Annotated in this window: 50 protein-coding genes (1 of these 50 cut by a window edge); 14 read left to right on the top strand and 36 right to left on the bottom strand. The window is 62.6% G+C overall.

Going from position 1 to position 57671, the window contains the following annotated elements:
* The 9 genes from bamC to ABH945_RS04645 form a co-directional block, all read right to left on the bottom strand.
* Positions 1-725 carry the 5' portion of an outer membrane protein assembly factor BamC gene (gene bamC, locus ABH945_RS04685; protein WP_429249862.1) on the bottom strand. The gene continues 415 nt to the left of window position 1, outside the view, so the window shows 725 of its 1140 coding nt (coding positions 1-725); the start codon lies at positions 723-725; its stop codon lies off the left edge, out of view.
* A gap of 129 nt (positions 726-854) precedes the next feature.
* Complete coding sequence (dapA, locus tag ABH945_RS04680) at positions 855-1772, bottom strand: 4-hydroxy-tetrahydrodipicolinate synthase (RefSeq protein ID WP_074764364.1); 918 nt, start codon at positions 1770-1772, stop codon at positions 855-857.
* Between the two features lie 43 nt (positions 1773-1815).
* The gene (locus tag ABH945_RS04675) at positions 1816-2418 is read right to left on the bottom strand and encodes a class I SAM-dependent methyltransferase (protein WP_429249861.1); all 603 of its coding nucleotides are present in this window, start codon (positions 2416-2418) and stop codon (positions 1816-1818) included.
* Between the two features lie 20 nt (positions 2419-2438).
* Positions 2439-3641, bottom strand: a complete 1203-nt coding sequence (locus tag ABH945_RS04670) for a tryptophan--tRNA ligase (protein WP_074764368.1) — start codon at positions 3639-3641, stop codon at positions 2439-2441.
* 5 nt (positions 3642-3646) lie between these two features.
* Positions 3647-4309: a site-2 protease family protein gene (locus ABH945_RS04665; RefSeq protein WP_074764370.1), complete on the bottom strand. Its 663-nt coding sequence runs from the start codon at positions 4307-4309 to the stop codon at positions 3647-3649.
* Positions 4310-4356: 47 nt separating this feature from the next.
* Positions 4357-4992, bottom strand: a complete 636-nt coding sequence (locus ABH945_RS04660; protein ID WP_074764372.1) for an L-threonylcarbamoyladenylate synthase — start codon at positions 4990-4992, stop codon at positions 4357-4359.
* Between the two features lie 203 nt (positions 4993-5195).
* Positions 5196-6026: a 3',5'-nucleoside bisphosphate phosphatase gene (locus ABH945_RS04655; protein ID WP_074764374.1), complete on the bottom strand. Its 831-nt coding sequence runs from the start codon at positions 6024-6026 to the stop codon at positions 5196-5198.
* Positions 6027-6136: 110 nt separating this feature from the next.
* Positions 6137-7021, bottom strand: a complete 885-nt coding sequence (locus ABH945_RS04650) for an alpha/beta fold hydrolase (RefSeq protein ID WP_429249860.1) — start codon at positions 7019-7021, stop codon at positions 6137-6139.
* A gap of 96 nt (positions 7022-7117) precedes the next feature.
* Positions 7118-8011, bottom strand: a complete 894-nt coding sequence (locus ABH945_RS04645) for a ferritin-like domain-containing protein (RefSeq protein ID WP_429249859.1) — start codon at positions 8009-8011, stop codon at positions 7118-7120.
* Positions 8012-8442: 431 nt separating this feature from the next.
* Here ABH945_RS04645 and ABH945_RS04640 point away from each other — a divergent pair, with 431 nt between their 5' ends.
* The 3 genes from ABH945_RS04640 to ABH945_RS04630 all read left to right on the top strand — a co-directional run bounded on the left by ABH945_RS04640 (position 8443) and on the right by ABH945_RS04630 (position 10626).
* A complete protein-coding gene (locus ABH945_RS04640; protein ID WP_074764380.1) occupies positions 8443-8967 on the top strand; it encodes a gamma carbonic anhydrase family protein in 525 nt (174 codons plus the stop codon).
* A gap of 62 nt (positions 8968-9029) precedes the next feature.
* Positions 9030-9980 (top strand): Hsp33 family molecular chaperone HslO, encoded by a 951-nt coding sequence (gene hslO, locus ABH945_RS04635; RefSeq protein ID WP_429249858.1) that lies wholly within the window; start codon positions 9030-9032, stop codon positions 9978-9980.
* A 241-nt stretch (positions 9981-10221) separates the two neighbouring features.
* Positions 10222-10626: a hypothetical protein gene (locus ABH945_RS04630; RefSeq protein ID WP_429249857.1), complete on the top strand. Its 405-nt coding sequence runs from the start codon at positions 10222-10224 to the stop codon at positions 10624-10626.
* Between the two features lie 148 nt (positions 10627-10774).
* On the opposite strand, the gene ftsB is transcribed toward ABH945_RS04630, so the two are convergent.
* The 10 genes from ftsB to ABH945_RS04580 form a co-directional block, all read right to left on the bottom strand.
* Complete coding sequence (gene ftsB / locus ABH945_RS04625) at positions 10775-11212, bottom strand: cell division protein FtsB (RefSeq protein ID WP_074764386.1); 438 nt, start codon at positions 11210-11212, stop codon at positions 10775-10777.
* Positions 11213-11319: 107 nt separating this feature from the next.
* The gene (gene eno / locus ABH945_RS04620; RefSeq protein WP_429249856.1) at positions 11320-12603 is read right to left on the bottom strand and encodes a phosphopyruvate hydratase; all 1284 of its coding nucleotides are present in this window, start codon (positions 12601-12603) and stop codon (positions 11320-11322) included.
* A 224-nt stretch (positions 12604-12827) separates the two neighbouring features.
* Entirely contained in the window at positions 12828-13682 is an 855-nt protein-coding gene (kdsA, locus tag ABH945_RS04615; RefSeq protein ID WP_074764390.1) for a 3-deoxy-8-phosphooctulonate synthase, read from the bottom strand.
* On the bottom strand, positions 13679-15352 hold the full coding sequence (locus tag ABH945_RS04610) for a CTP synthase (protein WP_074766464.1): 1674 nt from the start codon (positions 15350-15352) through the stop codon (positions 13679-13681). The genes kdsA and ABH945_RS04610 overlap by 4 nt, the downstream gene beginning before the upstream one ends.
* A 311-nt stretch (positions 15353-15663) precedes the next feature.
* A complete protein-coding gene (locus ABH945_RS04605; protein ID WP_429249855.1) occupies positions 15664-16467 on the bottom strand; it encodes an alpha/beta fold hydrolase in 804 nt (267 codons plus the stop codon).
* Between the two features lie 195 nt (positions 16468-16662).
* A complete protein-coding gene (locus tag ABH945_RS04600) occupies positions 16663-19416 on the bottom strand; it encodes a DNA internalization-related competence protein ComEC/Rec2 (protein WP_429249854.1) in 2754 nt (917 codons plus the stop codon).
* A 111-nt stretch (positions 19417-19527) separates the two neighbouring features.
* The gene (locus ABH945_RS04595) at positions 19528-20316 is read right to left on the bottom strand and encodes a TatD family hydrolase (protein ID WP_429249853.1); all 789 of its coding nucleotides are present in this window, start codon (positions 20314-20316) and stop codon (positions 19528-19530) included.
* 37 nt (positions 20317-20353) lie between these two features.
* Complete coding sequence (lolD, locus tag ABH945_RS04590) at positions 20354-21097, bottom strand: lipoprotein-releasing ABC transporter ATP-binding protein LolD (protein ID WP_074764398.1); 744 nt, start codon at positions 21095-21097, stop codon at positions 20354-20356.
* Positions 21090-22343: a lipoprotein-releasing ABC transporter permease subunit gene (locus tag ABH945_RS04585; protein WP_074764400.1), complete on the bottom strand. Its 1254-nt coding sequence runs from the start codon at positions 22341-22343 to the stop codon at positions 21090-21092. The genes lolD and ABH945_RS04585 overlap by 8 nt, the downstream gene beginning before the upstream one ends.
* 401 nt (positions 22344-22744) lie before the next feature.
* Entirely contained in the window at positions 22745-22990 is a 246-nt protein-coding gene (locus ABH945_RS04580; RefSeq protein ID WP_074764402.1) for a hypothetical protein, read from the bottom strand.
* A 155-nt stretch (positions 22991-23145) separates the two neighbouring features.
* On the opposite strand from ABH945_RS04580, the gene ABH945_RS04575 reads away from it, so the two are divergent.
* The 5 genes from ABH945_RS04575 (at position 23146) to ABH945_RS04555 (ending at position 30020) form a co-directional block, all read left to right on the top strand.
* Positions 23146-24294, top strand: coding sequence for a regulator (locus tag ABH945_RS04575; protein WP_429249852.1), 1149 nt, complete (start codon positions 23146-23148; stop codon positions 24292-24294).
* A 7-nt stretch (positions 24295-24301) separates the two neighbouring features.
* Positions 24302-26008: a single-stranded-DNA-specific exonuclease RecJ gene (gene recJ, locus ABH945_RS04570; protein ID WP_074764406.1), complete on the top strand. Its 1707-nt coding sequence runs from the start codon at positions 24302-24304 to the stop codon at positions 26006-26008.
* Between the two features lie 186 nt (positions 26009-26194).
* A protein-coding gene (gene prfB / locus ABH945_RS04565; protein ID WP_143026243.1) for a peptide chain release factor 2 occupies positions 26195-27299 on the top strand; the annotation gives its coding sequence in 2 pieces (ribosomal slippage) (positions 26195-26275 and positions 26277-27299; 1104 coding nt in all).
* 156 nt (positions 27300-27455) lie between these two features.
* Positions 27456-28997, top strand: a complete 1542-nt coding sequence (gene lysS / locus ABH945_RS04560; protein ID WP_429249851.1) for a lysine--tRNA ligase — start codon at positions 27456-27458, stop codon at positions 28995-28997.
* A 312-nt stretch (positions 28998-29309) separates the two neighbouring features.
* Positions 29310-30020: a glycine zipper 2TM domain-containing protein gene (locus ABH945_RS04555; protein ID WP_429249850.1), complete on the top strand. Its 711-nt coding sequence runs from the start codon at positions 29310-29312 to the stop codon at positions 30018-30020.
* Between the two features lie 150 nt (positions 30021-30170).
* On the opposite strand, the gene iscX is transcribed toward ABH945_RS04555, so the two are convergent.
* The 10 genes from iscX to ABH945_RS04505 all read right to left on the bottom strand — a co-directional run bounded on the left by iscX (position 30171) and on the right by ABH945_RS04505 (position 37492).
* Complete coding sequence (gene iscX, locus ABH945_RS04550; RefSeq protein WP_074764412.1) at positions 30171-30368, bottom strand: Fe-S cluster assembly protein IscX; 198 nt, start codon at positions 30366-30368, stop codon at positions 30171-30173.
* A gap of 18 nt (positions 30369-30386) precedes the next feature.
* Positions 30387-30728: an ISC system 2Fe-2S type ferredoxin gene (gene fdx, locus ABH945_RS04545; protein ID WP_074764414.1), complete on the bottom strand. Its 342-nt coding sequence runs from the start codon at positions 30726-30728 to the stop codon at positions 30387-30389.
* A gap of 148 nt (positions 30729-30876) precedes the next feature.
* Positions 30877-32748 carry a Fe-S protein assembly chaperone HscA gene (gene hscA / locus ABH945_RS04540; protein ID WP_429249849.1) on the bottom strand — a complete coding sequence of 624 codons (1872 nt, stop codon included), beginning with the start codon at positions 32746-32748 and terminating at the stop codon, positions 30877-30879.
* Positions 32749-32880: 132 nt separating this feature from the next.
* On the bottom strand, positions 32881-33408 hold the full coding sequence (hscB, locus tag ABH945_RS04535; protein ID WP_429249848.1) for a Fe-S protein assembly co-chaperone HscB: 528 nt from the start codon (positions 33406-33408) through the stop codon (positions 32881-32883).
* 118 nt (positions 33409-33526) lie between these two features.
* Positions 33527-33850, bottom strand: coding sequence for an iron-sulfur cluster assembly protein IscA (iscA, locus tag ABH945_RS04530; protein WP_074764420.1), 324 nt, complete (start codon positions 33848-33850; stop codon positions 33527-33529).
* Between the two features lie 198 nt (positions 33851-34048).
* Positions 34049-34462: a Fe-S cluster assembly scaffold IscU gene (gene iscU, locus ABH945_RS04525; RefSeq protein ID WP_028199493.1), complete on the bottom strand. Its 414-nt coding sequence runs from the start codon at positions 34460-34462 to the stop codon at positions 34049-34051.
* 70 nt (positions 34463-34532) lie between these two features.
* Complete coding sequence (locus tag ABH945_RS04520; protein WP_074764422.1) at positions 34533-35756, bottom strand: IscS subfamily cysteine desulfurase; 1224 nt, start codon at positions 35754-35756, stop codon at positions 34533-34535.
* Positions 35757-35845: 89 nt separating this feature from the next.
* Positions 35846-36376: a Fe-S cluster assembly transcriptional regulator IscR gene (gene iscR / locus ABH945_RS04515; RefSeq protein WP_074764424.1), complete on the bottom strand. Its 531-nt coding sequence runs from the start codon at positions 36374-36376 to the stop codon at positions 35846-35848.
* A gap of 141 nt (positions 36377-36517) precedes the next feature.
* Positions 36518-37015 (bottom strand): low molecular weight protein-tyrosine-phosphatase, encoded by a 498-nt coding sequence (locus tag ABH945_RS04510; protein ID WP_429249847.1) that lies wholly within the window; start codon positions 37013-37015, stop codon positions 36518-36520.
* Between the two features lie 237 nt (positions 37016-37252).
* Positions 37253-37492, bottom strand: a complete 240-nt coding sequence (locus tag ABH945_RS04505) for a hypothetical protein (protein ID WP_429249846.1) — start codon at positions 37490-37492, stop codon at positions 37253-37255.
* Between the two features lie 251 nt (positions 37493-37743).
* On the opposite strand from ABH945_RS04505, the gene ABH945_RS04500 reads away from it, so the two are divergent.
* Positions 37744-38286, top strand: coding sequence for a hypothetical protein (locus ABH945_RS04500; protein WP_429249845.1), 543 nt, complete (start codon positions 37744-37746; stop codon positions 38284-38286).
* Positions 38287-38525: 239 nt separating this feature from the next.
* Here ABH945_RS04500 and ABH945_RS04495 read toward each other — a convergent pair whose 3' ends face one another.
* Together ABH945_RS04495 and ABH945_RS04490 are read right to left on the bottom strand one after the other, a co-directional pair.
* Positions 38526-39941 (bottom strand): lactate utilization protein B, encoded by a 1416-nt coding sequence (locus tag ABH945_RS04495; protein WP_429249844.1) that lies wholly within the window; start codon positions 39939-39941, stop codon positions 38526-38528.
* A gap of 142 nt (positions 39942-40083) precedes the next feature.
* Positions 40084-40806, bottom strand: coding sequence for a (Fe-S)-binding protein (locus tag ABH945_RS04490; protein ID WP_074764434.1), 723 nt, complete (start codon positions 40804-40806; stop codon positions 40084-40086).
* Positions 40807-40984: 178 nt separating this feature from the next.
* Here ABH945_RS04490 and ABH945_RS04485 point away from each other — a divergent pair, with 178 nt between their 5' ends.
* The gene (locus tag ABH945_RS04485; protein ID WP_074764436.1) at positions 40985-41800 is read left to right on the top strand and encodes an IclR family transcriptional regulator; all 816 of its coding nucleotides are present in this window, start codon (positions 40985-40987) and stop codon (positions 41798-41800) included.
* A gap of 117 nt (positions 41801-41917) precedes the next feature.
* Here ABH945_RS04485 and pbpG read toward each other — a convergent pair whose 3' ends face one another.
* Positions 41918-43102 (bottom strand): D-alanyl-D-alanine endopeptidase, encoded by a 1185-nt coding sequence (pbpG, locus tag ABH945_RS04480; RefSeq protein ID WP_429249843.1) that lies wholly within the window; start codon positions 43100-43102, stop codon positions 41918-41920.
* Positions 43103-43882: 780 nt separating this feature from the next.
* Here pbpG and ABH945_RS04475 point away from each other — a divergent pair.
* Positions 43883-44455, top strand: a complete 573-nt coding sequence (locus tag ABH945_RS04475; RefSeq protein WP_074764440.1) for a phasin family protein — start codon at positions 43883-43885, stop codon at positions 44453-44455.
* A gap of 375 nt (positions 44456-44830) precedes the next feature.
* On the opposite strand, the gene lpdA is transcribed toward ABH945_RS04475, so the two are convergent.
* From lpdA to aceE, 3 genes are all read right to left on the bottom strand, one after another.
* Complete coding sequence (gene lpdA / locus ABH945_RS04470; protein WP_429249842.1) at positions 44831-46618, bottom strand: dihydrolipoyl dehydrogenase; 1788 nt, start codon at positions 46616-46618, stop codon at positions 44831-44833.
* 285 nt (positions 46619-46903) lie between these two features.
* Positions 46904-48556, bottom strand: a complete 1653-nt coding sequence (gene aceF, locus ABH945_RS04465; protein ID WP_429249841.1) for a dihydrolipoyllysine-residue acetyltransferase — start codon at positions 48554-48556, stop codon at positions 46904-46906.
* 84 nt (positions 48557-48640) lie between these two features.
* Entirely contained in the window at positions 48641-51337 is a 2697-nt protein-coding gene (gene aceE, locus ABH945_RS04460) for a pyruvate dehydrogenase (acetyl-transferring), homodimeric type (protein WP_074764446.1), read from the bottom strand.
* Between the two features lie 276 nt (positions 51338-51613).
* On the opposite strand from aceE, the gene fixL reads away from it, so the two are divergent.
* From fixL to folD, 3 genes are all read left to right on the top strand, one after another.
* Complete coding sequence (gene fixL, locus ABH945_RS04455) at positions 51614-54130, top strand: oxygen sensor histidine kinase FixL (RefSeq protein ID WP_074764448.1); 2517 nt, start codon at positions 51614-51616, stop codon at positions 54128-54130.
* Entirely contained in the window at positions 54127-54771 is a 645-nt protein-coding gene (gene fixJ, locus ABH945_RS04450; protein WP_074764450.1) for an oxygen response regulator transcription factor FixJ, read from the top strand. Before fixL ends, fixJ begins: the two co-directional genes overlap by 4 nt.
* Before the next feature lie 386 nt (positions 54772-55157).
* On the top strand, positions 55158-56018 hold the full coding sequence (folD, locus tag ABH945_RS04445; RefSeq protein WP_429249840.1) for a bifunctional methylenetetrahydrofolate dehydrogenase/methenyltetrahydrofolate cyclohydrolase FolD: 861 nt from the start codon (positions 55158-55160) through the stop codon (positions 56016-56018).
* A gap of 235 nt (positions 56019-56253) precedes the next feature.
* Here the strand turns inward: folD and ABH945_RS04440 are convergent, their stop codons facing one another.
* The gene (locus tag ABH945_RS04440) at positions 56254-57387 is read right to left on the bottom strand and encodes an acyltransferase family protein (RefSeq protein ID WP_429249839.1); all 1134 of its coding nucleotides are present in this window, start codon (positions 57385-57387) and stop codon (positions 56254-56256) included.
* Between the last annotated feature and the right edge of the window lie 284 nt (positions 57388-57671).

Here is a 57671-nt window from a genome sequence, read left to right as displayed (position 1 = left end):
TCGGTCAGACCGAACTTTTCCATCAGCTTGGCGAGGAACAGGGCTTCAAGCGCCGGATCGCGCGGACGCTCTTCCCACTTCGACGACGTCTTGTCCTGGCCCGTCAGCATTTCTTCCATCGCGCTGTGCGTGATGGAGATGTCGGTCGTGCCGGCCGCGCCGCGCGACACCAGCGTGCGGAAGCTGTCTCGCGTGCCCGACGAATACGCAAAGTCGATCACCTTGCCTACCGTGCGGCGGAACCAGTCGTCCGGAATGTTCGCGCGGTTTTCAGCCCAGTCGGTCGTCATGATGCCGGTAGCCGGCGCATCGGTTTTCAGCGCAAAGCCGTTTTCCTGCCAGAACTCCTGCAGTTGCGGCCAGAGTTGTTCCGGCGTACGGCCGTCGACCACCAGCCAACGGCGATCGCCGTCACGCTCGACGTGCATGCCGAGCGGGTCCTGCGCATTCGGCTGACCTTCGGTCGCATTGCCGGCGGCCGTGACGGCACGGGTGGGCGCGCCGCCCAATGCCAGATTGGCCGGCGGTGCGACGTAGCGCTGGTCGGTCGGGCTCGTGCTCAGGTCGTTCGGAACAGCGAGCGGCGGAGCGCTGCCCGCGCCCTTGTAGTTGACGCGATCCGACGCAAACCAGTCGTTCAGCGTGTCACAGCCGGCGAGCGTCGTCAGGGCAAGCGCCAGCGCCGCCATGCGGGTTGCGTGGAGGGAAAGTGCGGAACGTTTCATGAGGTCCTTCGTGATGCTGGAACGCGGTGCCTGGTTCTGTGTGCCGGGAACGTGGGCTGGATCGACGTCGGTTAAGGGAATGCCGGTGGCAGGCTATCGTAGTGCTGGAATGTGTCGCGGTGAATCCGCTTAACCCAGCAGACCCGCTTCGCGCAGCGCGCCGCGCACCACTTCGTGGTATTTCGCGTCGAGCGGCGTAAGCGGCAGGCGGATTCCGCCCTGCACACGACCCAGTTGCTGCAATGCCCATTTCGCCGGAATCGGGTTCGATTCAATGAACAGGTTCTTATGCAGCGACAGGAGTTTCAGATGAATCTCACGCGCGGTCTTTGCGTCTGCGGCAAGGGCGGCCTTGCACAGATCGCTCATCGCGCGCGGTGCGACGTTTGCGGTGACCGAGATATTGCCGTGGCCGCCGAGCAGCATCAGCGCGATCGCAGTGGGATCGTCGCCGCTGTAGATGCCGAAATGCGCTGGCGCCGACTTGATCAGATGCGCGGCGCGGTCGATGTTGCCCGTCGCTTCCTTCACGCCGACGATGCCCGGCACCTGCGCGCAACGCAGGATGGTTTCGTTGCTCATGTCGGCAACGGTGCGGCCCGGCACGTTGTACAGAATGACCGGCAGGTCGACCGTTTCGGCGATCTTCGCGAAATGGCGATAGATGCCTTCCTGGGTCGGCTTGTTGTAGTAAGGCACAACCTGCAGCGTCGCGTCTGCGCCGACGTCTTTCGCCTGCTGCGTGAGTTCGATGGCTTCGGTGGTGGAATTGCCGCCCGAGCCCGCGATCACCGGAATCCGGCCCGCTGTGTGCTCGACTGCGGTCTTGACCATCAGCACGTGTTCCTCGACCGACAGCGTGGCCGACTCGCCGCTCGTGCCGACCACGACCAGCGCGTTCGTGCCTTCGTCGATATGCCAGTCGATCAGTTTGCGGAATGCCGGCAGATCGAGGCTGCCGTCTTCGAGCATCGGGGTGATGATGGCAGGAATGCTGCCGCGAATCTGAACGCCGTCAGTGGTGCTGCTTTGGTTGCCGTTAGTCATGAAACGCCATGAATTTGATCAGGTAAACCGCGATTGTAGCGGATTAGCCAGCCAACTCGTAACAAGGCAAAGGGAGTGCCTGTAGAGGGTCGTCTGGGTGCTCCGCCTCCCGAATGGCGCAGATCCGCTGGACGTAGGCCGGGCGCGGCTGCGCGAGAAAACCATCCTGAAATGCGACCACCCGAAGCTGGCCGCGGACCCGGTCGAGAAGCTCGCCGGGAGCGAGTAAAAACGAGGGATTGGAAGGTTTGCCGACTCTTTCGTTTCCTTGCGCGAAGGTCTCGTAAACCAGTACGCCGCCGGGGGCGAGCGAGCGCAAAAGCCGAGGAAAGAGCGGGCGGTGCAAGTAGTTCGTCACGATGACCGCGGCGAAGCGGGTGTCGTCGGCGAGCGGCCATGCGGCGCCTTCGAGATCGGCGGCAAGCGTGGCGATGAGCGGCTCGTCGCGCAGCGTGTCGAGCGCAGCCGCGTCGCGGTCGAGCGCGGTCACCGGATGCCCGCGCGACGCGAAAAAGCGTGCATGCCGCCCCGCTCCCGACGCGACATCCAGCACCGCGCCGCCCGCCGCGACGAGATGCGCCCATTGGCGCACCCACGGCGAAGGCTCGCCCAATCCATGCATGGCGGCGGCAACAGTCGTATTCATTGCGGACACAGGACGCCGCCTCAGGTGTACGACAGGCCCATGGCCTCGCGGACGTCGCGCATCGTTTCCATCGCGAACCGGCGGGCCTTGTCGCAGCCGTCCGCGACGATCGCGCGTAAAAGCGACGGGTCGTCCATGTACTTCTGCGCGCGTTCAAGCATCGGCTGCTGTTCGCGCAGAATGCCCTCGATCACGGGCTGCTTGCAGTCGAGGCAACCAATGCCCGCCGTGCGGCAGCCCTTCTCGACCCATTCATGGGTCGCTTCGTTCGTATAGACCTGGTGAAGCTGCCAGACCGGGCACTTGTCCGGATCGCCCGGATCGGTGCGGCGCACGCGGGCCGGGTCAGTCGGCATGGTGCGCACCTTCTTCGTGATGGTTTCCGCGTCTTCGCGCAGGCCGATGGTATTGCCGTACGACTTCGACATTTTCTGGCCGTCGAGGCCTGGCATGCGCGACGCCTGCGTCAGCATCGCCTGCGGCTCGACCAGAATGATTTTGCGCGAGCCTTCGAGGTAGCCGAACAGACGCTCGCGGTCGTTCATCGACAGGCTCTGCGATTCCTGCAACATCGCGCGCGCCTGCTCGAGCGCTTCGTCGTCGCCTTCCTGCTGATAGGCGTTGCGCAGTTCGTGGTAAAGCTTCGAGCGCTTGCCGCCGAGCTTCTTTGCGGCGTCGTTCGCTTTCTGTTCGAAGCCTGGTTCCCGGCCGTACAGATAGTTGAAACGGCGTGCGATTTCACGCGTCATTTCGACGTGCGGCACCTGATCTTCGCCGACCGGCACGAGCGAGCCGCGATACAGCAGAATGTCCGCCGCCATCAGCACCGGATAGCCGAGAAAACCGTACGTGGACAGGTCCTTGTCCTTCAGCTTTTCCTGCTGCTCCTTGTAGGTCGGCACGCGTTCGAGCCAGCCGAGCGGCGTACTCATGCCGAGCAGCAGCGCCAGTTCCGCGTGCTCAGGCACCTTGCTCTGGATGAACAGCGTTGCCTGCGCCGGATCGATGCCCGACGCGAGCCAGTCGATCAGCACGTCCCACACGTTCTTTTCGATCAATTCGGGCGTTTCATAGTGCGTCGTCAGTGCGTGCCAGTCGACCACACAGAAAAAACACGGATATTCCGACTGCAAACGCACCCAGTTCTTCAGCACGCCGTGATAGTGGCCGAGGTGCAGCGAGCCGGTAGGCCGCATGCCGGAAACGATACGATCAGGGAACATGATTGTCAGAAAAGCGAAACGAGAGGAGTCAGCACGGCAGTAATCGCGCCGTAGCCGAGCGTCACGAGCGGATTGAGCCAATAGCGCGTCAGCGTCCCCGTCATGACCAGCGCCATCACGATGAAAAAGCCGTATGGCTCGAGACGCGACAGCGCGATCGACTGCTTCGGCGGCAACAGCGCCATCAGCACGCGGCCGCCGTCGAGCGGCGGCAGTGGAAACAGGTTCAGCACGCCGAGCACGAGGTTCACACCCACGCCTGCCGCAGCCATTCGCGTGAAAAACGGTTCCTCGACGCCGAGTACCGCAAGCGCCACGCCGAACACACCCCAGATCAGCGCCTGAATGAAATTACACGCAGGACCGGCGGCAGCGACCCACAAGCTGCCCCAACGCGGATTGCGAAGATTGCCGAACGCAACCGGCACCGGCTTCGCGTAACCGAACATGAACGCGCCGCTGGTCGCGAAGTACAACAGCAGCGGAATGGCGATCGTGCCGAGCGGGTCGATGTGCCGCATCGGATTAATCGACACGCGGCCGAGCACATAAGCGGTGTTGTCGCCCAGCCAGCGCGCGACATAGCCATGAGCGGCTTCGTGCAACGTGATCGCGAAAATCACCGGCAGCGCGTACACCGCAATGGTTTGTATAAGGGAAGAATCCATAGCTCACTATTGTAACAACGCGGTTGCGGGCGTCTGTCCGCTTCCGCTCATGCCGTCTCTTCGAGACCAAAGGGCGCGAGAGAACCGCGCCCTGCCCGCACCAGCACCGGCTCCGCGCCGGTCAGATCGATCACGGTGGACGGTTCGCACACACAGGCACCGCCGTCGATCACCAGATCCAGTTGCTTCTCCAGCCGCTCGCGAATCTCTTCGGGGTCGTTCAGCGGTTGCGTTTCGCCCGGCATGATCAGCGTGGAGCCGAGCAGCGGCTGACCCAGTTCCTCGAGAATCGCCAGCGTGATCGCGTGATCCGGCACCCGCAGGCCGATGGTCTTGCGCGACGGATGCGACAGGCGCCGCGGCACTTCCTTGGTGGCCTGCAGCACGAACACATAGGGCCCCGGTGTCACCGATTTGATCAGCCGGTATTGCCGGTTATCCACCATCGCGAAGTTCGACAGTTCGGACAGATCGCGCACCAGCAGCGACAGCAGTTGCTTTTCGTCGAGCCCGCGAATGCGCCGCAGACGCTCCACCGCGTCCTTGTCGTCGAGCTGACAGGCTAGCGCATAGCTCGAATCGGTCGGCAGCGCGACCACGCCCCCGTCCTTGATGATCTGCACCGCCTGCTTGACGAGGCGCGGCTGCGGGTTGTCAGGGTGAAGCCGAAAGTATTGGGACATGATGTCTAACAATGGCTACAGATGAACGGCGACGGAACAACGAAACGCGTTGCGATACTTGCGATATGCAACGGAGCGGAAGACCGGACGAAAAGTCCGATCGCGAGGAAACGAGAAATCAGAGGTGCAGCAGGACGAAAAACCGCACGCGGCGTGCCCGGACGGCTCTCGCGCGCAACGTGCCGGCGTGGCACGGCGCGCGATCACAGCCAGCGTTCCCAGACGGGCTTGAGATCGGAAGGCAGCGGCGGCAGCGTGCCGAGGTCGACGCGGCCTTCGCCGGGTGCGTGGAAATCGGAGCCGCGCGACGCTTCGAAACCGAAGCGGCGCGCGACGTCCGCGTATTCGCGGTACTGATCGGGCGTGTGGCTGCCTGTGACGACTTCGATCGCCTTGCCGCCGAGATCGATGAATTCGGCGAAAAATGCATCGAATTCGACCGGCGAGTATGCGTAACGGCCCGGGTGCGCGACGATCGCTTCGCCGCCCGACTGCTGGATCCAGCCGACCGCATCGGCCAGTTTGGACCAGCGGTGCGCGATAAAACCGGGTTTGCCGTCGCCGAGATAGCGGTTGAACACATCTTGCGTGGAACTGCAGTGACCGCTTTCGACCATGAAGCGCGCGAAATGCGTACGCGAAATCATGTCGGGATTCGACACGTATTGGAGTGCGCCTTCGTAGGCGCCGGGGATGCCGAGCGTGGCCAGCTGCTCGCCGATCGCTTCGGCGCGCGCCGCGCGGCCGTCGCGTGTGCGAGCGAGGCCGTCGATCAGGATCGGGTTGGTCGGGTCGATGCCCAGACCGACGATGTGCACCGTACGCGAAGCCCACGTCACCGAAATTTCGACGCCGCTCAGGTAGCGCATGCCGAGTTCCTCGGCAGTGCGGCGCGCTTCGAGCTGGCCGCCCACTTCATCGTGATCGGTCAATGCCCAAAGGGTCACGCCGCCCGCATGTGCGCGGCGTGCGACGTCGGCGGGAGAAAACTGGCCGTCGGAAACAGTGGAATGGCAGTGCAGGTCGGCGTTCATCGTGGTCGCAAAAAGGTTCTGTACTCATTTTACTGCAACGCAGTAAGCGACCCCAGAGCTATCTCGCGTCCATGTCCGGCGAAGCGCGCCGTTTCCGGTAGGCCGAACACTCACGCGCAAAACCCTTCGATCAGCGCTGCGATCTGCTCGGGCTGGTCGTGATGCACCATATGTCCTGCTTCGTCGATGATCTTCTCGCGCCAGTTCGGGAACGCCTCGAAACGCGCCTTGAACCCGGTCAACGGAATTTCGCCTGCGATAGCCGCGAGCGTCGGCGAACTAGCGGCTTCCACATGCAGCACTTTCGCGCTCACCTTGCTCCACACGGCCATCACCTCGTCCAGACGATACAGCGTCGGTCCACGCACCTTGTGGGCCGGATCGGCCAGCAGCATGTAGCGCCCTTCGCCGTCGGGCTTCGACCAGTGCTGCGCGAGAAACTGCGCACGCTGCGGAGCGAGGCGCGGATTGGTCTTGATCAGACGCGCGGCGACCGCTTCGAGCGACGCGTAGCGCTTCAACTGCGGCGGGTCGCGCAATTCGTCGAGCCATGTGAGCAGGCGCCTGGGCGCTTGAGCCGCGTGGGCCGGGGCGAGACCAAATCCTTCCAGATCGACCACCCGGCGCACCCGTTCGGGCCGCACGCCCGCGTACAGACAGGCGATGTTCGCGCCCATGCTATGCCCGACCAGATTCACCTGGCCGCCCGGCGCGTAGTGATCAAGTAGCACGTCGAGATCGGCCAGATAGTCCTGCATCCAGTAATTGCCGCCGCCCCGCTCGGCCACCGGCCAGTCCGACAAACCGAACCCGCGCATGTCCGGCGCGATGATCTGCCAGTCGCCGCCGAGCGAATCGACGACAAACTGGAACGACGCCGAGACGTCCATCCAGCCGTGCAGCATGAACAGCGCGGGCGCATCCGGATTGCCCCAACGCCGCACATGCAGACGGATGCCGCGCACGGCGATGAAGTCAGATTGGGAAGTGTTCATGAACGCGCGCCCCGAAAAAAAGAATGGTCGTTCGATTATAACGAGATAGCCGGACGATGCGAGGGGCCGGATCGTGGAATCAGGTCTCGGCCGGCTTCAGTCGCTGCGGGCCGGCGGGACCGCTTGCTGGAGATCGAGACCGGCCAGCGCAGCCAGTTCGGCCTCGTCGAAACCGGCGTCACGGCGCGCTTCGAAATTGAACGGCCCGCGCAATTTCGGCGCGTGATACTGATCGGCGAGACGGGTGTAGGTCGTGTGCGGATCGAGGCCGTCCTTGTTGCATAGGTGACGAAACCAGTGGTTGCCGATCAGCACGTGGCCGATCTCGTCGCGCAAGATTACGTCGAGAATCGCTGCGGACGCGTGGTCGCCGGCCTGTTGCAGTCGCGCGCGGATCGGCGGCGAGGCGTCGAGTCCGCGCGCTTCGAGCGTGCGCGGCACCAGCGCCATACGCGCCAGCACGTCGCCGCGGGTGCGCTCGCACATGTCCCACAGGCCGTCGTGAGCTGGGAAATCGCCGTATGCGTGGCCGTATTCCGCGAGCCGGGCGGTGAGCAGCGAGAAGTGATACGCCTCTTCGGCCGCGACTTTGAGCCAGTCGGCGTAGAACGCGGCAGGCATCGCGGGAAAGCGCCAGACGGCGTCGAGCGCAAGGTTGATCGCGTTGAATTCGATGTGCGCGAGCGCGTGCAGCAGCACCGCGCGGCCTTCGGGCGATTGCATGCCGCGCCGCTTTAACAGACGCGGATCGACCAGTTCCGGTTGCGCAGGACGGCCCGGCAGGTTGGGCGGCTCGTCGAGTTCGGCGTCGGCGGAACAGGTCATCTGCGCGTCGAGCACGGCGGCGTAGAGCGAGCGGGCTGCCGCCGCTTTGGTCACTGGATCGCTCTCGCGCAACGCGGCAAGCGCGGCAGTTCGCGCGCAGCCGGGGGAGCTGCGGTTGGCGGCGACAGGGGCGGCAGACAGGTTGGACGAAGCGGCGAACGTCATGGCAAGCGGGCTGGTAATGGCAGCGATGCTGGGAACGGGTTTCAGGTAGGACAGGAGTGAGCGGGAGCAGGCGCGGCAAAGGAGCGAGCCGCAGGCGCCGCAAAGTGCGCAACGGTGCTCAGTTCGGCGATACGCTTGCACCCGCCCATTCGCTCAGCGGCCACCGCCCGATTGCAACCCGCCCGCCCCTCGCAGAACGGTGCTCGCGCTGCACGCGCCTCGATAGCAGGCAGGAGATCAAACCCGCACCAACCGCCGCTACACCAGGAGCCCCAACCACACAACCGTTTACAATACCCGATTCGACCATCCGGCGCGCCGATCGCGCCGGCCAGGCGGCACATCCCGCGGCAACCCCGGCCACGCGTCATCTGCCGGGCCATTTCCCGCCCCATTTCAGCGTCAGCAGCGACTGATCAAGAGGAGACATTGTGACGATTTACAAGCTTGGCGAAGCCGCCCCGACCATTCACGAGAGCGTGTTCATCGCGGATACGGCGACTATCATCGGCAATGTGACGATCGAGGAAAACGCGAGCGTCTGGTTCGGCGCGACGATTCGCGGCGACAACGAGGCGATCACCGTCGGCGCGGGCAGCAACGTGCAGGAAAGCGCCGTGCTGCACACCGACCCCGGTTTTCCTCTGACGATCGAGCCGAACGTGACGATTGGCCACCAGGTCATGCTGCACGGCTGCACGATCAAGGAAGGTTCACTGGTCGGAATTCAGGCCGTGGTCTTGAATGGAGCGGTAATCGGCCGCAACTGTCTGGTCGGAGCGGGCGCCATCGTCACTGAAGGCAAGGTGTTTCCCGACAATTCGCTGATTCTCGGCGCGCCCGCCAAAGTGGTGCGCGAGTTGACCGAGACGGATATCGCCAATATGCAGCGCGGCACGGCAAGTTATGCCGAGCGCCGCGAATATTTCAAGGCGCAGCTCGTACGCATCGGCTAACCGCCGACGCGCGGAGCGCGCAAGGCGCGGCATCAGCCGCGTCATTCCACCGAGGAAAAGTTGTGAGCGACCAGTTGCAAAAATTCATGTTCAGCGCGGCGCCAGTGCGCGGCGAGATCGTTTCGCTGCGCAATACGTGGCAGGAAGTGCTGACGCGCCGCGATTATCCGGCGCCTGTGCGGACGATTCTGGGCGAAATGATGGCCGCGTGCGCACTGCTGTCGGCGAATCTCAAGTTCGACGGCACGCTCGTCATGCAGATTTTCGGCGACGGCCCGGTCAAGATGCTGGTGGTCCAGTGCAGCTCCGATCTGTCGATGCGCGCCACCGCCAAGCTTTCCGGCGACACGGCCAATACTATCGGCGACACGGCTTCGATGATCGAATTGCTGAACGCGAGCGGTCACGGCCGCTGCGTGATCACGCTTGATCCGGCCGATAAGCATCCGGGCCAACAGCCGTATCAAAGTATCGTGCCGCTGTCGGGCGTGGACGGCCCGCTCAACTCGATGGCCGAAGTGCTCGAGCACTACATGCACCACTCCGAACAGCTCGACACGCGCCTGTGGCTCGCGGCGAACACCGAGCGCGCGGTCGGCATGCTGCTGCAGAAGCTGCCGGGCGACGGCGGCATCGTCCCGCATCCGGGCGAGCTGGACGCGGATACGTGGGAGCGCGTTTGCACGCTGGGCGGCACGCTGTCGCAGGACGAACTGTTGAAGGAAGAGCCGGAGACGGTTTTCCGGCGCCTTTTCTGGCAGGAAAACGTCCAGCATTTCGAGCCGGCCACGGCGCGCTTCGAATGCACGTGTTCGCGTGAGAAAGTCGGTGGAATGCTGAAGATGCTGGGCCGCGAAGAAGTGGACGGCGTGATCGAAGAACGCGGACATGTGGAAATTCATTGCGAGTTCTGCAATCAGCGGTACGAATTCGATCCGGTCGACGTGGCGCAACTTTTCGTCGCCGACGCACTCTCACAGGGTGTGACGCCCGCTACTGATCAACGGCATTGAGACGACCGGTGAAGCGGGTTTCAGGCTCGCCGATCTGGATCGGATCGTAGTCGTTTCACGGCGATTGTTATCGCGCCGCCCATGGTCACTTTGTGACTCGGGCGGCGCGAATTGCTTCAGCATTACCTGTCGCTGGTTCCGTTTGCTTGCGTGTGGTTTCGTCTGGTTGCGTTGATTCCTGGCGGCGGACGTTGTGCATTTTTACTTAGGCATCCGACCGACTGATTGCTGGAGATCGAACATGATCCGCACTGTTTCGTCGACCCGCTATGCCCTTCCCCTTCGCCACAAGCGCTTCTTTTCAATTCTCGTCGTAGTTGCGGGCACCGCCGCGCTAGCCGGCTGCGCGATCGATCCGCCAGGGCCATCGCCGATCCTGAGCCGTTTGCCGGCCGATCAGACCGACACCGTCAACACCACCACCGCGCCGCCACTCACGCAGCAAGAACGCGCACGCTATGACGCGATCGACCGGCAGGTGCTGTTCGAACAGGATCAGGCGATTGCCGCCGAAAATGCCGCTCAGGCCTGGTCGCGTTATTACTCGCCACCGGTCAACGTCTGGGGAGGTTATTCCAGCGGCGGTTGGGGACGCGGCTGGGGCTCCGGGATTGGCGTGGGTTTTGGACCAAACTGGGGTTGGTAGAACAAAGCGTGGGGCGTATCGCGCGGTAGCGCACTCAACCTGAAGGGCCAAAAGAAAAAGGAGCGGTTCATTGCTGAACCGCTCCTTTTTTCGTCCCCCGTATCTTGCCGGCCTGGTGTAGCTAACGCGCTACACCAACACGCAACGTTCAATGCGTACCAGCGGCCTTCTTGTCCTTCGCCGCCTTGCCGCCGTGCTTGCGATCCGGCTTCGCGCGCGACTCCGGATTCGGCACCACGTGTAACGGCGCCGCCGACACTTCACCCCGCGTCGAGGTTGTCACCGAAGGCGTGTTCGCAGTCGGCAACGGCGCGTTCGGCGACACGAATTGCACGAACACTTCGCCATCCTTGACCATGCCCATTTCGTAGCGTGCCCGCTCTTCGACAGCGGCCGTGCCGTTCTGCAGATCCTGCACTTCGCCCTGAATACGCTCGTTGCGCAGCTTCGAATCGTTGTTCTTCTGCAGTTGCTGCGCCAGTTGCTGCTGCAACTCGTGCACGCGCAACCAGCCCCCATGGCCCCACCAGAGCGGGTACTGGATCAGCGCCAGCAGAACGATCAGGACAGCAGTGACGAGCCGCATGAAGTAAGCACAATAAATACGCGCCGCCCTGCGCTATACGCAGGGCGGCGAGGTCAATCAGAAACGGGGGATAACCGGCTCATCGGTTAACGTAGACATCAGCCAACTTAGCGCAGGTTGTAGAACGCCGACTTGCCCGGATAGCTGGCGATATCACCGAGATCTTCTTCGATACGCAGCAACTGGTTGTACTTCGAGATGCGGTCCGAACGCGACAGCGAACCCGTCTTGATCTGACCGGCATTCAGGCCGACCGCGATATCAGCGATCGTCGAATCTTCGGTTTCGCCCGAACGGTGCGAGATCACAGCCGTGTAGCCTGCGCGCTTCGCCATTTCGATTGCCGCGAAGGTTTCCGTCAGCGTGCCGATCTGGTTGATCTTGATCAGGATCGAGTTGGCGATGCCCTTGTCGATGCCTTCCTTCAGGATGCGCGTGTTGGTCACGAACAGGTCGTCGCCGACCAGCTGGACCTTCTTGCCGAGCTTGTCGGTCAGCGTCTTCCAGCCTGCCCAGTCGCTTTCGTGCATGCCGTCTTCGATCGACACGATCGGGAACTTGTCGGCCAGGTTTGCGAGGTAATCCGCAAATTCCGTCGACGACAGTTGCAGGCCTTCGCCAGCCAGCTGGTACTTGCCGTCGTGGTAGAACTCGCTCGCTGCGCAGTCGAGTGCGAGCAGAACGTCTTCACCGGCGCGGTAGCCTGCTTTCTCGGTAGCTTGCAGGATGGTCGACAGGCACTCGTCGTTGCTGCCGAAGTTCGGTGCGAAACCGCCTTCGTCGCCCACTGCCGTGCTCATGCCGCGGTCCGACAGGATCTTCTTCAGCGCGTGGAACACTTCGGCGCCGCAGCGCAGTGCTTCGCGGAAAGTCGGCTGGCTGACCGGAACGATCATGAATTCCTGGATGTCCAGGCTGTTGTTCGCGTGCGCGCCACCGTTGACGATGTTCATCATCGGGACCGGCAGTTGCATTGCGCCCGAGCCGCCGAAGTAGCGGTACAGCGGCAGGCCGGCTTCTTCAGCGGCGGCCTTCGCGACGGCCATCGATACAGCCAGCATCGCGTTTGCGCCGAGGCGCGACTTGTTGTCGGTGCCGTCGAGTTCCAGCAGCGTCTTGTCGAGGAAGGCCTGCTCGGAAGCGTCGAGGCCCATGATCGCTTCGGAGATTTCAGTGTTGATGTGCTCAACGGCCTTCAGCACGCCCTTGCCGCCGTAACGGCCGGTTTCGCCGTCGCGCAGTTCGATGGCTTCACGCGAGCCGGTCGATGCACCCGACGGCACCGCAGCGCGGCCCATCGTGCCCGACTCGAGCAGCACGTCGCATTCGACGGTGGGGTTGCCTCGCGAATCGAGAATCTCTCGACCGATGATATCTACGATAGCACTCATGGTTTCCTCAAGAAATGACGTTGAATTCTTTACTGTGACACTGTATCTCGCGTGTCGATCGGGGTTCGCGCGTTAGCGCTGATTCCAATCTCAAGCAGAGCGCCGGTCTCCCCGACGAACCACTCGCGCGCCGATACGTTCGACGACCATTGCGTTACTTTCGCCGCGCGTCGACGACTGCGCCCATTATGCAAGCGAGTCGTGACACGCGGAAAACGTATGAATCAGTTGAAATCGCTTTCGAGGAACGGCGCGCGCTTGACGGCCTGATCGAGCGTTACCAGCGTCTCGAGCAGGTCGGCCATGCGGTTCAGCGGCACGGCATTCGGGCCGTCCGACTTGGCCTGCGCCGGATTCGGGTGCGTTTCCATGAAGAGGCCGGAGACGCCCACTGCCACCGCGGCACGCGCCAGCACCGGCACGAATTCGCGTTGACCACCCGAGCTTGTGCCCTGACCGCCCGGCAACTGCACCGAGTGAGTCGCGTCGAACACGACCGGCGCGCTGGTTTCGCGCATGATCGCGAGCGAACGCATGTCCGACACGAGGTTGTTATAGCCGAACGACACGCCGCGCTCACACGCCATGAAGCGGTCTTCCGACAGACCGGCTTCACGCGCTGCGTCACGCGCCTTGTCGATCACGTTCTTCATGTCGTGCGGTGCGAGAAACTGGCCTTTCTTGATATTGACCGGTTTGCCCGAACGCGCACAAGCGTGAATGAAGTCCGTTTGACGGCACAGGAAAGCAGGCGTTTGCAGGACATCGACCACCGACGCAACCTGCTCGATTTCGTGTTCGGCGTGAACGTCGGTCAGTACTGGCAGACCGAGCTGACGCTTCACTTCCGACAGGATGCGCAAACCTTCGTCCATGCCCAGACCGCGGAACGACTTGCCGCTGCTGCGGTTAGCCTTGTCGTACGACGATTTGTAGATGAACGGAATGTTCAGCTTCGCGCAGATTTCCTTCAGCCGGCCCGCCACGTCGATCGTCATCTGTTCGGATTCGACGACACAGGTGCCGGCGATCAGGAAAAACGGCTTGTCGAGCCCGATTTCGAAATCGCCCAGTTTCATGCTTTCTCCCCAACTGCGTTCGTTGCACCCGCCTGATGATGCGCGAGCGCCGCTTCGACGAACGACTTGAACAGCGGATGACCGTCACGCGGCGTGGACGTGAATTCCGGGTGGAACTGCACGCCGACGAACCACGGGTGCATGCTGCGCGGCAATTCCATCATTTCCGGCAGATCTTCACTCGGGGTACGCGCGCTGATGATAAGGCCACCGGCTTCGAGCTGGGGCACGAAGCGGTTATTGACTTCATAACGGTGACGATGACGCTCGTTCACGTCCTTGCCGTAGATCTCTTCGGCCATCGTGCCGGGCTTGATCGGGCAACGTTGCGAACCGAGGCGCATCGTGCCGCCCAGATCCGATTCTTCGGTACGCTTCTCGACCTTGCCTTCACGGTCGTACCACTCGGTGATCAGTGCGACCACGCGGTTTTCGGTTTCCTGATCGAACTCGGTGCTGTTCGCGTTTTTCAGGCCGACCACGTCGCGGGCGAATTCGATCACGGCGAGCTGCATGCCGAGGCAGATGCCGAGGTACGGCACCTTCGCTTCGCGCGCATAGCGGATCGCGGCGATCTTGCCTTCGGTGCCGCGACGGCCGAAGCCACCCGGAACCAGCACGGCGTCAAGATGCTTGAGGCTGTCGACGCCTTGCGTTTCGACCTCTTCCGAATCGATGTACTCGATGTTGACTTTCGTCGCCGTGTGCATCGACGCATGGCGCAGCGCTTCGATCAGCGACTTGTACGACTCGGTCAGATCGACATATTTGCCGACCATGCCGATCGTGACTTCGTGCTTCGGATGCTGAAGCTTCTCGACCAGATCGGACCACATGGACAGATCGGCCGGCTGCGGCGAGAGCTTGAGCTCTTCGCAGATGATCGCGTCCAGACCCTGGTCGTGCAGCATCTGCGGAATCTTGTAGATGCTGTCTGCGTCCCACACCGAAATCACGGCGTCTTCGGGCACGTTCGAGAACATGGAGATTTTTGCGCGCTCGTCGTCCGGGATGCGACGGTCGGCACGGCACAGCAGCACGTGCGGCGAGATGCCGATTTCACGCAGCTTCTGCACGCTGTGTTGCGTAGGCTTGGTCTTCAGTTCGCCGGCCGTGGCGACCCATGGCACCAGCGTGAGATGCACGAAGCACGCGCTGTTGCGGCCCATGCGCAGGCTCATCTGACGTGCGGCCTCGAGGAACGGCAGCGACTCGATGTCGCCCACCGTACCGCCCACTTCGACGATGGCGACATCCGGCTCGCCGCACGTAGCCGAAGCTGCGCCGCGTTCGATAAACGCCTGGATTTCGTTCGTGATGTGCGGGATGACCTGCACCGTCTTGCCGAGATAATCGCCCCGGCGTTCCTTGCGGATTACCGATTCGTAAATCTGGCCAGTGGTGAAGTTGTTGGCCTTGCGCATCTTCGTGCTGATGAAGCGCTCATAGTGGCCAAGGTCGAGGTCAGTCTCTGCTCCGTCTTCCGTGACGAACACTTCGCCGTGCTGAAACGGGCTCATCGTGCCGGGGTCGACGTTGATGTACGGATCGAGCTTGAGGAGGGTGACTTTAAGACCGCGCGATTCGAGGATCGCGGCGAGGGAAGCGGCGGCAATACCCTTGCCGAGGGAAGATACTACGCCGCCGGTGACGAAAACATATTTGGTCATCGCTGGATGCTCGCGGGAAAAACGGATTATACCGTAAAGCAGGGCCCCAACCCAGCAAAATCCGAGCGACATCTGCACGCACGTGTGCCACGGCGGCGGCGATTGCCGTGCGCCGATCATGTACCGTTTTTTGCGGCGCGGTCTGACGATGCGCGCGCAAGGTGGCGGCGGGTGCTTCCGGTCGCCGGGAAGCGGAGGCGGCCCGTTTATGCAACGCAAGACTTTTGCCGCGCGTTTTGGCGAGCGCCCGCGGAAGCATCATCGCGCCGCCGTATTTCTTCGCTGCTTTACTGCCGGTCTACCCTACCGCGTCAACCCCGCTGCTCCAGTTCGCGCAACATGCGCTGCACTGCGCGCGCGGTTTCGATCGGTTTTTCCATCGGATAAAGATGGCTGCCTTCGATCCACTCCAGATGTCCGCCGGTCACGCGGCGGGTTGCATCCAGCCCGGCCTGGCGAATTTCCTTCGAGCGCGTGCCGGCGATAAACCCGACCGGCACCGCCGCGCCGCGAGCCAGTCGCGAGCCGAGCGTATGCGGCAAGGTTTTATATATCTGATATTCGGTGCGGCGGTCGAAGGCGAGCGAACGCGAGCCGTCGGCCGAAGTCTGCGGAATACCGAAGTCGATGTAGTCGGACAGCATGCGCTCGTCCCAGCGCGCAAACGCGGGCTTCGAATGAAAATGCCGCCACGTTTCGTCGCGGCTCGCCCAATGAGTGCGTCGCGTGCGGGTGGCGGCTGCGGGCGAGAGGCGCTCGTCGAGGCCGGTCCATTGCGACACGCGCAGCATGCTGCTCCGCCAGCCGGCGATAACTGGCGAATCCAGCATCACCACGCCCCGGACCCATTGCGGCTTCTTGAGCGCGGCCATCAACGACAGATAGCCGCCTAGCGAATGCCCCACCAGCCAAACCGGCTGTTCATACGCACGGCCAATATCGTCGAGCAACTGTTCGACCAGATGCGGCCAGTCCTGGGTCACCGGGAAGCGCGCGTCGTGGCCGATGCGCTCGATCGCGCGCAGTTCGTAGTCGTCGGACAATTCGGCAAAGATCGTCCGGTAGGTCGACGCCGGGAAACCGTTCGCGTGCGAGAAATGAATGACGTTTTTCAACTGCGGCTATCTCCGTTCTGTTTGTGTTTTTTAGTGCCGGGCCGGGGCTGCGGGTACGGTTGCGTGGGGCACTTCTTTCGCGGACACATTCTGGGGCCGCCGCGGGCTCGCGCTCCTCAAGGGCAATCTCCATCCCGCAGCACGGCTCCATTTTTATGCGGGCTCACAATTCGCCTCTGTCGCGTCACCTTGCAGTCAACGATCCATCCAGTAACGACGCTGCGTATCGCGGTAGCGTTCGAGCGTCAGCACGGCGCCGTTCGTCTCCGCGCCCGCCTGCGCTGAATAACCCGGATCGACGTCGACCCGCACCGCGCCATCCACATCGCTACGCCCAAGTTCGATATGACGCGCCTTATAACGCTCGAACACGCCGGCATTCGGATGATGAAACCGGTTACGGTAGCCTACCTGAAATATTGAGATAGACGGATCGATAGAGTCGAGGAACGGCTCGGTCGACGACGTCTTGCTGCCGTGATGCGGCACGACCAGCACCTGCGCGCGCAACGCGTCACGATCGCGCGCGAGCAGCACGCGTTCGGTGGGCGCCTCGATGTCCGCCGTCAGCAAAGCCGCGATGCGAGGCGGGATCGTTTTAGTGCGGTTCTCCGGGCCGCTCGCGACGGCCGGGATCGTGCTCACGCGCAACACGCAGCAATGCTCGTTTGGCTTGCCTCGCAGCGGGCCGGCGTCCGGCCACAACATGGCGAATTCGACGCCGTCCCACTGCCAGCGCTGGCCCGCCGCGCATGGCAAGGTGCGCGCGCCGTGCTGTTTCGCACTCGACCAGAGCGCATTGGACGGCGGCAACGCGGCCACCATCTGCTCGACGTGGATCGCGTCGAGCACGGCCGGCGCCCCGCCCGAGTGATCGGAATCGGCATGGCTGACGATCAGCGTGTCGAGCGATCTCACCCCATGCGCCTGCAGAAACGGCACAACCACCCGCTCGCCCGCGTGGGTCGATTCCGGGCCGGGCCCGGTATCGAACAGCAACGTATGATGCGCGGTCTCGATCAGCACCGAGGTACCCTGCCCGACGTCCAGCGCGGTCAGGCGAAAAGTGCCGTGCGGCGGACCGGGCGACGCTGGCATCAGCAGCGGCAACCACGTGAGCGGCGCAGCCCACCGGAGCGGCCAGCCGCGTGGCGCCAACAGCCAGAACACACCCACCGCCGCGGCGGCCAGCGCCCAGGCGTTGGGTTGCGGCAGCCACCAGAGCGTCCAGCCGGGGCCGGACAAAAGATGCAGGAACTCGCCCAGCAAAACGAGCAGGCCATGCGCGGCGTGGAAGGCCAGCGCATCGACGGGCGCGGGCAGTGCAACGCCAGCCAGCACGGCGGGCGTGACCAGCAGACTCACCCACGGAATCGCGAAGGCATTCGCGAGCGGGCCGATCAGTGGAATTTGCGAGAACCAGTAGACGGTGAGCGGTGCGAGAGCGACGGTTACCGCGATCTGGACGTGGGCGGCGCTGTACAGCCGGTCATTGAGAGCAATGAGCCGGCGACGCAGCGACGCGCGGAAATTGGTGAAGGTGGGGCGGACGTCGTTGTAGTTGTAATCGTCGAGGCCATCGCGGTTATCGGTATCACGATGGCAGCGGCTGGTGCCGTTGCTGTTTCGCAGACCACCGCCGTTGCCGTTGCCACGATCGCTATCGCCGCGACCGGCATCCCCCTCCTGGCTCCGGGCCTCCCGCCCGCCCTCGCGCCGCCAACGAACTCGCCCCGACATCGCGAACAGAATCGCCACCACCGCGCAGAACGAAAGCCAGAATCCCGCCGACACCACCGCCCACGGATCAATCAGCAGCACCAGCCCCAGCGCCCAGCACAACACCGTCGAACGAGCGAGATTGCGTCCGCTGACAAACGCGAGCGCAACCACTCCCGCCATCCACAACGCCCGCTGTGCCGGCACATTGAAGCCCGCCAGCGCCGCATGCAACGCGGCGAACGCCGCGCCGCCCGTCACCGCGACGATTTGCGCGGGCAGGCGCAGCGGCCAGTTACGGCCGATCCAGCCGGAGCGCCGCCACACAGTGCCCGCGAACCACGCGGCAAGACCGGCAACGAAGCCGATATGCAAGCCCGAAATCGCGACCAGATGGCTCGTGCCCGTGCTCCGCATCAGTTGCCAATCGGCGGCAGTGACTTCGTCCTGCGCGCCGATGGCCAGAGCAACGACAATCCCGCGATGCGGCGCATCCGCGAGTACCGTGTCGATCCGCGCGCGTAACGCCGCGCGCCAGCGGTCCACGCTCACGCGGATGTCTCGAACCTGCCCAGGCAAACGCCGCGCGTGAGACAGGGCGCTCACATAACCGGTGGCCCGCACATTGCGCGCGAGCAGCGTCGCTTCGGCATCGCGCACGCCGAAATTCCTGTTGCCGTGAGGCCGCTTCAGACGCACGGTCAGACGCCAGCGTTCGCCCGGCTGGAGCAACGGCGCCGGGGCATCGTCGGCGATCCAGGAAAGTTGTAGAACATGGGGAAAAGCCGCGACCGGCGCGTCGGCCGATTCGACTTCGAACAGAAAGCGCACGCCTTTTTCATCACGCGCCGGCAAGCCTTTGATGCTGCCGACGACCTCGATATCGCGCCCTTCCCACGCCTGCGGCAAGCCCACCGCGAGCCGCATCTCCGCGCGCACGGCGGCATAGCCGAAACCCATGCACGCCGCCGCACACCACACGGCGATCCAGCCGGCGAACCCTCGCAAACGCGAATCAAACCGGAAATAGCGCGACCACCAACGCCACGACGACGATGTCGTCGACCGCGCCGCAGCAAGCATGGAGTCGCCTCGCAAACCCCACGCCGCGACACCAATCGCCACGATGCCGAGCACCACCAGCCCGAACCACCCGCCCCACCCCGGCAACGCAGCCTGCCGCTGCAAGCCGATCACGCCCAACGCAAATCCGCACCATCCTGCCCGCATCCGCCCTCCGTCCACCTGGCGCGGGACGAAACGACGCGCGACGAACAGGCGTCAGCGAGCCCGCCGGGCATGGGTTTCGCCCGACGCGAACCACAAGATCAACGAGATTGATTATGCAGAGGAAAGGGCCAGCCGGGGCAGTGCTGCGAGCGCGTTGGCCGTTGTGCCTAGGGCGGCTTCGTCGGCGGTCATTCCGCGCAGGTTCGCGAGGCCCGCGCCGATCGCCGGAATCTGCTCGGGCGAGTTGCGCTGCTTATACATCCACGACGGCGCGATGTCGGGCGCGTCGGTTTCGACGACCAGCGCGTCGAACGGCAATTGTTCGGCGAGACGGCGAATTTGCCGCGCGCGCTCGAACGTCAGATTGCCGCCGAAGCCAAGATGCATCCCCTGGTCGATATAGGCCTGGGCCTGCTGGAAACTGCCATTGAACGCGTGCGCGATGCCGCGATGAATCTGATGCCGACGCAGCCCTTTGATCACCTGATCCTGCGATTTGCGCACGTGGCAAATCACCGGCAGATCGAATTCGCGTGCGAGTTGCAGCTGGCCGTTGTAGAAGAACTGCTGACGCGCATCGTCAAGACCGTCGACAAAATAATCGAGCCCGATCTCGCCGATACCGACGAATAGCGGATCATCAAGACTCGCCTCGATCTCCATGCGCAGCAGATCGAGATCGCCGTCTTCGGCACCCGGCGTGAACAGCGGATGAATGCCGAGCGCATACGCCCCGCCCTCCACTTGATGCGCCAGTTCACGCACCGCCTCGAAGTTCTGCCGGCCGATCGCCGGAATCACGATGCGGCCAACGCCCGCGCGATGCGCCGACGCCGCAACCTCGGCGCGATCGGCATCGAATTCCGACGCGTCGAGATGACAGTGCGTATCGATCCACATGACGGGGCCTCGCTAGCAGCGGCGCAACGATTCGCGCTTAGACCGGAACCGGCGGCTCTTCGTAAAGCACGCCGTCGCGCAGACGCATGATGCGGTCGCAGCGGCCTGCCAGTTCGGGATCGTGCGTGACGATCACAAAGCTGGTTTCGAGCGTTTGCGACAGTTCGAGCATCAGGTTGAAGACCGTGTCCGCGGTGCCGCCGTCGAGATTGCCGGTCGGCTCGTCGGCCAGCACGCAGGCCGGTTTGGTGACCAGCGCCCGCGCGATGGCAACGCGCTGACGCTCGCCGCCCGACAACTCGCCCGGACGATGTTTCGCCCGATGCCCCATGCCGACACGCTCGAGCACGTCGAGCGCTTCCTTGCGCGCGGCTTCGGTGGTCATCCGGCGAATTCGCAGCGGCATCGCGACGTTGTCGAGCGCGGTGAATTCGGGCAACAGATGATGGAACTGATACACGAATCCCAGCGCGCGATTGCGCAGGTCGTTGCGCTCACGCTCGGAGAGTTTCGTGAACGGCTTGCCCATCACCGAGACATGGCCGGCGCTCGGATCGTCGAGCCCGCCAAGCACATGCAGCAGCGTGCTTTTGCCCGAACCCGACGCGCCGACGATCGCCAGCTTTTCGCCGCGCCGCACGCTCAGTTGCGTGTTGTTGAGCACCTGTACATTCAGACCGCCCTGCACGAACGCTTTGGAAATACCGGAGGCTTCCAGCACGTAGGGGTACGGGGTGTTATCGACAGAGGCCATGGATAGATTCGCGGAACGGTCATTCATAACGCAGTGCCTCCGCAGGACGGACTTTCGCACCGCGCCAGCTCGGGTAAAGCGTCGCCAGCGCCGACATGACGAACGCGATGATGCCGATGCGCGCGACGTCGGCGGGAATCAGTTCAGACGGCAATTCGCTGATGAAGTACACCGACGGCGGCAGGAACTGCACGCCGAGCAGGTGCTCGATCATCGGTACGAGCCACGGAATGCTCCACGCGATCAGGCAGCCGAGCGCGACGCCGGTCGCCGTGCCGATGAAGCCGATCGTCACGCCCTGCACCACGAAAATTTTCATGATCGAGCCGGGCTGCGCGCCGAGCGTGCGCAGAATCGCGATGTCGGCCTGCTTGTTGGTCACCGTCATCACCAGCGACGACACGAGATTGAACGCCGCCACCGCAATGATCAACGTGAGGATGATGAACATCATGCGCTTCTCGATCTGCACGGCGGAGAACCAGGTCTTGTTCTGCTGCGTCCAGTCGCGAATATAGAGATCGCCCGACAATGTGCGCGCCAGTTGATGCGCGACTTCCGGCGCGCGCTGCATGTCGGTCAGACGTAATCGCACGCCGGTTGGCGCGGGCAGCCGGAACAGCGCCTGCGCGTCCTTGATGTTGATCAGCGCGAGCGTGCTGTCGTATTCGTAATGCCCCGATTCGAAGATGCCGACCACGGTGAACTGCTTCAGCCTCGGCAGCATGCCCGCCGGGGTGATGGTGCCTTCGGGGGCGACGAGCGTGATCTTGTCGTTGACCTGCACGCCGAGGTTGGTCGCGAGGTCTGCGCCGAGCACGATGCCGAAATCGCCGGGCACGAGGTCGGACAGCTTGCCGCCTTTCATTTCCTTGCCGATATCCGACACTTCCGGTTCGAGCGACGGCTCGACGCCGCGCAGCGCCACGCCGCTCACGGCGTCCTGGCGCGTCAGCAGCGCCTGTGCTTCGACATAGGGCGCCGCGCCGATCACTTCCTTGTTCTGACGCGCTTCCTTCGCGGTCAGTTGCCAGTCGGGCATCGACCCGGTCGGCGAAAAAATCTCGACGTGCGCGAGCACCGACAACATCCGGTCGCGCACTTCTTTCTGGAACCCGTTCATCACCGACAACACGACGATCAGCGCCGCGACGCCGAGTGCGATGCCCGACATCGACACCAGCGCGATGAACGAAATGAAGCCGTTACCGGTCGTGCGTTTGCCGGCGCGGGTATAGCGCCAGCCAATCTGCCATTCGTAGGGAAATTTCAAGCGAATCCTTTTCTGCGTTTTCCGGCCCGTGGTCCGGGCCGTTTTTCGACCTTGTAGTGCGCGCGGGAGGCGTGGAACGCCCGACGCGCGGCCCGAGCGTCGTGATCGTTGGTGTGGCGGCGACGCGGATGGTTCCGGCGTTGCGCGCTACGTCGTAGCAAGGCGCGCGCCACCGTATTCCGACGCATGGTGTGCGGCTGCGATCGCCGTCACAGTTACCGATCAAGCGCGAAGTTTGCCATACAATGCCGCCCGCTCGCGCAAACGCCGTCTGAACGAGGTGGCTTGCGGAATGGCTGGATCGGCCCTCGGCACGGGGAGTTTTTCGGCGCGGCAATCGTCAGGGCTTCGCTGACCAGCCGAACGCCGATCGCAGCAGCCCTGCACCGTCTGCAAGACGCTTACCGCAAGTTGTACCGCGCCCGCAACCCGTTGATAACGCCCGCCGCTGCAGTGTTGGCGACATCGCGTTTATCCGCGTCCTTACGGTCCCGGTGCAGATGACTGATGTCCCAGTTGCAGCCCGTTTCATCCTCGACGGTTTCGTGGAAACCCGTCGGTATCCAGCCGGCCGTCGCCGGGTTTGCATCGAGCGCTTTCACGACCAGTTCGAGCAATTCCTGCTCGGTTTTGAGTTCACGCGACATGCCGGTCTCCCTCGTCATGTGCGCGGTGCCGCCGCGCGCGGCTGCTATTGCTGCGACGCCCCGCCGGCCAGGCGACCGGCAGGTGCGCCGGCCACCGCCGCGTTTTGCCGGGCGGATAGCCGATGGCGGAATACTCGCACACTCTTTGCCCTACAATGCGCAGCATCATGCTCGCCAACCGTCTCCATCTGCTCCTGCCCTTCGCGCTGCCTGCCGCAGCGGACGCCTCCACCGCCCTTCACGACATCCGCAGCCCCGCCCTCGACCGGCTGATCGCGCGCGCGACGCTGGTCGAACGGGTGATCGGCGAAGATTTTCAGCGCACGCTGCCGCACGAGCGCTGGGTGGCGCGGCAATTCGGCGCGCTGCCCGGCAACGCAGCCGCCGCCGACGAAGCCCCGCTCGCGCCGTACATGCTGCGCGCCGACGGCGGCGAACCCGGCGAGGCGACCTGGGCCTGCGTGCAACCGGTGCATGTACGTATCGCACATGATCATCTGGTGCTGATCGATCCGGCGTCGCTCGAACTCTCCGACGCCGACGCCGCTGCGTTGCTGGCAGTAGCCCGTCCGCTGATCGAAGAACTCGGCGTGCGTATCGAAGCCCCGAAACCCGCGCGCTGGTATCTGTCGGGCGACGGTTTCGGCACGCTGGCGGGCGCGTCGCCGTTGCGCGCGAGCGGGCGCAACATCGAAATCTGGCTGCCTCACGAAGCGCATTCCGGCGAGCGTTCGCGCGCGTGGATGAAGCTGCAGAACGAAGTGCAGATGGCGTGGTTCGAGCATCCGGTGAACGAAGCGCGCGAGGCGCGCGGGCTGCCGGCGGTGAACTCGATCTGGTTTCATGCGCAAGGCGCGGCGCAAACGGTGCGCAGCCCGTTCGGGCAGGTTTTCTCGGATGCCGCCGCCACGCGCGGGCTGGCTATGACCGCCGGTGTCGAAACGGCTGCACCGCCAGCATCGTTTGCCGCGTGGTCTGCGCTGGAAGGCGCCGGGCACGGTGCAAATGGCGCAAGCGCGGCCCGAAACCCAACCGCAACCGCCGCATCAAATCCCACGCTCGTCGAACTCGACCCCTTCTCCGCGCCCTACATCGAGCAGGACTGGGCACGCTGGAACGACGCCTTCGCGGCGCTGCAAAGCGACTGGTTCGAGCCCGCGCTCGCCGCGTTGCAATCCGGCCGGCTCGCCGAACTCGGCCTGACCTTATGCGGCGACACCGGCTCGGTCACGCTGACCGTCACGCGCGGCGATCTGCGCAAATTCTGGCGACGGCGCGTGCTTGCCTCGCTCTTCATCGAATAATTCCCGAATGACCCAAATCGTTACGCGCGCCTGTTCTCCCGTCGACGCCGAAATCCTCACCCGCCACGGCCTGCATCCGGTGCTCGCGCGCCTTTACGCCGCGCGCGGCGTGTGCCTGCCCGATGAGATCGAAACCGGCCTTGCGAAGCTCGTGCCGCCGGTCGCGCTCAAAGGCTGCGAGGACGCGGCCGTCCTGCTCGCCGACGCGATCCAGCAAAAGCGCCGCATGCTGGTGGTCGCCGACTACGATTGCGACGGCGCCACCGCCTGCGCGGTCGCGGTGCGCGGGCTGCGCATGTTCGGCGGACAGATCGACTATCTGGTGCCGAACCGCTTCGAATACGGCTACGGCCTGACGCCGGAAATCGTCGCGCTGGCGGCCCGCAATCCGTCGGGCAAGCCGGAACTGCTGATCACGGTCGATAACGGCATCGCCAGCGTCGACGGTGTCGAAGCGGCTAACGCGCTCGGCATCGACGTGCTGGTCACCGACCACCATTTGCCCGGCGACGAACTGCCCGCCGCACGCGCGATAGTCAATCCGAACCAGCCGGGTTGCACTTTCCCGAGCAAGTGTCTCGCGGGCGTCGGCGTGATGTTTTACGTGCTGCTCGCACTGCGGGCAGAATTGCGCCGCCGCGGTGCCTTCGGCGACGCGTTTCCCGAACCGCGTCTCGATGGCCTGCTCGACCTGGTCGCACTCGGCACGGTCGCCGACGTGGTCAAGCTCGACGGCAACAACCGCGTGCTGGTCGCGCAAGGTTTGCAGCGCATCCGCAAGGGCAAGATGCAGCCTGGCATCGCCGCCCTCTTTCGCGCCGCCGCGCGCGACGCCCGCAACGCGTCGGGCTTCGACCTCGGCTTCGCGCTCGGGCCGCGCCTGAACGCGGCGGGCCGTCTGTCGGACATGTCGCTCGGGATCGAATGCCTGACGACCGACGACATCGGCCGCGCCTGGGATCTCGCGCAGCAACTCGACACGATGAACCGTGAGCGTCGCGAGATCGAAGCGGGCATGCAACAGCAGGCGCTCGACGACCTGTCGTCGATCGACCCCGCAGGCGCGACCACGATCACGTTGTTCAATCCGGGCTGGCATCAGGGCGTGATCGGGATTGTCGCCGGACGGCTGAAGGAGAAATTCCACCGGCCGTCGTTCACGTTCGCTTTGGCCGACGACAGCGGCCAGACCGTCAAGGGCTCGGGCCGCTCGATTCCCGGCTTCCATCTGCGCGACGCGCTCGACCTGATCTCGAAGCGCGAACCGAACCTGATCGTCAAGTTCGGCGGCCACGCGATGGCTGCCGGCCTGACGCTCGCCGCCGCCGACGTGCCCCGCTTCACCGCCGCGTTCGAGGCGGTCGGCCGCGAATGGCTGTCCGAAGACGCGCTGTCGCGCACCGTGGAAACCGACGGCGAACTCGAAGACGCTTATTTCACGCCGCAATTCGTCGAAATGCTCGACGCCGCCGTGTGGGGCCAAGGCTTCCCTGCGCCGGTGTTTTCGGGCGAATTCGAGGTGGCGTCGCAGGCGCTGGTGAAGGACAAGCACCTGAAACTGCAACTGATGCGCGGCCGTCAGCGCTTCAACGCGATCTGGTTCAACCATACCGATACGCTGCCCGCCCGCACCATGGTCGCTTACCGGCTGGCGAGCGATACGTGGAACGGGGTGTCGCGGGTGCAGTTGATCGTCGAGCACGCGGCGAGTTGAATGAGCCGTGTTTGACGTAAGCGGGGCCGTCTGAAGCAGAAAACCGTCAGCCCCGCTTTCACCGTCCAGGCATCGAAAATCTCCGCAAAATCAACCCCAAACCCGCGCCGGATCGCTCAAGAGCCTCCGGCGCGGGCCGCCGATCGGCTATAATTTCGTCTTTTTACGAAGCTATAAAAGATCGACATGGAAGCGGAACGTCTCAACGCGATCGAAGCCTCACTGGCGGACCTGCGCACTCGCGCAGACTCGCTACGGGGGTATCTTTGACTACGACGACAAAGCACTGCGTCTAATCGAAGTCAACCGGGAACTCGAAGACCCGGACGTCTGGAACGACTCGAAACACGCCCAGGCCCTTGGCCGGGAAAAGAAACTGCTCGACGACACCGTCGGCAAGCTCACGTCGCTCGATAACGACCTGCGCGACGCGCAGGACCTGTTCGACATGGCCCGCGAAGAAGCCGACGACGAAACGCTGCTTGCCTGCGAATCCGACGCGCAAGGCATCGAACAACGTGTCGCCGACATGGAATTCCGCCGGATGTTCGCCAACCCGGCCGACCCGAACAACGCGTTCCTGGACATCCAGGCCGGCGCGGGCGGCACCGAGGCGTGCGACTGGGCGTCCATGCTGCTGCGCCAGTACCTGCGCTACTGCGAACGCAAGGGCTTCAAGACCGAAGTGCTGGAACAGACCGACGGCGACGTCGCGGGCATCAAGAACGCGACGATCAAGATCGAAGGCGAATACGCTTACGGCTTCCTGCGCACCGAAACCGGTGTGCACCGCCTCGTGCGCAAGTCGCCGTTCGACTCGTCGGGCGGCCGTCACACGTCGTTTTCGTCGGTGTTCGTGTACCCGGAAATCGACGACTCGATCGAAGTGGACGTCAACCCGGCCGATCTGCGTATCGACACGTACCGTGCTTCGGGTGCGGGCGGTCAGCACATCAACAAGACCGACTCCGCGGTGCGTATCACGCACATGCCGTCGGGCATCGTCGTGCAGTGCCAGAACGACCGTTCGCAGCACCGCAACCGCGCCGAAGCGATGGCCATGCTGAAATCGCGTCTGTACGAAGCGGAAATCCGCAAGCGTCAGGAAGAGCAGGACAAGCTCGAAGCCGGCAAGACCGATGTGGGCTGGGGTCACCAGATCCGATCGTACGTGCTGGACAACAGCCGCATTAAAGATCTGCGCACCAACGTCGAAATCAGCAACACGAAGAGTGTGCTCGACGGCGACCTCGATCCGTTCATCAGCGCGAGCCTGAAACAGGGCGTTTAAGCGCGAACCGCGAGCGAATCCGGGCACAACCGGCGCGGCCTTGAATCAACGCCGCGCCGTATCTTTTTACCGCCTGAGGTTTTTACACTGACTGGCTTCCCGCATCCGACGCACTCCGGTGCATGCCGATGCGGGCCACCGAACACCAAATTCACCATGACCGAACCGACCCAGCCCAATGCGGCCCAGCCGACTGTCGCGCCCGAGGTGGACGACAACAAGATCATGACCGAGCGCCGCGAAAAGCTGCGCGAGTTGCGTGAGCAAGGCGTCGCCTATCCGAACGACTTCCGTCCTACGCATCACGCCGAAGATCTGCAAACGCAATACGAGCAGTCCGACAAGGAAGCGCTCGAAGCGAACCCGCTCGAAGTCGCGATTGCCGGCCGCATGATGCTCAAGCGCGTGATGGGCAAGGCGAGCTTTGCGACCGTGCGCGACGGTTCGGGTCAGATCCAGTTCTTCATCACGCCCGCCGACGTCGGCCAGGACGTGTACGACGCGTTCAAGAAGTGGGACATGGGCGACATCGTCGCGGCGCGTGGCGTGCTGTTCCGCACCAACAAGGGCGAGCTGTCGGTGCGTTGTACCGAACTGCGTCTGCTGTCGAAGTCGCTGCGTCCGCTGCCGGACAAGTTCCACGGTCTCGCCGATCAGGAAATGAAGTATCGCCAGCGCTATGTCGATCTGATCGTCACGCCGGAAACGCGCAAGACTTTCGTCGCGCGGACCAAGGCGATTTCGTCGATCCGCAAGTTCATGGCCGACGCCGAATTCATGGAAGTCGAAACGCCGATGCTGCACCCGATTCCGGGTGGCGCGGCGGCCAAGCCGTTCACCACGCACCACAACGCGCTCGATATGCAGATGTTCCTGCGCATCGCACCGGAGCTGTATCTGAAGCGGCTGGTGGTCGGCGGCTTCGAGCGCGTGTTCGAGATCAACCGTAACTTCCGAAACGAGGGCGTGTCCGTGCGCCACAACCCGGAATTCACGATGATCGAGTTCTACGCCGCGTACACCGATTACAAGTGGCTGATGGACTTCGTCGAGCAGTTGATCCGCCAGGCGGCCATCGATTCGCTGGGCACGGCCACGATCACCTATCAGGGCCGCGAACTGGATCTGGCGAAGCCGTTCCATCGTCTGACGATCACGCAGGCGATCCAGAAATACGCGCCGCAATACACGAACGAGCAACTCGCCGACAGCGCATTTTTGCGCACCGAATTGAAAAAATTCGGCGTCGACGCGTCGCAGCCGCAGTTCCTGAATGCGGGCGTGGGTTCGCTGCAACTGGCACTGTTCGAAGAAACCGCCGAGTCGCAATTGTGGGAGCCGACGTACATCATCGACTACCCGGTCGAAGTGTCGCCGCTGGCGCGCGCATCGGACGCCGCGCCGGGCATCACCGAGCGTTTCGAGCTGTTCATCACGGGTCGCGAGATCGCTAACGGTTTCTCGGAGCTGAACGATCCGGAAGACCAGGCCGCCCGCTTCAAGAAGCAGGTCGATCAGAAAGATGCCGGCGACGAAGAAGCGATGTTCTACGACGCCGACTATATTCGCGCGCTCGAATACGGGATGCCGCCGGCCGGTGGTTGCGGTATCGGTATCGACCGTCTGGTGATGATGCTGACCGATAGCCCGAGCATCCGCGATGTGATTCTGTTCCCGCATCTGCGTCGCGAAGACTGATTGTTTTTGCGCTGTTTGTGTCGCACGAAACGCCCGGCTCGATGTCGGGCGTTTTTCTTGCTGCGTGCTCATGGAAGTCGTCCTCGACTGCCGGGCGGCTTGTAACTATCGGTAAAAGCTACGCCAGGCCGATCATGCGCGCACGCCGTGTCAATTTCGGCGGACGCTGAAGATTGCTCGGCGCGGCCGCGATTCAGGCGTCGACACCTGGAAACCGCCGCCCACATGCGGTTACAAATTGAAACGTCGCCGGGATCGTTTTGCCGGACACTCGATCTCAATAACAGTCGACTCTGCAAGACGGAGGCCAACATGGACAATCCACTCGATAAACCCACGCAACAACGTCGTCTTCATCCGCTGGTGGCCGTGGCTGCCGGTGCGGTCATCATCGCCAGCCTTGCCGCAACCGCTGCGGTGACGGGCCTGTTTCCGAAAGCGTCGAGTACCAGCGCTCAATCCGATCAGTCGCAAGCCGCGCAGGTAACGACCCAGCAACCGGGAGTGGTCGATTCGGCCGCTCCGGTCAATGCTCAGAACGCTCCGGCGAATGCGGAGGCAATGCAGGCGCAGCCATCCGCCCCGCCCGCTCCCACCCCGGCGCAGCAGCAACAGTACGCGCAGCAACAGCAGGCTCAGGCACAGCAAGCGCCGCAATATGCACAGCAGAGCGCGCAGCAACCGGCCTATTGCTCGACTTGCGGCACGGTAGTCGGGATTTCAGCGGTGCGGCAGGAAGGCCATGGCACCGGTATTGGCGCTGTCGGCGGCGCAGTGGCAGGCGGTGTCGTCGGTAACCAGTTCGGCGCGGGCGGCGGACGCACGGCGATGACGCTGCTCGGCGCGCTCGGCGGCGGCCTCGCCGGCAATTCGGTCGAAAAACACATTCGCAGCACGACGTCGTATTCGGTGCGCGTGAGGATGGAAAGCGGCAAGACGCGCTACTTTACCTACCACGAAACGCCGCCGTTCCAGCAAGGCGAGCATGTGCGGATCGAAAACGGTTCACTGGTCGCGGGTTGAGTTGCGAAACCTCGCCTTTGGCCGACATCCTGTCGCGATGAAAGCAAAGGCGATAAAAAAAGGCGATTCCAATGGAATCGCCTTTTTATTTGCCGCCGACGCTGCGCCGATTATCAGCCAACGACAGCGCACCAGAAAAACACCACGCGCTCAGTAATCCGCGTCTTCAATCCATGCAGCCTGAATTGCCTCAAGAATCTTCTCGTTCGAGCGCTCGGGATCGTCGTCGAATCCTTCCAGCTCGGTGACCCAGCGGTGCAAGTCGGTGAAACGCACCTGCTGCGGGTCGATGTCCTGGTGCTTGTCAGTCAGGGCCATCGCGATGTCTTGCGTATCGGTCCACTTCATGGCTGCATCCTCCTGCTGTTAGTGATTTTCCTTCGCGTGATTGATCGTGTATCGCGGAATTTCCACGACCAGATCCTGCTCGGCCGGCACCAAAGCCTGGCATGACAGACGCGAGGCCGGTTCGAGACCCCACGCCTTGTCCAACAGATCGTCCTCGTCTTCCTCGGACGGCGTCAAGGCGGCGAAACCCTCACGCACGATAACGTGACAGGTCGTGCACGCGCACGACTTCTCGCACGCGTGCTCGATCTCGATGCCGTTTTCCAGCAGCGCATCGCAAATGCTCATGCCGGGTTCGGCTTCGAGCACCGCGCCTTCCGGGCACAGTTCGACATGGGGCAGCACAACGATTTGAGGCATACATTTTCCGTTTGGGTCTCGGCACGGCAGCCGCAAACTGGCTCCGTACCATTTTACTGGCGACACGCGGACTTTTTAAGTCCGCGATGCGCTCTGGTTTTTCGCGGCGCGCGTCAGGCAGTGGACCGCCTGACGTGCACCACCACGCTCAGATTTCGTCGAGCTTGCGGCCCGCGAGCGCGCGGCGAATGCCCTTGTTCATACGGCGGGCAGCAAATTCGTCGGTGCCTTCGGCGAGCGTTTTGGTCGCGGCTTCGATCGCGTCGGCGTCGTCGCTTTGCGCGACGTTGCGCAATGCATCGAGCAACGTGTCGAGATCGGCGCGCTCGCTGTCGTCGAGCAGTTCGGCGTCGGCGGCAAGTGCAGCGTCGGTCGCTTCGACCAGACGGCGCGCTTCGACCTGCGCCTCACGCAACGCACGGGCGCGCATGTCGACTTCGGCGGTCGAGAAACTGTCTTCGAGCATTTTCGCGATGTCGTCGTCGGCGAGACCGTAGGACGGCTTCACCACCACCGACGCTTCCACGCCCGAACCCTGTTCGCGTGCGAACACCGACAGCAGGCCGTCCGCGTCCACCTGGTAAGTCACGCGAATCCGCGCCGCGCCCGCGGCCATCGGCGGAATGCCGCGCAGCTCGAAACGCGCGAGCGAGCGGCAGTCGCTAACCAGCTCGCGCTCGCCTTGCACGACATGGATCGCCATCGCCGTCTGGCCGTCCTTGAAGGTCGTGAAATCCTGCGCGCGCGCGACCGGAATCGTCGAATTGCGCGGGATGATCTTCTCGGTCAGCCCACCCATGGTTTCGACGCCGAGCGACAGCGGGATCACGTCGAGCAGCAGCCATTCGTCGCCATCCGCGCCACGGTTGCCCGCGAGCAGATCGGCCTGGATCGCCGCGCCGAGCGCGACGACCTGGTCCGGGTCGAGATTGATCAGCGGCGGCTGGCCGAAGAAAGCCTCGACCGCGCGGCGGATCACCGGCATGCGCGTTGCCCCGCCGACCAGCACGACGCCCTTGACCTCTTTGGTCGCAACCTTCGCGTCGCGGAGCGCTTTCTTCGTCGGGCTGAAGGTTCGTTGCACCAGATCCTTCGTGACGGCCTCGAAAGCAGCCTCGCCGATCGTCAGATCGAGCGCTGTGCCGTTCGACAGCGTGACCGCAACACGAGCCTCGGCCGCGTCCGACAAAGCCTCCTTGGCCTCGCGTACGTTGTCCAGCAGCAAGCGGACGTCTTCCGGCGCGAGCGTGTTCGGCGCGATGCCCGCCTGCTCCAGCACGTGGCGATACAGCGCGTGATCGAAATCGTCGCCGCCGAGCGCGGAATCGCCGCCCGCCGCGAGCACTTCGAAGACGCCCTTGGTCAATTTCAGGATCGACAGGTCGAAGGTGCCGCCGCCGAGGTCATAGACCGCGTACAGGCCTTCCGAGCCGTTGTCGAGACCGTAGGCGATCGCCGCTGCGGTCGGCTCGTTCAGCAGACGCAGCACGTTCAGACCGGCCAGACGCGCAGCGTCCTTCGTAGCCTGGCGCTGCGCTTCGTCGAAATAGGCGGGCACGGTGATGACCGCGCCGACCAGTTCGTCGCCGAGCGTATCTTCGGCGCGCTGGCGCAGCGTCGCGAGAATTTCCGCCGACACTTCGACCGGGCTCTTCACGCCGTCAACCGTACGAATCTGCACCATGCCGGGGGCGTCGACGAAATCGTACGGCGCGTTTTCGGCGCCTTCCACTTCCGCCTTGCCACGCCCCATGAAGCGCTTGACCGACACGATCGTGTTGCGCGGATCGCTCGCCGCTTCGGCTTTGGCTTTGCGGCCGATCCGGCGGCCGCCCTTTTCCAGATAACGCACCACCGACGGCAGCAGCGCATGGCCGTCTTCGTCGGGCAGCACGTCGGGCACGCCGCTACGCACGGCCGCGACAAGAGAATTGGTGGTGCCGAGGTCGATACCGACCGCCAGGCGCCGTTGATGAGGCGCCGGCGCCATGCCGGGTTCGGAGATTTGCAGTAGGGCCATCTGGATCTTCTCGGGGCCGTGTGGCCCCGTCCTGAAATTTTCGCGTTACTGGGTGTGCTGCGGCCGCCGTGTGCCAACTGCCGACAGCGCGTGCCGCCTGACCGGCTGAATGGCGGGGCGCGCCCTGAAAGACTAGTTGTCGAGCCGGTCGATCTGCGCGCTGATTTCCGACGCCACTCGTTCGATGAACATCAACTGCCGTACCGCCTCGCTCGCTGCCTGATTCGCGCCGCTGTCGAGCGATGCACCGAGCTTGTCGAAACGCATCCGTTCTTCGTCACGCAACTCGGTGAGCAACGCGTCAAGCGCGTCGACATTTTTCGCTGCGGCCGCGTCTTCGATATTTTCGCGCCACTCCATTTGCTGCATCAGGAACGCCGGCTCCATCGCCGTATTGTTCTCCGCGCCGACGTCGATGCCGCGCAGCGACAACAGATACGTCGCGCGCTTCAACGGATCGCGCAACGTCTGATACGCCTCGTTGGTGCGCGTGGCCCACTGCATCGCAATACGCTTTTGCGCATCGCCGGCCGCTGCGAAGCGGTCCGGATGCACTTGCGCCTGCACCGTGCGGAACGCGTGATCGAGCGAGCCCGAGTCGAGCGCGAATTGCGCCGGCAGATCGAACAGGTCGAAGTGGCTGTCGTTCAGCGAGGCCATCGGATAAAAGGAGTCCGTTCAGGAAAGCGCACCGGAGTGCAGTCAGAAATATTCGCGGATCAAACTAAAAAGGCGGCCCGCGCCGCCTTTGATCCGCTGCACGCGGAAAATGTCGATCCTAGACCCGGAACGACTCGCCGCAGCCGCATTCGTCCTTCACGTTCGGGTTGTTGAACTTGAAGCCTTCGTTCAACCCTTCGCGCGCGAAGTCGAGTTGCGTGCCGTCGATATAAGCGAGGCTCTTCGGGTCGACAATGATCTTCACGCCGTTGCATTCGAACACTTCGTCTTCGGGCGCGAGTTCGTCCACGTACTCGAGCTTGTAGGCCAAGCCGGAGCAACCGGTGGTGCGCACGCCAACGCGCAGTCCGACGCCTTTACCGCGACGGGTCAGATATTTCTGGACGTGCTGTGCTGCCTTGTCGGTCAACGTAATTGCCATAGCGTTTCTCATTGCGCAGAGCGTGCCGGGCGCCCGGGTTTATCACCGTTTGCCTTTCGCGCTGCGACCCTGCCTGCATCAAATATCGCTCATGCTGGACGGCGCTTTGAACTTCAACGGCACCGTCCGCTTCGATTTGCTACTCAACTTGCGGCCTGGCCTCATAAGAAGGTCGTGCCGCAACCGCATGCTGTAACTTCAAGCGTGCTGCTTGTCGCCTTCGACTACCGCTTCGCCATGACGCTGCTTGTAGTCGGCGACCGCTGCCTTGATCGCGTCTTCCGCGAGAATCGAGCAGTGGATCTTCACCGGCGGCAGTGCCAGTTCTTCGGCGATCTGCGTGTTCTTGATCGACATGGCCTGATCGAGCGTCTTGCCCTTCACCCATTCGGTGACGAGCGAGCTCGAAGCAATTGCCGAACCGCAGCCGTACGTCTTGAACTTCGCGTCTTCGATGATGCCGTCTGCGCCCACGCGAATCTGCAACTTCATCACGTCGCCGCATGCCGGTGCGCCGACCATGCCGGTGCCGACCGCGTCGTCGTCCTTCGCGAAGGAACCGACGTTGCGCGGGTTTTCGTAGTGGTCCAGAACCTTGTCGCTATAAGCCATGATTTAACTCCTTGATCCGTTTCAACCTGCAATTGCAATTCGATGAATTCGACTCTTTGCCAACGGCGCGTCAGTGCGCAGCCCACTGGATGGTCGAAATATCGATCCCGTCCTTATGCATTTCCCACAGCGGCGACAAGTCGCGCAGCTTCGAAATCTTGGTCTTCAGCAGGTTGATCACGTAATCGACATCCTGCTCGGTCGTGAAGCGGCCCACCGTGAAGCGGATCGAGCTGTGCGCGAGTTCGTCGTTACGACCCAGTGCGCGCAGCACGTACGACGGTTCCAGCGAAGCCGACGTACACGCCGACCCCGAGGACACCGCCACATCTTTCACCGCCATGATCAGCGATTCGCCTTCGACGAAATTGAAGCTGATGTTCAGGTTGTGCGGCACACGCTTTTCCATGTCGCCGTTCACGTACGTTTCTTCCATTTCCGACAGGCCCTTCAGCAGCCGGTCGCGCAGCATGCGGATACGTTCGTTTTCCGTCGCCATCTCTTCACGTGCGATACGGAATGCTTCGCCCATGCCGACGATCTGGTGCGTAGCCAGCGTGCCCGAACGCATGCCGCGTTCGTGACCGCCGCCGTGCATCTGCGCTTCGATACGGATACGCGGCTTGCGACGCACATACAGCGCGCCGATGCCCTTCGGGCCATACGTCTTGTGCGCCGAGAACGACATGAGGTCGACTTTCTGCTTCTGCAAGTCGATCACGATCTTGCCGGTGGCCTGAGCTGCGTCGACGTGGAAAATGATGCCCTTTTCACGGGTGATCTCGCCGATCGCGTCGATGTCCTGAATCACGCCGATCTCGTTGTTCACCGACATCACCGACACCAGGATCGTGTCCGGGCGGATCGCAGCCTTGAACACATCGAGGTCGATCAGACCGTCGTCCTTGACGTCCAGATACGTGACTTCGAAGCCTTCGCGCTCGAGTTCGCGGCAGGTGTCGAGCACGGCCTTGTGCTCGGTCTTCACCGTGATGATGTGCTTGCCCTTGCTCTTGTAGAAGTGCGCAGCGCCCTTGATGGCCAGGTTGTCCGACTCCGTTGCACCCGACGTCCAGATGATTTCGCGCGGATCGGCGTTCACCAGCGCGGCAACGTTCTCACGCGCTTCTTCGACTGCGCGCTCCGCGTCCCAGCCGTACGAGTGGCTGCGCGATGCGGGGTTACCGAACTGCTCGCGCAGGTACGGAATCATCTTGTCCACCACGCGCGGGTCGATCGGCGTCGTAGCGCTGTAGTCCATGTAGATGGGCAGATGGAGAGAGTCGTTGTTCATCAGTTGCTCCGGGGACGTCATGTGCTCTGGCTTGTGGGTTCTTTGTCTATCAGGCTGCGGTGGCTCTTCGTATTACCTGTTACCGCGCCTCACGAACCGGCCATGTTGAAAACGGAATTCGGCCCTTTCGGCGCGACGCGCACGGGCTCGACCGTCGCCGCTTCGTTCCGCCTGTCGCGCAGAACTGCGGGCGCGCCTTCGCGTGAACGTTGCTGATCGACGAGATCTTTCAGGGAAACCGAATCGAGGTACTCGACCATTTTCTGGTTCAGCGTGGACCACAATTCGTGGGTCATGCAGTGGCCGTCGTGCTGTTTGGTGCCTTCGCACGAGCCCTTGCCGCCGCATTGGGTGGCATCGAGCGGCTCGTCGACCGCGATGATGATGTCAGCCACGGTCACGTCTTCAGCGCGGCGGGCCAGATTGTAGCCGCCGCCCGGTCCGCGCACGGACTCGACGATTTCGTGACGACGCAGCTTGCCAAACAGCTGCTCGAGATAGGACAGGGAGATATGTTGGCGCTGGCTGATTCCTGCCAGCGTCACCGGGCCCTGCTCCTGGCGCAGTGCCAGGTCAATCATCGCCGTGACGGCGAAACGGCCTTTCGTGGTGAGTCTCATATAGTGTGGGACCGCAATTCTCGACAAGTTTTGTCAAGTATAAATACATGAGCGATTTAGTCAAGTATCCCTATTGCGATTTGGGTCATTTGCTTAATTACTGACTTTGCACGAAGGGGCGTCGCTCAAACGCCGCCCGGCCTATGCCAGCAACTGGGGACGCAACGCCGCGATCAGACCGCGGCAGGCTGCTTCGCACTGATCGAGCACCTGCTCAAAACCTTCCGCGCCGCCGAAGTACGGATCGACGACTTCGCGGGCGCCGCCCCAGCGGCTATCCGACTCGGGCACGAATTCCATCAGCAGGCGGATCTTGTCGCGCTGCGCCGGAGGACAGATCTGACGTAATGCGGCGATGTTCTTGTCGTCCATTGCGATCAGCAGGTCGAAGCGCTCGAAGTCGGCTGCAGCAATCTGGCGTCCACGCAATGCGGCCAATTTGTAACCGCGCTGCCCGGCGGCACGTTGTGCGCGCTCGTCGGGAGGCTCGCCGATATGCCAGTCGCCCGTGCCCGCCGAATCGATCAGGATGCGCTCAGCCAGCTTGGCCTCGCCGACCAGATGGCGCATCACGCCCTCCGCAGTCGGCGAACGGCAAATGTTCCCCAAGCACACGAAGCAGACGGACACAGTTTTCATCAGGAGTTTTCCGGCGCTTCAGGACGCCACGCGTAAAAGACTGACGGTTAGCAAAGAGTGCCGCGATTATACAAAGCTGCACAAAATCTCGCCTGGCGCCGCGCCGGGGGTGCGAAGTCAGGCTAAATCCCGGCTGTTGCGCGGTTTGTGTTTGCGCGCGATGCCCCACGCGTGCAAACCCGATGCTGTGCAACTTTTTTCGCGCTCCCTTCGATTAGCCTGCGTTTGAACCTGCGCTCAGGAAGCGTCGGCCAACGGTATCGCGGTGGCAGCCCGCATGGGTTTAGCCGGCAGCGACGACTCAGCGTCAATCATTCCGTACGAGACAGCACGCGCGAGTTCGGCGGTCAGTTGATCTGCGCCAAGGGGAGCCTGCGACACGCGCGATGCGGCATTCCCGCAAATATGCAGATAAGCAACGGCAGCAAGGGGCACAACAATGGCAAGGGGCCAGTACACCGATATTGTCTTTTTCATGATGTTTTTCCGATTAGGGGCGCATGAGCTCGTGACCCACTATGCCCAGTCGAAATCCTATAGGAATTCGCAATCGGGAAAAACCCACCTATTCGAGATACAGCGTTGCTCCAGATAGAACAGTGAATTGACGGATATAGGCAACGCTGTCGCTGAGAAAAATAAATCCTTACAAAGACATACAAAGCTCTTGCGACGGATGGCGATAATAGCGGTCTTACAGATGTAATCCACTCGCACTGGTCTTTGACATGAAACGTTTTGCACCACTCGCCGCCGTCGCGTTCGCCGCTCTGCTCGGTGGCTGCGCGGTCTATCCGGACGGCACGCCGATGTACAGCAACGGTTATGGCGGCGGCTACTCCGGCTATGACGGCTACGCGCCAGGCGCTGCAGTCGTACCGCAGACCAACGTCTACCTGGGGTATGGCAACTACTCGGAACCCGGCTACTACGGCGGACCGGGACGCTACTACGGGCCAGGCCCCGGCCCTCGTGGATATCCCGATCGGGGTCACCCAAACAATGGCAACTACGGCAACCACGACAATCGCGGCGACGACAACGGTCACCGCGGGCCGCCGAACGGTGGGCCGCCGCCGCAGGGCGCAGTGGGTGGGCCTCGCGGACCGGGTGGAGCACGACCAGGCGTGGGCGGACCGCCGCCGTCGCAACCGCAGCAGCAGGCCGGGAATGGTGGTGGGACAGGTAACGGCGGCAATGGTGGCGGTGAGTCGAGACGAGGCTCGGGCGGCTTCAATCGCCAATCAGGTGGACAGAATGGTGAGCATTAAGTTAAGTGTGGCGGCCGCTGGGCACTAGGCGCGCTTGACAGGATACGCGGCGAGTTGCCTGCACGTTGGAGACCACCGTGCAGGTTCACCGGTCAAAGCAATTATCGGCAGCTTTGTAAATCGCCGCTCGGCCCCATGTGCCTCTGCAGCCCAAGCGCTATTTTCAGTTGGTTGCGGAGCACCTACCTGCCAACTTGCGCACTCTGCGCAAAAACGGCCCTCGAACGTAAACAGCCGCATCAGCCAATGTGACTACGCTGCGCCGCGTACAACTCCCTGAACGTACGACCCACCGGCGCCGGCATGTCGCGGGTATTGGTCCAGCCCGCGCCGCCCAACGGCAATCTGGCAATCGACCGATTCCGGCCACCCATTCGCTCCAGCACCCGCACGGCCAGCTTGGTGAAAAGCGCATAAGCGTCGGGATGGAGCGCCAGAAAACCCCAAACGGCAAACCCCACCCGCTCCTTCCACGGACGCAGTCGCCGTTCGACCTGCTTCTCGCGCAACTTGCGCAGCAGATCCGACAATGGAATGCCCACCGGGCAAACGCTGTTGCACTCGCCGCATAGCGTTGCGGCCTGTGGCAAATCGAGCGCCTTGTCGATGCCGACATAGCTCGGCGTCAACACCGATCCCATCGGGCCGGGATACACCCACCCATACGCATGACCGCCCACCTTCTGATAAACCGGGCAATGGTTCATGCACGCGCCGCAGCGGATGCACCGGAGCATCTCCTGGAAATCGCCGCCGATCAGACCCGTGCGCCCACCGTCGACCAGTACGACATACATATGCTCAGGTCCGTCCTGATCCCCCCCGCCGCGCGGCCCGGTCAGCATTGAAAAATAGTTCGACGTGACCTGCCCGGTTGCCGAGCGCGGCAACAGACGCATTGCCGTCGCCAGGTCTTCCAGCGTGGGCAGCACTTTCTCGATACCCGTAACGGCCACATGCACTCGCGGCATGACCGTGCACATGCCCTCGTTGCCTTCGTTCGTGACCAGCACGACCGAACCGGTTTCCGCGACCACGAAATTGCCACCCGTCACGCCCATGTCCGCGCTCATGAAATGCGGACGCAGCATTTCCCGCGCCTCGCGCGTCATATCGGGAATCTCGGTCAAACGCGGCCGGCCATGCGTCTTCGCGAACAGGTCCGCAATCTCGTCCTTATCTTTATGGACGACCGGCGCGATGATGTGGCTCGGCGGTTCGTTGTCGTTGATCTGAAGGATGTACTCGCCCAGATCGGTTTCGATCGACTGCACGCCCATTTGCCCGAGCACTTCGTTCAGACGCATTTCTTCGGTGACCATCGACTTGGTCTTGATCACCTTTTTCACGTCATGCTTGCGCGCAATGTCACCGACCAGCCGCGCGGCTTCCTGAGTCGTTTCGGCGAACAGCACGGTCACGCCGCGCCGGGCGGCCTCTTGCTCGAAGGTTTCCAGCCACACGTCGAGATTTTCCAGCGCGCGATTGCGGCGCTCCTTGAGCGCGGCGCGGGTGACGGGGAAATCGATCGCGGTCATCGCCGACGCGCGGGCCGACACGAACTTGGTGGAAAGCTTGGTCAGGTTCTGCTGCAAACGCTGGTCGGCGAGTTTCTGACCGGCGCGAGCCTTGAACTGCATCGTTTGAATCTGCATGGCGGCCTTTTGCGTAATCGAACACTAGGCGAAGACGACGCGCGCGAATCAGAACGCGCGAAATGGGATGCTGGAAGCGCCGGCTGTTGCAGTTGCGCGAAGCAGCCCGCGCCGACACACCAACGGCATACGGCCAACGCGGCTAGACGTCGCCGGCCAGCACCTGCGCGATATGCAACACCCGGGTGGTGGAATCCCCCTGACGGCGCAAACGCCCCTCGATATTGAGCATGCAGCCGAGATCGCCGAGCACCACCGTACCTGCCCCGCTCGCGCTGATATTCGCGCATTTTTCGTCGACGATCGCCGTGGAAATGTCGCCGTACTTCACCGCGAACGTGCCTCCGAAACCGCAGCAGTGCTCGCAGTCCTTCATCTCGGTGACCGGCACGCCCACCTGGGCGAGCAACGCGCGCGGCTGCGCCTTCACGCCGAGTTCGCGCAACCCCGAACAGGAGTCGTGATACGTGACTTCTCCAGTGAACTCGCCGGGCTGCAACTGCACCTTCGCCACGTTGACGAGGAAATCGGTCAACTCAAACACCTTGGCGCGCACGCGGCCGAAGCGGTTCATCAACTGGGGATCGTCAGCGAAAAGGTCGCCGTAGTGCGAACGGATCATGCCGCCGCACGAGCCGGACGGCACCACGATGTAGTCGAACTGCTCGAACTCGCGTACGGTTTTCTCGGCCAGATCACGCGCAATACTGCGCTCGCCCGAGTTATAAGCGGGCTGTCCGCAACAGGTTTGCGCGGGTGGCACGATCACCTCGAAACCGGCGCCTTCGATCAGCTTGATGACCGAAAAACCGATTTCGGGACGCATCAGGTCGATCAGGCAGGTGACGAACAATCCGACTCGCATGAGCCCTCCTTCGGGAAAACGTCCCTGATTATCCGCTGTTTGGCGGACAATACCAACGGCCAGAAGGCGTAGGACGAATAGTCTGCAAATTCGAATACGCCTTCGAACCGCGTTCGCTTTTTTCACCATACGAGATACAATCAATTTCCGCTGTTTGACGCGTCAACCGATTCCTCCCATGAGCGATACGAACCCGGATCCCAAAACATCGATCCAGGTGATCGAACGCATGATGCGCCTGCTCGACGCCCTCGCCGCGCATAGCGACCCGGTCAGCCTGAAAGAACTTGCCATCCGCACGGAGCTGCATCCGTCCACCGCGCACCGCATCCTGAACGATATGGTGATGTGCCGGCTGGTCGACCGCTCGGACCCCGGTACTTATCGGCTCGGCATGCGCCTGCTCGAATTGGGCAATCTGGTGAAGGCGCGTCTGTCGGTGCGCGACGCGGCGCTGACGCCAATGCGCGAGTTGCATCGGCAGACTGGCCAGACGGTGAATCTGTCGGTCCGTCAGGGCGACGAGATCGTCTATATCGAACGCGCTTATTCCGAGCGCTCGGGCATGCAGGTCGTGCGCGCTATTGGCGGACGGGCGCCGCTGCATCTGACTTCCGTCGGCAAGCTGTTTCTCGCCGCCGACGAATCGACCCGCGTGCGCGCCTACGCCACCCGCACCGGCCTGTCCGGCCATACGCAGAACAGCATCACCGATCTGACGAAACTGGAACGGGAGTTGTCGCACGTGCGTCAGCAAGCCTGCGCGCGCGACAACGAAGAACTGGAACTCGGCGTACGCTGCATAGCAGCCGGAATTTATGACGACACCGGCAAGCTGGTCGCAGGTCTGTCATTGTCGGCACCGGCGGATCGGTTGCAGGATTCGTGGCTGGGGCAAGTCAGTCAGACAGCGCTGATGATTTCGGAATCGCTGGGTTATCGGCCGCCTGCGCCGCATGATCATTCGCACGGCGGCCATAGCCACCATACGTAAGACCCACGCCCGATTTCCAGCACCCGCTCAGGCACAAAAAAAAGCCTCGCAACGATTGCGAGGCTTTTTCAATTTAGCCGGTCATCACACCGGCTATTCAAACTCATTCAACCTGCTTCAGGTGCCCGCGCCACCAGCGTCCGCACTGGTAATACGCGGCTGGTCGCCACCATTATCCAGCCACGTGCGAAGACGCGTAGCGTCCGCGAAACGCGAGTACTTGCCCGACGAATCGAGCAACACCAGGATCATCGGACGGCCATGAATGGTCGCCTGCATCACGAGGCACTCGCCCGCTTCGTTGATGAAGCCGGTCTTTTGCAGACCGATGTCCCACGTCGGATTACGCACCAGCGCATTGGTGCTGTTGTACGCCAGCGAACGCTTGCCGGTGTACACCTCGTAGCTGTGATCGGTCGAGAACTTGCGGATCAGCGGATATTGATACGCGGCGTTGACCATCTTCACCAGGTCGCGCGCGCTCGACACGTTCTGGCTCGTCAAACCCGTGGGGTTTTCGAAGTGCGTATCGGTCATGCCGAGTTGCTTGGCCTTCGCGTTCATCGCGGCCAGGAACGCCGGACGCCCACCCGGGAAGTAACGCGACAACGCTGCGGCCGCGCGGTTTTCCGACGCCATCAGCGCGATGTGCAGCATGTCTTCACGCGAAAGCACCGAGCCCACCGACAGACGCGAACCGGTGTTCTTCTCGTAGTCACGGTCTTCGTCGGTGACTTCGATCTGGTCGGTCATCGGCTCTTTCGAGTCGAGCACCACCATCGACGTCATCAGCTTGGTGATCGACGCGATCGGCACCACAGCGCGCGAGTTCTTGTCGAACAGCGACTCGCCGGTGTTCTGGTCGATCACGTACGCAACGCTTGAGCGCAGCATCAGCGCGTCTGGTGTTTCGTGCAGACCGAAAGCCTGACCGACGGTCGGTTGACGCGGTTCATACGCGACACGGCGCACGACCGAATGGTGACGGCCGTTGGCCGCAAAGGTCACGCGCTTGCGTTTGACGTTCGCGCGCGGCGCATCGTCGTCGGCAACGGCGGTTTTTGCGACCGCGCCTTTGCCGGCCTTAACCGACTTGCTCGACACCTTGGCGGTGGCGGCAGCCGGCTTTTTGGCAGCTTTGGCGTGTTTGGAGGTTTTTGCAGTTGCAGCAGACGTGGCGGCAAAAGTGGAGACGGGCGTGGCGAACGCCGCTGCGACGACCAAAGAGACGGCCACCGACAGAGCGGTGCTGCGGGCCGCGCCGTGGATCACTTTTAGCGACGAAAACATGTCGGTTTTCATGGGTGTTCGGTAGGGAGCGGCGAGAGGTTTCCGCAAGTGTAGTAAAACAACGAAAAATTAGCAATTTGAAGCACTTATAGGCGCTCCTTAAACCGGCTTGTAAGCTCCGATCGCAAAAACACGAATAAGTGCCGCGCATCGATCGAAAAAAACGATCGCTAGCGCGCTACGTCTCACTATTGCCGCCGCTCGCCAGAATCGAGTTGATTCTTCCAGCATAACGGCAATTTCGAGACAACCTTGATCAGGGGAAATACGGTTGATGCATGGGGCAAATACAGCGCCGCCTGTGCGAGGAAACAACGTCAGGGTCTCGCCGCGTTGACTGTTAAACGCTTGCAGGAAACCACCGACGCGCGTTCGACCGGTACTCAGGATTAACGTTCCATGACACTTTCCGGTTTACATCGAATCCCGAATTGATGATTTTTTCCCGGCTCAAGGAGTTACCGAATCACGCTGGCAAACCCTGAGCGACCGGTAAAAATTCCTCGCACCATTTCAATACATCAGCGTTTTTTCCGCACCAGCACGGTGCTACCGGTCAAATCGACTGACGTCATATGGATGTCATGCCTACTGCATAACGTATTGTTTTATCAGCACTTTCTTAATATTGTGCGACGCACAAAAAGCACTTGACATTCATTGTGGCCATCCTAAAATGGGAACCATTGCTGCGATGCACAATACATTGCGGCCCGGGGAGACGATCCACTGCGTCTCGCCACCAACCCAATGCGGTCCGCACAGACAGACCGCAACCCAGGAGCGTAAACCATGACTCTGCTGACCCCTGAGCAATTCGCCGCAGCCCAGAAAGCCAACTTCGACACTCTGTTCGGCCTGACGACCAAAGCATTTGAAGGCGTCGAAAAGCTGGTTGAGCTGAACCTGCAAGTTGTGAAATCGACGCTCGCCGAAAGCCAGGAAAATGCTCAACGCGCGCTGTCGGTGAAGGACGCGCAAGAATTGCTGGCGCTGCAAGCTAGCCTGGCTCAGCCGGTTGCTGAGAAGGCACTGTCGTACGGCCGTCACGTGTATGAGATCGTTTCGGCAACGCAAGGTGAATTCACCCGCGTCGCAGAAGCTCAATTCGAAGAGCAGAACCGCAAGGTCCAGTCGCTCGTCGAAAACGTCGCGAAGAATGCACCGGCTGGCTCGGAAACCGCCGTCGCCGTGATCAAGTCGGCTATCACCGCCGCTAACACGACGTACGAAACGGTTCACAAGGCAACGAAGCAAGCTGTCGAAATCGCTGAAAGCAACTTCAATGCGGCTGCTACGGCTGCGTCGAAGGCAGCTTCGCAAGCCGCTGCTCAGGCATCGCGCTCGGCCAAGAAGGCAGTTTAAGTTTCTCGCAGCAGCAACACGATTGATCTCGCAGCACGTCGGGTAGCACTTCTGCTGTTACCTATTACGCCGGCACAGCCCATCCGCTGTGCCGGCGTTGTCGTAAGCAACAGCGTCGTGCCGTTGCCGCTCACACAGTTTGATTGGCCGAACGCTCCGATACGTTGAAAACGTATCGTTTGCCCGGCGAAGTAGCCGGGATTTTTTTTGGCCCGGCTGACGCGGCCCCGCTGAAGCGCGACATGCGCCCTGCCCTGCCTCGCAGCCAAAGAAAAACGGCGCGCCTTTTTAAGGGACGCGCCGTTTTTTTCGCCTGTGCTTCCGCGAACCCGCCTGCGCTTACAACACACACGCAGACAGATTCTCGAGACGGCGTTACTTCTTCTTTTGCGGCGGCAGGTCGGTACAGACGCCTTCGTACAACTCCGCGGCCATTCCGATCGATTCGCCGAGCGTCGGGTGCGGGTGGATCGTTTTACCGATATCCGTTGCATCCGCGCCCATCTCGACTGCGAGACAGACTTCGCTGATCAGGTCGCCCGCGTTCAGACCGACGATCCCGCCGCCGATCACTCGATGCGTTTCCTCGTCGAACAGCAGCTTCGTGAAGCCTTCGTCGCGGCCGTTGGCGATCGCGCGGCCCGAAGCGGCCCACGGGAACACTGCCTTGCCGTACTTGATGCCCGCGGCCTTCAACTGGTCTTCCGTCTTGCCCGCCCATGCCACTTCCGGATCGGTGTAGGCCACCGACGGGATCTGCAGCGCGTCGAAGTATGCCTTCTCGCCATGAGCGGCTTCCGCAGCAACGTGGCCTTCGTGCACAGCCTTGTGCGCGAGCATCGGCTGACCGACGATATCGCCGATCGCGAAGATGTGCGGCACGTTCGTGCGCATCTGCTTGTCGACGTCGATAAAGCCGCGATCCGTCACCGCGACGCCGGCCTTGTCCGCGCCGATTTTCTTGCCGTTCGGCGTACGGCCGACGGCGACCAGCACGAGGTCATAGCGCTGCGCTTCGGCCGGAGCCTTTTCGCCTTCGAACGACACGTAGATGCCGTCGTCTTTCGCTTCGGCGCCGGTCGTTTTGGTCTTCAGCATGACGTTGGCAAAACGCTTGCTGTTGTACTTCTCCCAGACCTTGACCAGATCGCGGTCCGCGCCGGCCATCAGACCGTCGAGCATTTCGACTACGTCGATCTTCGCGCCGAGCGTGGCATACACGGTCGCCATTTCCAGACCGATAATGCCGCCGCCGATCACCAGCATGCGTTGCGGAATCTGACGCAGTTCGAGCGCGCCGGTCGAATCCACCACACGCGGATCTTCCGGAATGAACGGCAGCTTCACCGCTTCCGAACCCGCGGCGATGATCGCCTGCTTGAACTTGACGACTTTCTTGCCGCCTTCGGTCTGCACTTCCATGTGATTCGGATCGACGAACGCGCCGGTCCCCGTCACCACTTCGACCTTGCGCGCCTTGGCCATACCGGCGAGACCGCCGGTAAGCTTCTTGACGACGCCCGACTTGAAGTCGCGCAGCTTGTCCAGATCGATCTGCGGCTTGCCGAACGTGATGCCGTGCGCGCCGAGCGCTTCAGCTTCATCGATCACGAGCGCGGTGTGCAGCAGCGCCTTCGACGGAATGCAGCCCACGTTCAGACAGACGCCGCCGAGTGTCGAGTAACGCTCGACCAGCACCGTCTTCATGCCCAGGTCGGCCGAACGGAACGCAGCCGAATAGCCGCCGGGGCCCGAACCGAGCACGAGCATGTCGCATTCGATGTCCGCGCTGCCGGAGAAGCTGCCGGCTTGCGGAGCAGGCGTTGCCGCCTTCGATGCAGCAGCAGGTGCGGGAGCCGGAGCAGCCGCTTGCGCCGGTGCCTTCTCGGCTGCCTTCGGTGCCTCTTTGGCCGGAGCCGCTTCCGCCGATGTTTCGACGAGCGCGATCACCGTGCCTTGCGAGACTTTGTCGCCTGCCTTGACGCGAACTTCCTTGACGGTGCCAGCGGTATCGCTGGGCACTTCGATGGAAGCCTTGTCGGACTCGAGCGTCATCAGAGCCTGTTCGTTCTCGATGACATCGCCCGCCTTGATATTGACTTCAATGACATCGACGTCCTTGAAGTCACCGATATCCGGTACTTTTACTTCGACGAGACTCATAGTGTCCCCTTCTCTTATTGATCGTGATGACGAAGAACCATGCGACGTAGGACCTAAAAGCTGGCAGCACAAAGAACAGAACATCCTTTGCTGTCCGCCCAAGGACGCGCCTTTCTTTTGCTTACTTTTCTTTGGAAGACGCCCCGCAGGAAGTGCCCTTGGGGTGCAAAGAAAAGTAAGTGCCGCCCCGCACAGGGGCGACGCTAATAGACCGACGTGAAAGCAGGTTCTACAGAGAGACGCCGATCACAGACAACCGGAACCAGCGCCCCGCGCAACATCACATCAAAGAATCACACGCCGGAAATCGGCAAGAAGCGCCCCAAGATACGCATTGAAGCGCGCAGCTTCAGCCCCATCGATAACACGGTGGTCATAGGACAACGAAAGCGGCAGCATCAGCTTCGGCACGAACTGCTTCCCGTCCCAAACCGGCTTCATCGCGCCACGCGACAGACCAAGAATCGCCACTTCAGGCGCATTGATAATCGGCGTGAAGTTCGTGCCGCCGATCCCGCCCAGCGACGAAATCGAGAAGCAGCCACCTTGCATCTGATCCGGCTTCAGCTTGCCGTCACGAGCAGCCTTGGAAAGATCGGTCATTTCCTTCGCGATCTCGACCAGACCCTTCTTGTCCGCGTCACGAATCACCGGAACGACCAGGCCGTTCGGCGTATCCGCAGCAAAACCCACGTGGAAGTACTGCTTGAACACGAGGTTGTCGCCGTCGAGGCTCGCGTTGAACGTCGGGAATTTCTTCAGGGCCGACACGACAGCCTTGATCACGAACGCCAGCATCGTGATCTTCACGCCAGCCTTTTCGTTTTCCTTGTTCAACTGAACGCGCAGCGCTTCAAGCTCGGTGATGTCCGCTTCGTCGTTGTTCGTGACGTGCGGGATCATGACCCAGTTGCGATGCAGGTTCGCGCCCGAAATCTTCTTGATGCGCGACAGCGGCTTCGGATCGACCGGACCGAACTTGGCGAAGTCGACCTTCGGCCACGCCAGCACATTCAATCCGCCACCTGCGGCAGCCGGTGCAGCAGCACCTGCCGGCGCAGCGCGCTGGCCCGTCATCACGCCCTTGATGAACGCGGTCACGTCGGCTTGCGTAATGCGGCCCTTCGGACCCGTGCCCTTCACCTGCGTGACGTCGACGCCGAGTTCGCGTGCGAACTTGCGCACGGACGGCGACGCGTGGCTTGCATGACGCGCGCCGCCTTCACCCGCCGGAATCGACGGAGCCTGGGCGAGTGCGGACGGTTGTGCCGGTGCGGGCGACGGGGTCGCCGGCGCGTCCGACGGCTTTTCAGCAGCCGGCCGGGCCGCAGCGGGAGCGGGAGCAGGCGCCGCTGCCGGCGCAGCAGCGCCACCTTCGGCCTCGACCACCACGATCACCGAGCCTTCCGACACGTTATCGCCGACCTTGACCTTCACTTCCTTGACGACACCGGCGACCGAGCTCGGCACGTCCATGGTCGCCTTGTCGGATTCGAGCGTCACCAGCGACTGCTCTTTCTCGACGCGATCGCCGACCTTCACCGAGATTTCGATCACGGGAATGTCTTTGTAGTCGCCGATATCCGGCACTTTGACTTCCTGCAGGCCACCGCCCGCAGCAGGCGCCGCAGCGGGCGCGGGTGCAGCAGCCGGAGCCGGTGCAGCAGCAGGCGCCGGAGCGGGAGCCGCACCACCTTCAGCCGCTTCCAGCACGACGATCAACACGCCTTCCGACACGTTGTCGCCAACCTTGACCTTCACTTCCTTGACCACGCCGGCTGCCGAACTCGGCACGTCCATCGTGGCCTTGTCGGATTCCAGCGTAACGAGCGATTGCTCTTTCTCGACGGTATCACCCGCCTTGACCAGCACCTCGATCACAGGAATATCCTTGTAATCGCCGATGTCCGGCACCTTGACTTCGATCGCTTGACTCATTGTTAGTGTCTCCTGGGCCGCGCACGCGGCCTGCCCTTCTATTAAGGGCAGGCGCGCACGCCGTGGCACACGGGGAAGATGTCCTTAGACGGTCATCGGGTTGGGTTTGGCGGGATCAAGGTTGTACTTCTTGAGCGCCTCGGCGACGACCTTGCGTTCGATCGTGCCTTCATCTGCCAGTGCATTCAACGCGGCAACCGTGACCCAGTAGCGGTCGACTTCGAAGAAGTGACGCAGCTTTTCACGCGTGTCCGAACGGCCGTAGCCGTCCGTGCCCAGCACGACGAATTTCTGCGGCACGAACGCGCGGATCTGCTCGGTCAGCGCGCGCACGTAGTCGGTCGATGCGATGACCGGACCTTGTGCGTCCTTCAGCAGCTTCTCGACGTGCGAGAGCTTCTTCTCTTCGGTCGGGTGCAGCAGGTTCCAGCGCTGCACTTCGTGGCCTTCGCGAGCCAGTTCGGTGAAGCTCGGCACGCTCCAGAGGTCGGCAGCGACGCCCCAGTCGTTCTTCAGCAGCTCGGCGGCAGCGATCACTTCGTTGAAGATCGTGCCGGCGCCCATCAGCTGAACGCGCGGCGCCTTCGCATCGGCCTCGGCCTTGCTGAACGCGTACATGCCCTTGATGATGTCGGCCGCTACAGCTTCGCCCTGCGGAATCGCCGGGTGCTCGTAGTTTTCGTTCATCACCGTGATGTAGTAATAGACGTCTTCCTGATCCGCCACCATGCGACGCAGACCGTCCTGCATGATCACCGCGAGTTCGTAACCGAACGTCGGGTCGTAGCTGATGCAGTTCGGCACCGAAGCCGCCCACAGCAGCGAGTGGCCGTCTTCGTGCTGCAGACCTTCGCCGTTCAGCGTCGTGCGGCCAGCCGTCCCGCCCAGCAGGAAGCCGCGCGAACGCATGTCGCCTGCGGCCCATGCCAGGTCGCCGATACGCTGGAAGCCGAACATCGAGTAGAAGATGTAGAACGGGATCATGATCTCGCCGTGCGTCGAGTACGACGTCGCGGCTGCGATCCAGTCCGACATACCACCGGCTTCGTTGATGCCTTCCTGCAGGATCTGACCGGTTTCCGACTCACGGTAGAACATCAGCTGGTCGGAATCTTCCGGCACATACTTCTGGCCTTGCTGATTCCAGATACCGATCTGACGGAACAGGCCTTCCATACCGAAGGTACGCGACTCGTCCGGCACGATCGGCACGATGCGCTTGCCGAGTGCCTTGTCCTTCAGGAGGATGTTCAGGATCCGCACGAACGCCATCGTCGTGGAGATCTCGCGGCCTTCGCCCGTACCCTTCAGCAGCGGCTCGAATGCCGACAGTTCCGGCACCGGCAGCGAGTCGGCCTTCTGGCGACGCGCCGGCAGATAGCCGCCGAGGTCCTGACGGCGGGCACGCATGTACTCGAGTTCCTTCGAGCCTTCTTCGAACGTCAGGTACGGCACGTCGACGATCTGCTCGTCGGTGATCGGCAGACGGAACTGGTCGCGGAAATTCTTCAGCTGCTCCACCTGCATCTTCTTCTGCTGGTGGGTGATGTTCATCGCCTGACCGGCTTCGCCCATGCCGTAGCCCTTGATCGTCTTCGCGAGAATGACGGTCGGCTGGCCCTGCGAATTCGACGCTTCCGTGAACGCTGCGTAAATCTTGTGCGGATCGTGGCCGCCGCGATTCAGGTTCCAGATGTCGTCGTCGGACCATTCGGCGACCAGCGCCTTCAGTTCCGGCGTATTGAAGAAGTGTTCGCGAACATACGCGCCCGACTCCGACTTGTACGTCTGGTATTCGCCGTCGACCACTTCCATCATCCGGCGCATCAGCGCGCCCGACTTGTCGCGTTGGAACAGCGCATCCCAGCGGCTGCCCCAGATCACCTTGATGACGTTCCAGCCGGCGCCGCGGAATTCGCTTTCGAGTTCCTGGATGATCTTGCCGTTACCGCGCACCGGGCCATCGAGGCGCTGCAGGTTACAGTTGATCACGAACACCAGGTTGTCGAGACGTTCGCGGCCGGCCATGCCGATCGCGCCGAGCGATTCCGGCTCGTCCGTTTCGCCGTCGCCGAGGAAAGCCCAGACCTTGCGGCCGTCGGTCTTCGCAATGCCGCGCGCCTGCATGTACTTCATGAAGCGCGCCTGGTAGATCGCCATGATCGGGCCGAGGCCCATCGACACGGTCGGGAACTGCCAGAAGTCCGGCATCAGCCACGGATGCGGGTACGACGAGATGCCCTCGCCGCCCACTTCCTGACGGAAGTTGTCGAGTTGCTTCTCGGTCAGACGGCCGAGCAGGAACGCGCGCGAGTAGACGCCCGGCGACGAGTGGCCCTGCACGAAGATCAGATCGCCGCCATGTTCGGCGGACGGCGCGTGCCAGAAGTGGTTGTAGCCGACGTCATACAGCGTGGCAGCCGACGCGAACGACGCGATGTGGCCGCCGACGTTGGTTTCCTTGCCGGCGCGCAGCACCATCGCCATCGCGTTCCAGCGGGTGTACGAACGGATACGGTGCTCGATGTCCTGGTCGCCGGGGTTCTTTGCCTGACGCGCGACCGGAATCGTATTGATGTACGGAGTGTTTGCCGAGAACGGCAGGTGTTCGCCATGAACGCGTGCGAACTCGATCTGTTTTTCGATCAGGTAGTGGGCACGGTCGGGGCCTACTGCAGAAATCACGCCATCCAGCGCTTCCAGCCATTCGCCGGTTTCCTGCGGATCTTCATCTTTTTCAGCGGCGACGTATTTCATGACTTCGTCGGGTACAGCGGACATGCTCGTCTCCTGGATATAGAGGAACGCTCTTTGAACAGACGACGCGGACGAAGCACGGCCGCGGCAGCTTCGGCCAGATTGTAATGAGGGTCCCGACGTCCGCGCAACAAAATTTTCGAATTACGATATCGATTCTCACAATGCGAAAAATTGCTGCGGCGCAACCTGATTTGACTGCCGATCAGCGGATACGTCGGCTAGTTTGCGCCGAATAACGTGTCTTTCCGTGCTTTTTTGCGTCATTTGCGAGGGACGCGCTGCGCTACAATGCCACGCATGTTGACCGAACGGCTTTTCGCTCGCTCGGCGCGCACCGCCGGTTCTCCGGCGGATTCGACGCCGCCCTCCCGCTGGCACCATGGACCATGGTGGTCGAATTCCTATTTGCTGACGCCGCTTCTGTCGATCCTGGTTTTCCTGGTCGTCATGAGCCTGATTCTGTGGAGCCTGAACCGGCGCGAACAGCAGCAGCAGGAAGACACGCTCTACCGTAACGTCGCATGGGCGCAGCAGCAGATACGCCTGTCCATGACCGGCGCGCAGGAACAGATCCAGGCGCTTGCCCGCGATCTGGCTGCCGGCCATGCCGATCCAAATTCATTCCAGACGTCCACCACGGACATCATGCAGGGGCATCCCGAGATCCTCTACATGAACTGGTACACGAGCGCACAGCAGCCGCGCTGGCCCAATACGGCGTTGCCGGTGTTCGGGCAACGGCTTGCCCGGCCGAACGACGCGCAGATGGATGAAGCCGTCAAAGCCGCATTCAACGAAGCGCGCACCACGCGCCGCCAGGTCTACTCGCCGCTCATTTACGACGACGTCGGCAACGGCTATATCACGCTGCAAACGCCGGTGTTCCGTGACCGCGACTTTCTGGGCTCGATCGCCGCCGTGTTCTCGGTCGAAGGCATCCTGAAGCGCGACATACCGCCGGAGTTGTCGGCGAAGTACAAGATTTCGATCATCGACGTGAACAACCGCGAGTTGACCACCACGTCGACCCGCCCGCGCCTGCCGCGCGACATGTTCTACGACCTGCCGCTCGATCCGCCGGGCCAGGGCATCTCGGTGCGCGTGTACGCGTATCCGCAGATGACCAACTTCACCAACAACACGCTCGTCTGGCTGGTCGCCGGGTTGTCGTGCTTCGTGCTGTGGAGCTTGTGGAGTCTGTGGAAACACACGCGGCAACGCTTCGAGGCGCAGCAGGCGCTGTACGCCGAAGCGTTCTTCCGTCGCGCGATGGAAAACTCGGTGCTGATCGGCATGCGCGTGCTCGACATGCATGGCCGGATCACCCACGTCAATCCGGCGTTTTGCCGCATGACCGGCTGGGACGAAAGCGATCTGGTCGGCAAGAACGCACCGTTCGCGTACTGGCCGAAAGACTCGTATCCAGAGATGCAGCGTCAGCTCGACATGACGTTGCGCGGCAAGGCGCCGTCGTCCGGCTTCGAATTGCGGGTGCGTCGCAAGGATGGCTCCACGTTCCACGCGCGTCTCTACGTGTCGCCGCTGATCGACAGTTCGGGCCGCCAGACCGGCTGGATGTCGTCGATGACCGACATCACCGAGCCGAAGCGCGCGCGCGAAGAACTCGCCGCCGCGCACGAACGCTTCACGACCGTGCTCGAGAGCCTCGACGCCGCCGTGTCCGTGCTCGCCGCCGACGAAGCCGAATTGCTGTTCGCCAACCGCTACTACCGCCACCTGTTCGGGATTCGCCCGGACGGTCATCTGGAATTGGCGGGCGGCGGGTTCGATAGCGCACAGGCGTCGTCCGATTCGATCGATATGGTGGACACCTACGCCGGCCTGCCCGCCGCCGCGTTGACCGAGAGCACAGCCGACGCGCAGGAAATCTACGTGCAAAGCATCCAGAAATGGTTCGAAGTGCGCCGCCAGTACATTCAGTGGGTGGACGGCCATCTCGCGCAGATGCAGATCGCGACCGACATCACCACCCGCAAGCAGGCGCAGGAGCTGTCGCGCCAGCAGGACGAGAAGCTGCAGTTCACCAGCCGTCTGATGACGATGGGCGAAATGGCGTCGTCGCTCGCGCACGAGCTCAATCAACCCCTCGCCGCGATCAATAACTATTGCTCTGGAACCGTCGCACTGGTTAAATCCGGTCGGACGACGCCTGACAATCTGCTTCCGGTGCTGGAAAAAACCGCGCAGCAGGCCGTGCGGGCCGGAATGATCATCAAGCGGATTCGCGAGTTCGTGAAGCGCAGCGAGCCGAAGCGCCAGGCGACGCGCGTCGCCGATATCGTCGCGGACGCCGTGGGTCTGGCCGAACTGGAAGCGCGCAAGCGGCGCATCCGCATCGTCACCGATCTGCGCTCGCGTCTGCCGGTGATCTACGTCGATCCGGTGCTGATCGAGCAGGTGCTGGTCAACCTGCTGAAGAACGGCGCCGAAGCGATGGCCGACGCGCGGCCGAATGCGGTCGATCCAGTGATCCGCGTCGTCGTGCGTCTGGAGAGCGGCTTTGTCTGCATCAGCGTCGTCGATCAGGGACCGGGCGTCGACGAAGCAACCGCCGAGCGGCTGTTCGAACCGTTTTACAGCACCAAGTCCGATGGTATGGGCATGGGGCTGAACATCTGCCGTTCGATTATCGAATCGCACCGCGGTCGTCTGTGGGTGGTGAACAACGTCGAGTCTGACGGCCACATCACGGGCGCCACGTTCCATTGCAGTCTGCCTATTGGAGAGCCTGACGGCCCGAGCAACGGCGGGTCAGAGGCGCCGACACCACAAACCGTTACGGGAGAGCTATGAATACCCCAGTCACCACACAGGAAACTGTCTTTGTCGTCGACGACGACGAGGCTGTGCGCGATTCGCTGCGCTGGCTGCTGGAGGCAAACGGCTATCGCGTGCAATGCTTCTCCAGCGCCGAGCAGTTCATCGACGCATGGCAGCCGCACCAGCATCCAGGCCAGATCGCCTGCCTGATCCTCGATGTGCGGATGTCCGGTATGAGCGGACTCGAGTTGCAGGAACGCCTGATCGCCGACAACACGTTGTTGCCGATCATCTTCGTGACGGGTCACGGCGATGTGCCGATGGCCGTGTCGACGATGAAAAAAGGCGCGATGGACTTCATCGAAAAGCCGTTCGACGAAGCCGAATTGCGCAGGCTGGTCGAGCGCATGCTCGACAAGGCGCGCAACGAAAGCAGCAGCGTGCAGCAGCAACGTGCCGCCGCCGAGCGTCTGGGCAAGCTGACCGCGCGTGAGCATCAGGTGCTGGAGCGCATCATCGCCGGCCGCCTGAACAAGCAGATCGCCGACGACCTCGGCATCAGCATCAAGACGGTCGAAGCGCATCGCGCGAACATCATGGAAAAGCTGAACGTGAACACGGTCGCCGACCTGCTGCGTCTGGCGCTGTCGAACAAGCCGCAAGCGGCACAATAAAAACCAAAGCGGCGCAGGTTGCGCCGCCAGAGAGTTTTCGAGGGCAACGGCCGGACTGGTGAAAAGTCCGGCCTGTCTGCGCGATGTGCCCCACTTGCACCTGCCTGTACCGCTCCACACCCGCCTTCTTCTGTTTCGCCCCTTCCCCGCTTCCCCCCTGCGGCAAATAACGACTCGCATCGTCACCCGGGCCTGATCGACCGGGCGGATAAGCCCGTCCGTGCCGGTATAATGTCGGTCTTTGCAGAGGCGCCTGGCTTGAATTGGCGCCACGCGCTTTGCACGTGCCGACCTGGTTTCGCTGAAAAGCGCCATCGCGCGAGTCGTGCACCAAGCCGACCGGCCGCGTCTGCCCCCGCTTTCCAAACTGCCTATCTCGACCGACCATGACTGCCAAACTGATCGACGGCCTCGCCCTCTCCAAGACACTGCGCGCCGACGTCGCCACGCGCGCCGCCGCCCTGACAGCCCGCGGCCATCAGCCGGGCCTCGCCGTGGTGCTGGTCGGCGACAATCCGGCCAGCGAAGTGTATGTGCGCAACAAGATCAAGGCCTGTCATGACAACGGCCTCGGTTCGTCGTTCGACCGCTATCCGTCCGACCTGCCGGAAGCCGATCTGCTCGCGCGTATCGACGAACTGAACCACGATCCGCGTATCCACGGGATTCTGGTGCAGTTGCCGCTGCCGAAGCATATCGACAGCCACAAGGTGATCGAGGCGATCGCGCCGGAAAAGGACGTCGACGGTTTTCACGTCGCCAATGCCGGCGCGCTGATGACCGGTCAGCCGCTGTTCCGTCCGTGCACGCCGTACGGCGTGATGAAGATGCTCGCCGCCTACAACATTCCGCTGCAAGGCGCGAACGCAGTGGTGATCGGCCGCTCGAACATCGTCGGCAAGCCGATGGCGCTGTTGCTGCTCGAAGCGGGCGCGACGGTCACGATCTGCCATAGCAAGACGCGCGACCTGGCCGCCCATACGCGTAACGCCGACGTGGTGGTCGCCGCAACCGGCCTGCGCAACATCCTGACCGCCGACATGGTGAAGCCGGGTGCGGCGGTGATCGACGTCGGCATGAACCGCGACGACGCAGGCAAGCTGTGCGGCGACGTCGATTTCGCAGGCGTCAAGGAAGTGGCCGGTTACATCACGCCGGTGCCGGGTGGCGTGGGTCCGATGACGATCACGATGCTGCTGGTCAACACGATCGAAGCGGCCGAGCGGGAAGCGGACGCGAAGGCGTGAATCTCTGAGGGACGTGGCGGCTGAACGCGTGGTGGGCGGCGGTTGAATCTTCACCGCCTGCTATTGGCGGTCAGCGGTCCGAAAAAGGCCGGCGAATATGATTCGCCGGCTTTTTTTCTGGAAGTCCGCGGATGCACGGCGACGCCCAACCCGCCCATCAAACGCGCGAAAAAACGGAGTGAGCGAGCGCAACGCAGCAGCGCGAAATACCCTTCGCCATCTGCACGTTTCGCGCTCACCGCACCATCCGGTCCCCCGTCGCCACACCGGTTGCCAGCGGCATGCTCCGGGGCGCAAGACGCGCCCGGCACCACGTCAACAGCGGCCGCTCGACCCAGTGCCAGGACAACGCCGCGCACAGCCAGATAAACGGTGCGGCGATCAGCAGCGACATCCCGTGCCCCAACTGCGGCGCAAGACTGGCGACGCATTGCTGCACCATGAATCCGTACAGATAAATCCCGTACGAGTAATCGTGACGCGGCACCAAGCGCCGCAGCAGCGGCGTCGTCCCGATCCACAGCACGCCGTACACGAAGGTCAGGTAAAACAGCGGCTGGCCGCCCGCCGTATCGCGAAAGACCAGAAACACCATCGCGAACGCAAGCGCAGTCAGACCGTTGATATCGATCCGCTCACGCCAGCCGTACAGCAGCATCCCCAGCATGAAGAACGGCTCCGGCCAGAACGAATGCCCGGACGTCAACGCACCGGACGCCTCGCTGAAATCGTGCATGCCGAACTGCAATTGCGGCACGTGCAGGCCCAGCAGAAACACCGCGCATCCGAGCAGCGCCGACAACGCCACGCCGCGCGCGCTGGACAGCAATCCCAGCATGCCCGTCACCAGCACCACGACGTAACAGCGGATCTGCAGTGGCAACGTCCACAGCGGCGCGGCGATATCGACGGGGAAATGGTTGTGTTCGAAGACGCCCGGCAGCGCCCAGCCGGGTTTCAGCGCGATGGTCGACAGGTTGTCGAGATTGGCCCACGTCATGCCGGATGCGAAGTATTCGCGCAGCGGCAGCGTCGTAAAAAGCGGTCCGACGATGAACACCGTCACCAGCGAGCCGACCGCCAGCGCCGGCCACACGCGGGCGATGCGCAGCGCGGCGAAGCGTGGCGCCGAGCGTTGCCGGTCGAAGCTGGCGGTCGCCAGCAAGCCGCTCAGCAGAAAAAAGGCGTAGACGGCAAGCGCGGCGAGGCTGTCGAAGCCGAGCGCGTCGTGTACCCAGTCGGTCGCGCCATCGGCACCGGGCCCCTGCAGCAGGGTCGAGTAGCCATACACCACGGCCACGGCAGCCAGCAGCCGCACGAGGTCGAAGTTGTTGCCCTTGCGCGATAGAGCTTGCGAAAGCGGGTTCATCGATACCTCTGACAGAAAGCGCCGCCGTCCGACAGCGACGCTCAACATTGCGGCATAGCAGCAATTTGCTCCGTGCGCTTTCGCACAAACGCGCGACGGCTCAGCGCGGCTGCGGCATGCTGCGCTTCCGTCGATTGACGCACGGCCGGCAGCCTTTGCAGATATCCCGCTCGTGCCCTGCTCCCCTCACGCCCTGCAATCATCTCAAGCCTCCGCGCCCCCTCCCCGCCGCGCCTCTCGGTCCCCGACATCTGATAATTTGTGTCCCGACCGATTGGAATTGG

Origin of the sequence: Paraburkholderia sp. GAS333 (assembly GCF_050435665.1) — a bacterium.
GTDB lineage: Bacteria > Pseudomonadota > Gammaproteobacteria > Burkholderiales > Burkholderiaceae > Paraburkholderia > Paraburkholderia fungorum_A.
Note: the sequence above shows the minus strand (reverse complement) of the source record. Positions and strands in the feature narration are given on the sequence as shown.

Coding starts and splice junctions, on each gene's coding strand:
- pbpG (WP_429249843.1), bottom strand. CDS start 43,102: ATGAAAACCGACATGTTTTCGTCGCTAAAAGTGATCCACGGCGCGGCC.
- ABH945_RS04610 (WP_074766464.1), bottom strand. CDS start 15,352: ATGACCAAATATGTTTTCGTCACCGGCGGCGTAGTATCTTCCCTCGGC.
- ABH945_RS04490 (WP_074764434.1), bottom strand. CDS start 40,806: ATGCGAGTCGGATTGTTCGTCACCTGCCTGATCGACCTGATGCGTCCC.
- lpdA (WP_429249842.1), bottom strand. CDS start 46,618: ATGAGTCTCGTCGAAGTAAAAGTACCGGATATCGGTGACTTCAAGGAC.
- ABH945_RS04600 (WP_429249854.1), bottom strand. CDS start 19,416: ATGCGGGCAGGATGGTGCGGATTTGCGTTGGGCGTGATCGGCTTGCAG.
- ABH945_RS04575 (WP_429249852.1), top strand. CDS start 23,146: ATGCGCAGCATCATGCTCGCCAACCGTCTCCATCTGCTCCTGCCCTTC.
- hscA (WP_429249849.1), bottom strand. CDS start 32,748: ATGGCCCTACTGCAAATCTCCGAACCCGGCATGGCGCCGGCGCCTCAT.
- iscR (WP_074764424.1), bottom strand. CDS start 36,376: ATGAGACTCACCACGAAAGGCCGTTTCGCCGTCACGGCGATGATTGAC.
- ftsB (WP_074764386.1), bottom strand. CDS start 11,212: ATGCGGCTCGTCACTGCTGTCCTGATCGTTCTGCTGGCGCTGATCCAG.
- lysS (WP_429249851.1), top strand. CDS start 27,456: ATGACCGAACCGACCCAGCCCAATGCGGCCCAGCCGACTGTCGCGCCC.
- iscA (WP_074764420.1), bottom strand. CDS start 33,850: ATGGCAATTACGTTGACCGACAAGGCAGCACAGCACGTCCAGAAATAT.
- ABH945_RS04655 (WP_074764374.1), bottom strand. CDS start 6,026: ATGAACGCCGACCTGCACTGCCATTCCACTGTTTCCGACGGCCAGTTT.
- ABH945_RS04510 (WP_429249847.1), bottom strand. CDS start 37,015: ATGAAAACTGTGTCCGTCTGCTTCGTGTGCTTGGGGAACATTTGCCGT.
- folD (WP_429249840.1), top strand. CDS start 55,158: ATGACTGCCAAACTGATCGACGGCCTCGCCCTCTCCAAGACACTGCGC.
- aceF (WP_429249841.1), bottom strand. CDS start 48,556: ATGAGTCAAGCGATCGAAGTCAAGGTGCCGGACATCGGCGATTACAAG.
- ABH945_RS04475 (WP_074764440.1), top strand. CDS start 43,883: ATGACTCTGCTGACCCCTGAGCAATTCGCCGCAGCCCAGAAAGCCAAC.
- hscB (WP_429249848.1), bottom strand. CDS start 33,408: ATGGCCTCGCTGAACGACAGCCACTTCGACCTGTTCGATCTGCCGGCG.
- eno (WP_429249856.1), bottom strand. CDS start 12,603: ATGAGTGCTATCGTAGATATCATCGGTCGAGAGATTCTCGATTCGCGA.
- ABH945_RS04660 (WP_074764372.1), bottom strand. CDS start 4,992: ATGTCCCAATACTTTCGGCTTCACCCTGACAACCCGCAGCCGCGCCTC.
- kdsA (WP_074764390.1), bottom strand. CDS start 13,682: ATGAAACTGGGCGATTTCGAAATCGGGCTCGACAAGCCGTTTTTCCTG.
- ABH945_RS04520 (WP_074764422.1), bottom strand. CDS start 35,756: ATGAACAACGACTCTCTCCATCTGCCCATCTACATGGACTACAGCGCT.
- fdx (WP_074764414.1), bottom strand. CDS start 30,728: ATGCCTCAAATCGTTGTGCTGCCCCATGTCGAACTGTGCCCGGAAGGC.
- lolD (WP_074764398.1), bottom strand. CDS start 21,097: ATGAATGACCGTTCCGCGAATCTATCCATGGCCTCTGTCGATAACACC.
- fixJ (WP_074764450.1), top strand. CDS start 54,127: ATGAATACCCCAGTCACCACACAGGAAACTGTCTTTGTCGTCGACGAC.
- fixL (WP_074764448.1), top strand. CDS start 51,614: ATGTTGACCGAACGGCTTTTCGCTCGCTCGGCGCGCACCGCCGGTTCT.
- ABH945_RS04505 (WP_429249846.1), bottom strand. CDS start 37,492: ATGAAAAAGACAATATCGGTGTACTGGCCCCTTGCCATTGTTGTGCCC.
- iscX (WP_074764412.1), bottom strand. CDS start 30,368: ATGAAGTGGACCGATACGCAAGACATCGCGATGGCCCTGACTGACAAG.
- ABH945_RS04555 (WP_429249850.1), top strand. CDS start 29,310: ATGGACAATCCACTCGATAAACCCACGCAACAACGTCGTCTTCATCCG.
- ABH945_RS04670 (WP_074764368.1), bottom strand. CDS start 3,641: ATGTTCCCTGATCGTATCGTTTCCGGCATGCGGCCTACCGGCTCGCTG.
- ABH945_RS04675 (WP_429249861.1), bottom strand. CDS start 2,418: ATGAATACGACTGTTGCCGCCGCCATGCATGGATTGGGCGAGCCTTCG.
- aceE (WP_074764446.1), bottom strand. CDS start 51,337: ATGTCCGCTGTACCCGACGAAGTCATGAAATACGTCGCCGCTGAAAAA.
- ABH945_RS04440 (WP_429249839.1), bottom strand. CDS start 57,387: ATGAACCCGCTTTCGCAAGCTCTATCGCGCAAGGGCAACAACTTCGAC.
- iscU (WP_028199493.1), bottom strand. CDS start 34,462: ATGGCTTATAGCGACAAGGTTCTGGACCACTACGAAAACCCGCGCAAC.
- ABH945_RS04495 (WP_429249844.1), bottom strand. CDS start 39,941: ATGCAGATTCAAACGATGCAGTTCAAGGCTCGCGCCGGTCAGAAACTC.
- ABH945_RS04665 (WP_074764370.1), bottom strand. CDS start 4,309: ATGGATTCTTCCCTTATACAAACCATTGCGGTGTACGCGCTGCCGGTG.
- ABH945_RS04630 (WP_429249857.1), top strand. CDS start 10,222: ATGATCCGCACTGTTTCGTCGACCCGCTATGCCCTTCCCCTTCGCCAC.
- dapA (WP_074764364.1), bottom strand. CDS start 1,772: ATGACTAACGGCAACCAAAGCAGCACCACTGACGGCGTTCAGATTCGC.
- ABH945_RS04580 (WP_074764402.1), bottom strand. CDS start 22,990: ATGTCGCGTGAACTCAAAACCGAGCAGGAATTGCTCGAACTGGTCGTG.
- recJ (WP_074764406.1), top strand. CDS start 24,302: ATGACCCAAATCGTTACGCGCGCCTGTTCTCCCGTCGACGCCGAAATC.
- ABH945_RS04645 (WP_429249859.1), bottom strand. CDS start 8,011: ATGACGTTCGCCGCTTCGTCCAACCTGTCTGCCGCCCCTGTCGCCGCC.
- ABH945_RS04595 (WP_429249853.1), bottom strand. CDS start 20,316: ATGTGGATCGATACGCACTGTCATCTCGACGCGTCGGAATTCGATGCC.
- ABH945_RS04650 (WP_429249860.1), bottom strand. CDS start 7,021: ATGAACACTTCCCAATCTGACTTCATCGCCGTGCGCGGCATCCGTCTG.
- ABH945_RS04500 (WP_429249845.1), top strand. CDS start 37,744: ATGAAACGTTTTGCACCACTCGCCGCCGTCGCGTTCGCCGCTCTGCTC.
- ABH945_RS04485 (WP_074764436.1), top strand. CDS start 40,985: ATGAGCGATACGAACCCGGATCCCAAAACATCGATCCAGGTGATCGAA.